47 protein-coding genes, 1 tRNA gene and 6 pseudogenes (1 of these 54 running past the window's edge) are annotated in these 57,671 nt (G+C 72.9%); 32 read left to right on the top strand and 22 right to left on the bottom strand.

What is annotated here, in order from left to right:
• Positions 1–76, bottom strand: the 5' portion of a protein-coding gene (locus tag ACSUPT_RS00270) for an Ig-like domain-containing protein (RefSeq protein ID WP_436946152.1). The gene continues 935 nt to the left of window position 1, outside the view; 76 of the gene's 1,011 nt are visible here — the first part of the coding sequence; the start codon lies at positions 74–76; the stop codon falls past the left edge of the window.
• 425 nt (positions 77–501) lie between these two features.
• Here ACSUPT_RS00270 and ACSUPT_RS00265 point away from each other — a divergent pair, with 425 nt between their 5' ends.
• The 11 genes and pseudogenes from ACSUPT_RS00265 to ACSUPT_RS00215 all read left to right on the top strand — a co-directional run bounded on the left by ACSUPT_RS00265 (position 502) and on the right by ACSUPT_RS00215 (position 12,652).
• Complete coding sequence (locus ACSUPT_RS00265) at positions 502–1,707, top strand: lipid II:glycine glycyltransferase FemX (RefSeq protein WP_436943104.1); 1,206 nt, start codon at positions 502–504, stop codon at positions 1,705–1,707.
• Positions 1,704–3,326: a murein biosynthesis integral membrane protein MurJ gene (murJ, locus tag ACSUPT_RS00260; protein ID WP_436943103.1), complete on the top strand. Its 1,623-nt coding sequence runs from the start codon at positions 1,704–1,706 to the stop codon at positions 3,324–3,326. Before ACSUPT_RS00265 ends, murJ begins: the two co-directional genes overlap by 4 nt.
• Positions 3,327–3,377: 51 nt before the next feature.
• Positions 3,378–4,060: pseudogene (locus tag ACSUPT_RS00255) on the top strand (response regulator).
• A gap of 167 nt (positions 4,061–4,227) precedes the next feature.
• The gene (locus tag ACSUPT_RS00250) at positions 4,228–5,721 is read left to right on the top strand and encodes an ATP-binding protein (protein ID WP_436943102.1); all 1,494 of its coding nucleotides are present in this window, start codon (positions 4,228–4,230) and stop codon (positions 5,719–5,721) included.
• A complete protein-coding gene (locus tag ACSUPT_RS00245; protein WP_436943101.1) occupies positions 5,718–6,320 on the top strand; it encodes a hypothetical protein in 603 nt (200 codons plus the stop codon). The genes ACSUPT_RS00250 and ACSUPT_RS00245 overlap by 4 nt, the downstream gene beginning before the upstream one ends.
• A 405-nt stretch (positions 6,321–6,725) precedes the next feature.
• Positions 6,726–7,085, top strand: a complete 360-nt coding sequence (locus ACSUPT_RS00240; RefSeq protein WP_436943100.1) for a cupin domain-containing protein — start codon at positions 6,726–6,728, stop codon at positions 7,083–7,085.
• A gap of 119 nt (positions 7,086–7,204) precedes the next feature.
• Entirely contained in the window at positions 7,205–8,074 is an 870-nt protein-coding gene (locus tag ACSUPT_RS00235; protein WP_436943099.1) for an ROK family protein, read from the top strand.
• Positions 8,075–8,242: 168 nt separating this feature from the next.
• Complete coding sequence (locus ACSUPT_RS00230) at positions 8,243–9,526, top strand: aspartate aminotransferase family protein (protein ID WP_351965110.1); 1,284 nt, start codon at positions 8,243–8,245, stop codon at positions 9,524–9,526.
• A 43-nt stretch (positions 9,527–9,569) separates the two neighbouring features.
• Positions 9,570–10,715, top strand: coding sequence for a 3-dehydroquinate synthase (aroB, locus tag ACSUPT_RS00225; RefSeq protein WP_404144106.1), 1,146 nt, complete (start codon positions 9,570–9,572; stop codon positions 10,713–10,715).
• A 36-nt stretch (positions 10,716–10,751) separates the two neighbouring features.
• Positions 10,752–11,540 carry an ROK family protein gene (locus ACSUPT_RS00220; RefSeq protein WP_436943098.1) on the top strand — a complete coding sequence of 263 codons (789 nt, stop codon included), beginning with the start codon at positions 10,752–10,754 and terminating at the stop codon, positions 11,538–11,540.
• A 557-nt stretch (positions 11,541–12,097) separates the two neighbouring features.
• Entirely contained in the window at positions 12,098–12,652 is a 555-nt protein-coding gene (locus tag ACSUPT_RS00215) for a hypothetical protein (protein ID WP_436943097.1), read from the top strand.
• A 40-nt stretch (positions 12,653–12,692) separates the two neighbouring features.
• Here the strand turns inward: ACSUPT_RS00215 and ACSUPT_RS00210 are convergent, their stop codons facing one another.
• The gene (locus ACSUPT_RS00210) at positions 12,693–12,827 is read right to left on the bottom strand and encodes a hypothetical protein (protein ID WP_436943096.1); all 135 of its coding nucleotides are present in this window, start codon (positions 12,825–12,827) and stop codon (positions 12,693–12,695) included.
• Positions 12,828–12,856: 29 nt separating this feature from the next.
• Between ACSUPT_RS00210 and ACSUPT_RS00205 the strand changes: the two genes are divergently transcribed.
• Positions 12,857–13,150, top strand: a complete 294-nt coding sequence (locus ACSUPT_RS00205) for a hypothetical protein (RefSeq protein ID WP_436943095.1) — start codon at positions 12,857–12,859, stop codon at positions 13,148–13,150.
• On the opposite strand, the gene ACSUPT_RS00200 is transcribed toward ACSUPT_RS00205, so the two are convergent.
• Positions 13,141–13,455: a DUF6980 family protein gene (locus tag ACSUPT_RS00200; protein ID WP_436943094.1), complete on the bottom strand. Its 315-nt coding sequence runs from the start codon at positions 13,453–13,455 to the stop codon at positions 13,141–13,143. The two genes, ACSUPT_RS00205 and ACSUPT_RS00200, sit on opposite strands and share 10 nt — an antisense overlap.
• Before the next feature lie 65 nt (positions 13,456–13,520).
• Here ACSUPT_RS00200 and ACSUPT_RS00195 point away from each other — a divergent pair, with 65 nt between their 5' ends.
• The 3 genes and pseudogenes from ACSUPT_RS00195 (at position 13,521) to ACSUPT_RS00185 (ending at position 15,398) form a co-directional block, all read left to right on the top strand.
• Positions 13,521–13,724, top strand: coding sequence for a transposase (locus ACSUPT_RS00195; RefSeq protein WP_436943093.1), 204 nt, complete (start codon positions 13,521–13,523; stop codon positions 13,722–13,724).
• Between the two features lie 174 nt (positions 13,725–13,898).
• Positions 13,899–13,955: pseudogene (locus ACSUPT_RS00190) on the top strand (hypothetical protein); the annotation flags it as partial.
• A gap of 390 nt (positions 13,956–14,345) precedes the next feature.
• Entirely contained in the window at positions 14,346–15,398 is a 1,053-nt protein-coding gene (locus ACSUPT_RS00185) for a Gmad2 immunoglobulin-like domain-containing protein (protein ID WP_436946151.1), read from the top strand.
• A 75-nt stretch (positions 15,399–15,473) separates the two neighbouring features.
• Here ACSUPT_RS00185 and ACSUPT_RS00180 read toward each other — a convergent pair whose 3' ends face one another.
• Positions 15,474–17,081, bottom strand: a complete 1,608-nt coding sequence (locus tag ACSUPT_RS00180; RefSeq protein WP_436943092.1) for a S8 family serine peptidase — start codon at positions 17,079–17,081, stop codon at positions 15,474–15,476.
• Between the two features lie 752 nt (positions 17,082–17,833).
• Between ACSUPT_RS00180 and ACSUPT_RS00175 the strand changes: the two genes are divergently transcribed.
• The gene (locus tag ACSUPT_RS00175; protein WP_436943091.1) at positions 17,834–20,890 is read left to right on the top strand and encodes a LuxR C-terminal-related transcriptional regulator; all 3,057 of its coding nucleotides are present in this window, start codon (positions 17,834–17,836) and stop codon (positions 20,888–20,890) included.
• 360 nt (positions 20,891–21,250) lie between these two features.
• Positions 21,251–21,736 (top strand): WapI family immunity protein, encoded by a 486-nt coding sequence (locus ACSUPT_RS00170; RefSeq protein ID WP_436943090.1) that lies wholly within the window; start codon positions 21,251–21,253, stop codon positions 21,734–21,736.
• A 773-nt stretch (positions 21,737–22,509) separates the two neighbouring features.
• Here ACSUPT_RS00170 and thrS read toward each other — a convergent pair.
• Positions 22,510–23,736, bottom strand: coding sequence for a threonine--tRNA ligase (thrS, locus tag ACSUPT_RS00165; RefSeq protein WP_436946150.1), 1,227 nt, complete (start codon positions 23,734–23,736; stop codon positions 22,510–22,512).
• Between the two features lie 337 nt (positions 23,737–24,073).
• Positions 24,074–24,506: pseudogene (locus ACSUPT_RS00160) on the bottom strand (ATP-binding protein); the annotation flags it as partial.
• Between the two features lie 87 nt (positions 24,507–24,593).
• Between ACSUPT_RS00160 and ACSUPT_RS00155 the strand changes: the two are divergent.
• Positions 24,594–24,881: pseudogene (locus ACSUPT_RS00155) on the top strand (GyrI-like domain-containing protein); the annotation flags it as partial.
• A 270-nt stretch (positions 24,882–25,151) separates the two neighbouring features.
• Here the strand turns inward: ACSUPT_RS00155 and ACSUPT_RS00150 are convergent.
• Positions 25,152–26,072, bottom strand: coding sequence for an NADP-dependent oxidoreductase (locus ACSUPT_RS00150; RefSeq protein WP_436943088.1), 921 nt, complete (start codon positions 26,070–26,072; stop codon positions 25,152–25,154).
• Positions 26,073–26,379: 307 nt separating this feature from the next.
• Between ACSUPT_RS00150 and ACSUPT_RS00145 the strand changes: the two are divergent.
• Both ACSUPT_RS00145 and ACSUPT_RS00140 read left to right on the top strand, forming a co-directional pair.
• Positions 26,380–27,528 (top strand): annotated as a pseudogene (locus ACSUPT_RS00145) (MFS transporter); the annotation flags it as partial.
• Between the two features lie 396 nt (positions 27,529–27,924).
• A complete protein-coding gene (locus tag ACSUPT_RS00140) occupies positions 27,925–29,187 on the top strand; it encodes a cation:proton antiporter (RefSeq protein WP_436946149.1) in 1,263 nt (420 codons plus the stop codon).
• 90 nt (positions 29,188–29,277) lie between these two features.
• Here the strand turns inward: ACSUPT_RS00140 and ACSUPT_RS00135 are convergent.
• Positions 29,278–30,138: pseudogene (locus ACSUPT_RS00135) on the bottom strand (LysR family transcriptional regulator).
• A gap of 600 nt (positions 30,139–30,738) precedes the next feature.
• Between ACSUPT_RS00135 and ACSUPT_RS00130 the strand changes: the two are divergent.
• The 3 genes from ACSUPT_RS00130 to ACSUPT_RS00120 all read left to right on the top strand — a co-directional run bounded on the left by ACSUPT_RS00130 (position 30,739) and on the right by ACSUPT_RS00120 (position 33,546).
• Positions 30,739–31,539: an aldolase gene (locus ACSUPT_RS00130; protein WP_436943087.1), complete on the top strand. Its 801-nt coding sequence runs from the start codon at positions 30,739–30,741 to the stop codon at positions 31,537–31,539.
• Positions 31,536–32,474: a dihydrodipicolinate synthase family protein gene (locus ACSUPT_RS00125; protein ID WP_436943086.1), complete on the top strand. Its 939-nt coding sequence runs from the start codon at positions 31,536–31,538 to the stop codon at positions 32,472–32,474. The genes ACSUPT_RS00130 and ACSUPT_RS00125 overlap by 4 nt, the downstream gene beginning before the upstream one ends.
• Positions 32,475–32,964: 490 nt before the next feature.
• On the top strand, positions 32,965–33,546 hold the full coding sequence (locus ACSUPT_RS00120; RefSeq protein ID WP_436943085.1) for a helix-turn-helix domain-containing protein: 582 nt from the start codon (positions 32,965–32,967) through the stop codon (positions 33,544–33,546).
• Positions 33,547–33,911: 365 nt separating this feature from the next.
• On the opposite strand, the gene trxB is transcribed toward ACSUPT_RS00120, so the two are convergent.
• The 6 genes from trxB to ACSUPT_RS00090 form a co-directional block, all read right to left on the bottom strand.
• Positions 33,912–34,886, bottom strand: coding sequence for a thioredoxin-disulfide reductase (gene trxB / locus ACSUPT_RS00115; protein ID WP_436943083.1), 975 nt, complete (start codon positions 34,884–34,886; stop codon positions 33,912–33,914).
• The gene (locus ACSUPT_RS00110; protein WP_436943081.1) at positions 34,883–36,163 is read right to left on the bottom strand and encodes a S8 family serine peptidase; all 1,281 of its coding nucleotides are present in this window, start codon (positions 36,161–36,163) and stop codon (positions 34,883–34,885) included. The genes trxB and ACSUPT_RS00110 overlap by 4 nt, the downstream gene beginning before the upstream one ends.
• Positions 36,164–36,240: 77 nt before the next feature.
• On the bottom strand, positions 36,241–36,687 hold the full coding sequence (locus ACSUPT_RS00105; RefSeq protein ID WP_436943080.1) for a thioredoxin family protein: 447 nt from the start codon (positions 36,685–36,687) through the stop codon (positions 36,241–36,243).
• A 70-nt stretch (positions 36,688–36,757) separates the two neighbouring features.
• On the bottom strand, positions 36,758–37,111 hold the full coding sequence (locus tag ACSUPT_RS00100) for a rhodanese-like domain-containing protein (protein WP_436943079.1): 354 nt from the start codon (positions 37,109–37,111) through the stop codon (positions 36,758–36,760).
• 18 nt (positions 37,112–37,129) lie between these two features.
• Positions 37,130–38,374 carry a purine-cytosine permease family protein gene (locus ACSUPT_RS00095; RefSeq protein WP_436943077.1) on the bottom strand — a complete coding sequence of 415 codons (1,245 nt, stop codon included), beginning with the start codon at positions 38,372–38,374 and terminating at the stop codon, positions 37,130–37,132.
• 133 nt (positions 38,375–38,507) lie between these two features.
• Complete coding sequence (locus tag ACSUPT_RS00090) at positions 38,508–39,248, bottom strand: tRNA-dependent cyclodipeptide synthase (RefSeq protein ID WP_436943075.1); 741 nt, start codon at positions 39,246–39,248, stop codon at positions 38,508–38,510.
• Positions 39,249–39,510: 262 nt separating this feature from the next.
• On the opposite strand from ACSUPT_RS00090, the gene ACSUPT_RS00085 reads away from it, so the two are divergent.
• Both ACSUPT_RS00085 and ACSUPT_RS00080 read left to right on the top strand, forming a co-directional pair.
• The gene (locus ACSUPT_RS00085; protein ID WP_436943074.1) at positions 39,511–40,431 is read left to right on the top strand and encodes a LysR family transcriptional regulator; all 921 of its coding nucleotides are present in this window, start codon (positions 39,511–39,513) and stop codon (positions 40,429–40,431) included.
• Positions 40,428–41,369 carry a LysR family transcriptional regulator gene (locus ACSUPT_RS00080; protein WP_436943073.1) on the top strand — a complete coding sequence of 314 codons (942 nt, stop codon included), beginning with the start codon at positions 40,428–40,430 and terminating at the stop codon, positions 41,367–41,369. Before ACSUPT_RS00085 ends, ACSUPT_RS00080 begins: the two co-directional genes overlap by 4 nt.
• A 63-nt stretch (positions 41,370–41,432) precedes the next feature.
• Here ACSUPT_RS00080 and ACSUPT_RS00075 read toward each other — a convergent pair.
• Positions 41,433–41,503, bottom strand: a tRNA-Cys gene (locus ACSUPT_RS00075).
• A 267-nt stretch (positions 41,504–41,770) separates the two neighbouring features.
• Here ACSUPT_RS00075 and ACSUPT_RS00070 point away from each other — a divergent pair.
• The gene (locus ACSUPT_RS00070) at positions 41,771–43,336 is read left to right on the top strand and encodes an MFS transporter (RefSeq protein WP_436943072.1); all 1,566 of its coding nucleotides are present in this window, start codon (positions 41,771–41,773) and stop codon (positions 43,334–43,336) included.
• Here ACSUPT_RS00070 and ACSUPT_RS00065 read toward each other — a convergent pair.
• Both ACSUPT_RS00065 and ACSUPT_RS00060 read right to left on the bottom strand, forming a co-directional pair.
• Complete coding sequence (locus ACSUPT_RS00065; protein ID WP_436943071.1) at positions 43,254–44,027, bottom strand: pentapeptide repeat-containing protein; 774 nt, start codon at positions 44,025–44,027, stop codon at positions 43,254–43,256. The genes ACSUPT_RS00070 and ACSUPT_RS00065 overlap by 83 nt on opposite strands.
• Before the next feature lie 870 nt (positions 44,028–44,897).
• Positions 44,898–46,307 carry a hypothetical protein gene (locus ACSUPT_RS00060; protein ID WP_436943070.1) on the bottom strand — a complete coding sequence of 470 codons (1,410 nt, stop codon included), beginning with the start codon at positions 46,305–46,307 and terminating at the stop codon, positions 44,898–44,900.
• A 164-nt stretch (positions 46,308–46,471) separates the two neighbouring features.
• Between ACSUPT_RS00060 and ACSUPT_RS00055 the strand changes: the two genes are divergently transcribed.
• Positions 46,472–46,705 carry a hypothetical protein gene (locus ACSUPT_RS00055; RefSeq protein ID WP_436943069.1) on the top strand — a complete coding sequence of 78 codons (234 nt, stop codon included), beginning with the start codon at positions 46,472–46,474 and terminating at the stop codon, positions 46,703–46,705.
• Positions 46,706–46,859: 154 nt separating this feature from the next.
• On the opposite strand, the gene ACSUPT_RS00050 is transcribed toward ACSUPT_RS00055, so the two are convergent.
• Both ACSUPT_RS00050 and ACSUPT_RS00045 read right to left on the bottom strand, forming a co-directional pair.
• Positions 46,860–47,138, bottom strand: a complete 279-nt coding sequence (locus ACSUPT_RS00050; protein ID WP_436943068.1) for a hypothetical protein — start codon at positions 47,136–47,138, stop codon at positions 46,860–46,862.
• A gap of 543 nt (positions 47,139–47,681) precedes the next feature.
• Positions 47,682–47,963, bottom strand: coding sequence for a hypothetical protein (locus tag ACSUPT_RS00045; protein ID WP_436943066.1), 282 nt, complete (start codon positions 47,961–47,963; stop codon positions 47,682–47,684).
• A gap of 654 nt (positions 47,964–48,617) precedes the next feature.
• Here ACSUPT_RS00045 and ACSUPT_RS00040 point away from each other — a divergent pair.
• From ACSUPT_RS00040 to ACSUPT_RS00030, 3 genes are all read left to right on the top strand, one after another.
• Positions 48,618–48,755: a hypothetical protein gene (locus ACSUPT_RS00040; protein ID WP_436943064.1), complete on the top strand. Its 138-nt coding sequence runs from the start codon at positions 48,618–48,620 to the stop codon at positions 48,753–48,755.
• A gap of 834 nt (positions 48,756–49,589) precedes the next feature.
• Positions 49,590–51,038: a PP2C family protein-serine/threonine phosphatase gene (locus tag ACSUPT_RS00035; protein ID WP_436943063.1), complete on the top strand. Its 1,449-nt coding sequence runs from the start codon at positions 49,590–49,592 to the stop codon at positions 51,036–51,038.
• On the top strand, positions 51,035–51,403 hold the full coding sequence (locus ACSUPT_RS00030; protein ID WP_351968334.1) for an STAS domain-containing protein: 369 nt from the start codon (positions 51,035–51,037) through the stop codon (positions 51,401–51,403). Before ACSUPT_RS00035 ends, ACSUPT_RS00030 begins: the two co-directional genes overlap by 4 nt.
• A 253-nt stretch (positions 51,404–51,656) precedes the next feature.
• Here the strand turns inward: ACSUPT_RS00030 and ACSUPT_RS00025 are convergent, their stop codons facing one another.
• A complete protein-coding gene (locus ACSUPT_RS00025) occupies positions 51,657–53,231 on the bottom strand; it encodes a hypothetical protein (RefSeq protein ID WP_436943060.1) in 1,575 nt (524 codons plus the stop codon).
• Positions 53,232–53,396: 165 nt separating this feature from the next.
• Between ACSUPT_RS00025 and ACSUPT_RS00020 the strand changes: the two genes are divergently transcribed.
• Entirely contained in the window at positions 53,397–53,555 is a 159-nt protein-coding gene (locus ACSUPT_RS00020; RefSeq protein ID WP_399218509.1) for a hypothetical protein, read from the top strand.
• Positions 53,556–53,622: 67 nt separating this feature from the next.
• On the opposite strand, the gene ACSUPT_RS00015 is transcribed toward ACSUPT_RS00020, so the two are convergent.
• Positions 53,623–53,751, bottom strand: a complete 129-nt coding sequence (locus ACSUPT_RS00015) for an endonuclease domain-containing protein (protein ID WP_436943058.1) — start codon at positions 53,749–53,751, stop codon at positions 53,623–53,625.
• Positions 53,752–54,870: 1,119 nt separating this feature from the next.
• Here ACSUPT_RS00015 and ACSUPT_RS00010 point away from each other — a divergent pair.
• Positions 54,871–55,113 (top strand): DUF6411 family protein, encoded by a 243-nt coding sequence (locus ACSUPT_RS00010; protein ID WP_399218555.1) that lies wholly within the window; start codon positions 54,871–54,873, stop codon positions 55,111–55,113.
• Between the two features lie 1,754 nt (positions 55,114–56,867).
• Here the strand turns inward: ACSUPT_RS00010 and ACSUPT_RS00005 are convergent.
• The gene (locus ACSUPT_RS00005) at positions 56,868–57,062 is read right to left on the bottom strand and encodes a hypothetical protein (RefSeq protein WP_351968086.1); all 195 of its coding nucleotides are present in this window, start codon (positions 57,060–57,062) and stop codon (positions 56,868–56,870) included.
• Positions 57,063–57,671 lie beyond the last annotated feature (609 nt).

Below are 57,671 nucleotides of genomic sequence, written 5' to 3'. Positions count from 1 at the left end.
GGTCCGAGGTCCAACGGGTCCCGCCCGCCGCGGACCTGCCGGTCAGTCGCCCGCCGTCCGCGGCCGTGACCGTCACCGACGTGATCGTCCCGCCGGCCGCCGTCACCGTCACCTGCTTCCCGGCCTCCGGCTTCACCACGGTCACCCGCGCGGGCGCCCCGCCCTGCTCCGCCCCGCCCGAGGGCGCGGCGGAGGAGCCGGGGCCGCTCGCCGCCCGGGCCGTGCAGGCGGTGAGGCAGACGGCGAGGGCGACGGCGGCAAGGGCGGGCCGGGACGTGCGTATCGGCGGCACGGAGCACCTCCGGAAGAGGAGAGAAAAGGGTGGGATGCCCGGACTCTAGGCGGCCCGGGAGCCCCTCGGCCCCGCCGGAGGCCCATGTGACGGGCGCTGGTGGGAAACGGTCATCGTCCCGTCACAGACGCCGCGCGGACCCGTCTCATCCGGCTGTGAGCCTGCTGTGCGCCGCGCCACCGAGGGGCGGCCGGACAAGGAGGACCGTTGTGTCAGCGCTGCTCGTGACGCCCGCACCCGTGAAGCGCCGCCCCGCCGCCGCGCCGCCGCCCGGCGGCCCGCTGCGGCTCGGCCCCGTCTCCCCGGAGGTGTACCGCGCCTTCCTCGCGGCCCGCTCCACCGGCGCTGACGGCCCCAGCTTCCTCCAACTCCCCGCCTGGGCCCAGGTGAAGGAGGGGTGGAGCCACCAACTCATCGGCTGGGGACCCGAGACGGGCGCCCTCACCGGCGTCGCCCTCGTCCTGCTGCGGACCTTCCCCGGCACCCGCAAGCACTTCGCCTACCTCCCCGAGGGGCCGGTCGCCGACTGGGCCGACCCCGACCTCGACCGCTGGCTCGACCCGCTCCTCGCCCACCTGAAGGCCTCCGGCGCCTTCGCCGTACGCATCGGGCCCGGGCCCGCCCACCGCCGCTGGACCGCCGCCACCGTCAAGGCCGCCACCGGGCCCGGCCGCCGCCTCGGCGACGTCCTCGCCGACGAAGTCGACCCGCTCGGCACCGCCGTCGCCGAACGGCTCCGGGCCCGCGGCTGGAAGCGCTGCGGCGGCGACTCCGAGGACGGCGCCGACGCCCAGCCCCGCCACGTCTTCCAGATCCCGCTCACCGGCCGCACCACCGACGACCTGTGGTCCGGGCTCAACCAGGAGTGGCGGCGCAACGTCCGCAAGGCCCGCACGTGCGGCGTCGAGATCACCGTCGGCTCCGCCGCCGACCTGCCGGAGTTCCACCGGCTGCTGCGCGTCACGGAGGAGCGCGACGGCTTCCGCCTCGGCCGCTCCCTCGCCTACTACGAGCGCCAGTACGCCGTCCTCAACGCCGAGCACGCGGGCCGGATGAAGCTCTACCTCGCCCGCCACGAGGGCGAGATCCTCGCCGCCCACACCATGATCACCGTCGGCCGCAGGGTCTGGTACCAGACCGGCGCCTCCGCCGACCACCGCCGCGAGGTCCGCCCCTCCAACGCCCTCCAGTGGCGGATGCTGCTCGACGCCCACGCCCTCGGCGCCGACGTCTACGACCTGCGCGGCGTACCCTCCACCCTCGATCCGGACGAGCGCGCCCACGGGCTGCTGCGCTGGAAGCTCGGCACGGGCGGACAGGTCGTCGAGACGCTGGGGGAGTGGGAGACACCGATGCGCGGCACGACCAACCACGCGCTGTACCGCGCCTTCCAGGCCTACCTGAACCGCCGATGAGCGCCGGCACCACCCTCGCCCCGCCCGCGCCGAACCACCGCAAGCCCGCGTCCGCGCTGCGCAGCGGCGCCTTCATGGCGGCCGGCTCGCTCGTCTCCCGCGCCACCGGCTTCGTCCGCGCCGCCGTCATCGCCGCCGCGCTCGGCGCGGGCGCGGTCGCCGACGGCTACGCGGTGGGCAACTCCGTCCCCACCATCGTCTACATGCTGCTCCTCGGCGGCGCGCTCAACACCGTGTTCGTGCCCGAACTGGTCAAGGCCGCCAAGGAGCACGAGGACGGCGGCGCCGCCTACACCGACCGGCTCCTCACCCTCTGCGGCCTCGCCCTCGCCGTCCTCACCGCCGGCGCCGTCCTCGCCGCGCCCGCGCTCGTCGACGGCTACACCGACTACACCGGCGCCCAGCGGGACCTGACGATCGCCTTCACGCGCGCGTGCCTCCCGCAGATCCTCTTCCTCGGCCTCTTCACCCTCCTCGGGCAGGTCCTCAACGCCCGCGGCCGCTTCGGCGCCATGATGTGGACCCCGGTCCTCAACAACATCGTCGTCGTCGCCGTCTTCGGCCTCTTCCTCGCGGTGAGCGACGGCGGCGAGCTCACCGCCGGCGAGACCGCCCTCCTCGGCTGGGGCACCACCGCCGGCATCGCCGCCCAGGCCCTCGCCCTGCTGCCCTCGCTGCGCGCCGCCCGCTTCCGCTTCCGGCCCCGCTTCGACTGGCGAGGCAGCGGCCTCACCGCCCCGCTGCGCGCCGCCGGCTGGCTCGTCCTGCTCGTCCTCACCAACCAGGCCGCCTACTGGGTCACCACCTGGGTCGCCACCTCCGCGGGCACGGACACGGACAACGGAGGCGCGGGCCTCGCCGCGTACAACAACGCCTACCTGCTGTGGGCCGTCCCGCACGGCATCGTCACCGTCTCCCTGGTCACCGCCCTCATGCCCCGGATGAGCGGCGCCGCAGCCGACGGCGACCTCGCCGCCGTCCGCCGCGACGTCGGCTACGCCCAGCGCACCACGGCCGCCGCCGTCGTCCCCGCCGCCTGCGCCCTCTTCGCCCTCGCCGGCCCGCTGATGTCGCTCGTCTTCGGGTACGGGGCGACCGGCGCCGCCGACGTCCGCGCCATGGCCTGGACGCTCACGGCCCTCGCCCCCGGCCTGATCGCCCTCTCCGGGCAGTACGTGTGCACCCGCGCCTTCTACGCGCTGCGCGACACCCGCACCCCCTTCCTGCTCAACCTGGTGATCGCCGGCCTGAACGCGCTGCTCTCCCTCGCCGCCCACCACTGGCTGCCCACCCGCTGGACGGTCACCGGCATGGCCGCCGGCTACTCGCTCGCCCTGTGGGCGGGCTGGGCGCTCACCGCGTACGTCCTCCGGCGCCGGCTGCCCGCGGCCGACGACGGCGGCACCGGCCTCGGCCGGCTGCTGATCGCCGCCGTCCCCGCCACCGGCTACGGCCTCCTCGCCGCCGACGCGACCGCCTCCGCGGGCGCCGTCGTCTCCGGTCTCGCGGGCGCGGCCGCCGTCCTCGGCTCCTTCGCCCTGCTGGCCGGGCCGCTGCGCCTCACCGAGATGTCCGCCCTGCTCAAGACCGCCGCCGGCCGGCTCACCCGCCGGACCTGACCACCGGGGCCCTCCCGCGGGGGCCGCCACCGACCTTGGGATACTCCACGAATGCCTCGCGTGCTCCTCATCGAAGACGACCCCTCGGTCCGTGAAGGCGTCGAGCTCGGGCTCCGGCGCCGCGGGCACGAGGTGCGCACCGCCGCCACGGGGGAGGCCGGGCTCGCCGCCCTCGGCGAGTTCCGCCCCGACCTGCTCCTGCTCGACCTGATGCTGCCCGGCATGAACGGCGTCCAGGTCTGCCGCCGGGTCCGCGAGGACAGCCAGCTCCCGATCATCATGCTGACCGCCCGAGGCGACGACTTCGACGTCGTCATCGGCCTGGAGACGGGCGCCGACGACTACATCGTCAAGCCGGCCCGCACCGAGGTCATCGAGGCCCGCATCCGCGCCGTCCTGCGCCGTATCGAGGACCCCGGCGGCGGCCGTCCCGCCGTCGAGCACCACGGCGCCCTCGCCGTCGACCGGGCCGGCCTCACCGTCGCAAAGAACGGCGAGCGCCTCGCCCTCGCCCCCTCCGAGCTGAAGCTCCTGCTCCACCTCACCGCCGCCCCCGAGCAGGTCTTCAGCCGCCAGCAGCTCCTGGAGCACGTGTGGGAGCACAACTACCACGGCGACGCCCGCCTGGTGGACGCCTGCGTGCGCCGCCTGCGCACCAAGATCGAGGACACCCCGGAGACCCCCGGTACATCCAGACCCTGCGCGGCTTCGGCTACCGCTTCGGACCCCTGTGAAGACCCGCGCACCCGGCGAGGAACCGGGCACGGAACACGAGCCCGGGCCGACGGCATACGCCCCCGGCCCGGCGGCGCGCACACCCGGTCCGGCGGCGTCCGCACCTGACGCCGGGCCCGCGTACGGCACCGCCCGGGAGACCGGCGCGCGGGAGACCGGTGCCCGGGTGAGCGGCGCCCGGCAGGAGGACGTCCCCCCGCGGGGCCGCCGGGCCCGGGCGCGGCGGCGCGGGCCCCGGCCGTTCGGACTGCGCACGCGGCTGGTGTTCGCGTTCCTGCTCGTCGCGGCCGTCGGCTGCGGCACCACCGCCGCGCTCACCTACCGGGCCGCCCGCAGCGCCATCCTGGAGCAGACGCAGAACACCGCCGTCTCCGCCTTCCGCCAGCAGGTCGAGGACCTCAACATCACCCTGCCCCTCGACGAGGACTCCCTCCGCGACCGGCTCCTGCACATCGCCCGGCAGGGCAAGCCGCGCCCCTGGCGGGTCTACGCCGAGTACGGCACCCTCCGCGTCTCCTCCACCGACCGCCCCACCTCCACCGTCCTCACCCCGGAGCTCCGGGCCCGCGCCCACGCGCGCGAGACGACCCCGCACACCAGCTTCCAGCGCGTCGTCAGCAACGGCACCCCCTATCTGACGATCGCCGTCCCCGCGGTCTTCCTCACCGAGGCCGGCGGCGAGCCGCGGCCCACCGGCCTCGTCCTGTACGCGGTGATGGAACTGCGCGAGGACGAGGCCAACATCGAGGCCATGGTCACCGCCGCCCGCGACGGCGCCCTGCCCGCCCTCGCCATCGCCCTGATCCCGGCACTGATCGCCGCCCGTGGCGTCCTGCGCCCGGTCCGCGAACTCCGCCACGCCGCCGCCAGCATGGGCCGCGGCCGGCTCGACACCCGCATCCACGCCAAGGGCAGCGACGAACTCGCCGATCTGGCGCGGACCTTCAACGACTCCGCCGCCGAACTGGAGCGTTCCGTCACCGAACTGCGCCGCGCCGAGGCCCGGGCCCGCCGCTTCGCCTCCGACGTCTCGCACGAACTGCGCACCCCGCTCGCCGGGATGCTCGCCGTCACGGAGGTCCTCGACGAGGACGCGGGCAGCCTCGACAGCGACACGGCCCGCGCCGTCCGCCTGATCAGCGCCGAGACCGTCAAACTCGCCGTGCTCGTCGAGGACCTGATGGAGATCTCCCGCTTCGACGCCCGCGCCGCCGAGCTCCACCCCGACGAGGTCGACGTCGCGGACTGCGTCCGCAAGACCCTCGGCAGCCGGCACTGGACGGACCCCGAACAGGTCCACGCGGTGCTCGACGAGGGAATCCGGGCCCGGCTCGACCCCCGCCGCTTCGACGTCGTCGTCGCCAACCTCGTCGGGAACGCGCTGGGGCACGGCCGCCCGCCCGTCACCGTCCGGGTGCACGCCGAGGGCGGGTCCACGCTCGTCGTCCAGGTCTCCGACCGGGGCCCCGGCATTCACCCGGACGTTCTGCCGCACGTCTTCGAGCGCTTCTACAAGGCCGACCCGGCCCGCGCCCGCTCGGCCGGCAGCGGCCTCGGCCTGGCGATCACCGAGGAGAACGTCCGGCTGCACTGCGGCACCGTCGAGGCGGCCAACGATCCCGCGGGCGGCGCGGTGTTCACGGTGAGGATCCCGCTGTGAGGCGCCGGACCGCGCTGCTCGCACTGCTCGCCGTGCCGGCGCTGGCGGGCTGCGGCATCCAGGGCAGCGACGTCGTGGAGGCGGGCGGCGCGCCGACCGTCGTCGTCCAGCCGATCCCCGAGAGCCGCATGCTGCTCTACTTCCTCGGCCCCGACGGGGCGCCGATGCCGGTCTCCCGGGACACCGGCACCACCTTCGTGCCCCTCCCCGAGCGGACCCGGCCGGAGGGCGCCGGGGGAGCGGACGACACGGCCAATCCCGGCCTCGACGAGTCAGAGGACGAGCCCCCGTACGGTTCGGCCCCCGCCACCGTGAAGGTGCTCGCCGCGCTGCTCGCCGGACCCGGCGACGCCGAGTCCCGGGCGGGCCTCACCACCGAGCTGCCCGAGAGCGGCGAGCTGATCCGCGTCGAGTCAGAGCCCGGGAGCGGGATCCGGCTCCGCACCCCGTTCGCGGCGCGGGAGCTGTCGCGGGGCGCGCTCGTCCAGCTGGTGTGCACGGCGACCCACGCCGTGGACCGCTCCGGCACGGTCCCGGTGACCGTCGAGGGCCCGGACGGCACCCTCCCCTCCACCACCTGCGAGGACGCGTCCCGCTGAGGCCCGGAGCCTCAGGACGCGGCGCCGCGCCGGCGCCGCCGAGCGGCGAAGACCGCGTCCGTGAGACAGGTGGGCTCTCCTCCCCTTCGCCCGCGCCGGGCGGAACCGTCCCGGTCCGTGCCGCGAGGTCCGTCTCCCGCGCGAGGCCGAGACCACCGCAGGCGCTCCCACCACACCTGTTCTCCGGTGAGAGTCCTCGAGAAGCGAGCCGAGCCCGGATGCAGGCAGCAGACGTACATGAGGGCGGTGGTGAGCAAGACCGTCCATCCGGCCAGGCAGCAGGATGACAGGTTGAGTAAGCGCAGGTCAGCCGGGCTTTTGCCGGAAGTTCATGTGCCCAAAACGACCTGTTGTTCTCTGGATCGGTGCTTCTACCATCAGGCTCAGTCTGCCGAGGAGGTCTGTGTGGGCGTGCGTCGTGTGCGCAACCTGTTCAAAGGAGAGTTACGCCGGGACGAGGGCTGCCATGGTGGCCGTGGTCATGTGGATGTCTTCCGCCCCTTCGAGCGGCGGTCGGACGGGCCTCAGGTGGACTTCATCGACCTGGCGGTGGTGCCGCCGGGCTCAGAGATCGGCCGGCACCGGCACGGGGACGACGAGGAGTGGTACGTCGTCCTGGAGGGATCGGCGACGATGCTGCTGGACGGTGAGGAGTTTCCCGTCTCCGCGGGCGACATCATCATCAACCGCCCCTTCGGGGAGCACGGTCTGCGCAACGACTCCGACCGTGATGTCCGGCTCTTCGTCTTCCAGGCCAGCCGTTGACCGGCGCTGGCTTCCCCGCGCGCCCTCTGTACCTGGTCGCCGATCTCGGAGGCACGACGCTGCGTGGCGGATGGGCGCGTGCCGGAGATCTGGCAGTGTCCGGTGTACGCCGGGTGGCGGTGGACGGTATCGCCCGGTTTCCCGGCCTGCCGGCCGGGGAGCTGCAGGCGCGCGTGGTGGACCAGCTCGTCCGTCTTCTGCGGGAGTGCTCCCGCTCCGCGCCGTGTACCCCATCGGCCCTGGCGGTGGCGTTCGCGGGGCCGGTCGGTCGGACCGGTACGGTCGTCGACGCACCCACGGTCTGGGGGCCGCGCGGTCCCGAGCTGCCACTGGCGCGCTTGCTCGGCCGCGAGTTCGGTGTGCCCGCCGTGGTCCTCAACGACGTCACAGCGGCCGGCTGGCGCTACGCGGCCCCCGAAGGCGGGGAAGACGACTACTTCTGCATGGTGACCGTGAGCTCGGGAGTGGGCAACAAGGTGTTCCGGAACGGCGAGGTGCTTCTCCCGGAGGACGGAAGGGGCGGCGAGATCGGACATCTGAAGGTGGACTTCGCCGCGGACGCCCCCTGGTGCGACTGCGGGGAGCGGGGCCACCTCGGGGCCGTCGCCTCGGGACGCGGCGCCTTGCGCGCCGCTGGCGTGCTGGCACGTCGCTTCCCCGGGGTCTTTGCCCGCTCGGCGCTGTCTGCCGCCTGCGGAGGCGATCCGGGCCGACTGTCGGCAGAACAGGTGGCCGCCGGTATCCGCAGCCAGGACGCGTTCACCGTCCGGGCGGTCGCCCCTGGCGTACGGTATCTCGCCCGTACCCTCGCCACGCTGCGCTGGGCGTGGACAGGTTCGTCGTCATGGGAGGGTTCGCCCGCGCGGCCGGCCCTCCGTACCTGCGGCTCCTGGGTGAGGAGATGGCGAAGGCCGGCGACTTCCTGCTGCCACCCGCCGGGGCAGCCGGCCTCCTGCGGCCGGGAGCACCCGACGACGATGACGGACTGATCGGATGTCTGCGCCTTCTGGAGCGAACCCACAGCTCCCGCGGCAGCAGTCCGCGGCCCGCGGTCCCGGTCACAGGCACCTCCTGACCCACTTCCGGTGTGCCGCTCGCGTGTCTGGGCGCGCGCGGCACGCCGTCGGTTCCCCTCCGCCAGCCGCGTGAGGAGCCTCATGCACCTGCCGCCGCCTGCTGATCCGCACGATGTCGCCTACCACGAGCTCGGGCCCGACGTCCTCGTCCGGGGGGAGGGGCTACGGGTCTGGGACGAGAAGGGGCGCGAGTACCTGGACTGTGTGTCCGGCACCTTCAACCTGATCCTCGGCCACAACCACCCGGCCGTCCTGGCCGCCGTCCGGGAACAGTCCGAACGCCTTGTCTTCGCCAGCTCGGCGTTCCAGACCGAGCCCACCAACCGCGTCATGCAGCTCCTGGCCGAACTCACCCCGGACAACCTGACCCGGGTCAACCTCCGCAGCTGCAGCGGATCGACGGCGAACGAGGGCGCCATCAAGATTGCCCAGCTGCACACGGGACGCCGAGACGTGATCGTGCCCTTCCGCGGCCAGGTCGGGCAGTCGCTCGCCGCGACGGCGTACAACGGGCTCGCGAGGATGCGCGCCCCCTTCCCCCAGCACCACCACGGGGCCGTGAACGTCCCCGACCCGTACTGCCAACGCTGCTTCTACCGCCAGAGCCCCGACTCGTGCGGCTTCTGGTGCGTGGACCGCATCGACGACTTCCTCACCTACGCCGGATCCGGCAGCACCGCCTGCCTGATCATCGAGCCGATCAGCGGCGTCGGCGGCAACGTCGTCCCCCCACCCGGCTACCTCCAGCGTCTGCGGGAGTTCTGCACCGAACGCGGCATCGTCCTGATCTTCGACGAGATGCAGACCGCGTTCGGCCGCACCGGACAGCTCTTCGCCGCGGACCACTTCGGCGTCCAGCCCGACATCATGACCGTCTCCAAGGGCCTGACCGGCTCAGGACTTCCCCTGGCCGCGATCATCACCGAGGAGCGCTTCGTCGGCATGGAACGCTCCCTGCACGGCTTCACCTACGGCAGCCACACCCTGTCCGCCGCCGCGGCCGCCGCCACCCTGAAGATCGTCAGCCGGCCGGAGTTCCTCGCCCAGGTACGCGCGGTCGGCACTGTCCTGCTCGAACGCCTCCTCGCGCTCAAGGACGACCACCCTTGTGTCTTCGACGTCCGCGGCGCCGGACTCATGCTCGGCATCGAGGTCGCCGAACCCGACGGCACCCGCTCCTCGCCCCTCGCGCACGCGCTGCACCAGGCTCTGGCCGAGCGCTTTGTCATCACCCGTGTCTCCGAGCACGGCCAGGGCAACGTCATCGAACTGCGCCCCCCGCTCATCCTCACCCCCCAGGACGCCCACCTGATCGCCGACCGCTTCGGCGAGGCCCTGGAGTCCCTGCCACGCACCGCGCGCTGACCCTTCCTCCCCCACCTGCCGACGCCGCCACGAGAGGGAGAACATGAACCTGCCCGAGGGCACCCACGTGATCCACGACGCCATCGTGCTGCCCGAACCGCACCATGCCGTCCGCGCCCGCGCACTGCGCCGGGCCGAGTACCCCGTCACCCTCGCCGACAGCGTGGAAGAGGCGGTGAAACACCTGCGCACCGTCGTGGCGGACCAGCGGATCGCGCTGGTCACCGACGACACCGTCGCGGCCCTGCACGCAGAGGGGTTACAGGCCGAGTTCCACCGCCAGGACGTCGACTTCACCCTGACCAGCATCCCGCCCGGCGAGCAGAGCAAGACCATGCGCACGGCCGAGCGCCTGCTGGACTGGCTGGCAGACAGCCGCATGCGCCGCCGTGACGTGCTCGTCGCCCTCGGCGGCGGCGTGGTCATCGACACCGCCGGCTGGGTCGCAAGCGCCTACATGCGGGGCATGCCCTACGTGAACCTCCCCACCACCCTGCTGGCCGCCGTCGACGCCGCACTGGGCGGCAAGGTGGCCGTCGACCACCCCACCGCGAAGAACCTGATCGGAGCCTTCCACCAGCCGGCCGCGGTCATCGCCGCCACCCCCTGGCTGGCCACCCTCCCCGCCCGGCACGTACGGGCGGGCCTCGCCGAGGCGATCAAGAAGGGCGTCATCGCCTCCCCGGCCCTCTTCGAGCTGATCGAACACCACCTGCCCGACATCCAGAACCTGGACCCGGCCACCTTGCGCCGTCTCGTCCACGGCGCCGCCACCGTCAAATGCGCGCTCATCGACCGCGACCCCTACGAGGAGGACCTGCGGCGCCCCCTGAACTTCGGCCACACCATCGGCCACGCCGTCGAGACGGTCACCGGCTACGGCCCCGTCCTGCACGGAGAAGCCGTCGCCTTCGGCATGGCCTGCGCCGCGCGGATCTCCCTGGCCCGCGGCTGGCTGGACAACACCTCCCACACCCGCCTCCTCACCCTCCTCCGGCAGGCCGGCCTGCCGTGCGAGCGGACGGAACTCCCCGCCCCTCTCGATCCCGAAGCGGTGATCACCGCACTCGACAAGATCCGCCTCATCCGCGACGGCCGGCTCCGATTCGTCCTCCCGCTCGGCATCGGCACCACCGCCATCAGCGACGACGTCACCGACGATGAGATCCGGCAGGCTCTTACTTCCTAGAACCGGCCCCGCTGTCACAACAGCTGAGGAGATCTCATGCCCGCAGAAGCCGTAGGCGTCGACGTCGGAGGCACCAAGACCCTCGCCGTTCGCATCCGGACCGACGGCACGATCATGGAACGGATCCAGGTCCCCACCCCCCGTACCGGATCCGCCGATCTCCTTGCGCTGCTGACGAGCCTTATCGACCGCCTGCGGACACCTGGCACCCTGGCCGTCGGCGTGGCACTGCCGGGACTGGTGGAGACCACAACCGGCTCCCTACGCCATGCCCCCGGCTTTCCCTGCGACGACCTGCCGGTCCGCGCCCTGCTGGAGGAGGCCGTCGGCCTGCCCGTCCACGTCGACAACGACGCGCGGGCCGCCACCTGGGCCGAGCACCGCACCGGAGCCGGCCGAGGACACCGCGACACTCTCGTGATCACCGCAGGGACAGGCTGGGGATGCGGTGTCGTCATCGACGGGAACCTTCTGAGAGGCTCCCAGGGCTTCGCCGGCGAAGTGGGACATCTGCACGTCGACCCCGGAGGTCCCACCTGCTACTGCGGCCGGCAGGGCTGCGCCGAGGTGAGTGCCAGCGGGAGCGCCATCAGCCATCACGCAAGGGCCGCCGGTTACCCCGACGGAGAGGCCGTGACCCGTGCTGCCCGTAGCGGCGACCCCGGTGCCCTTGCCGTCTTGAACACGGTCGGAACAGCGCTCGGGCACGGCGCCGCCGCCCTCGTCGACCTCCTGGACCCGGCCATCTCATCGTTGGTGGCGGCGGTGCCGACGCCGGCGACCTGCTCCTCGCACCCGCGCGCACCGCCATGCACACCGCCCTGACCGCCTCACGGCGCCGGCCGGGAATTCCACCCGTGGTCGCTGCCGCACTGGGCACCGACGCCGGGGCGACCGGAATCGCCCTCCTCTCACTCGACCAGGCTGCTGCACACGGTTAGGGCGGCACTCGCACCCGGCGGCGTGTGCCGGCCTGTGGTCGCACGGCCAGGTCCGCGGACATCTTGTGAAGCGCGGTGGTGATCTGGGCGACGACCGCCTCGATGGCCTGGGGGGGCGTCGTGGTCCAGGGCGGAGTTGACCGCCAGGTTGGTCGGCGCTTCACCTGTATGTCAGCCCAACTGGCCTACGCATCTGTCGGCTTGGTGCCGATTCGGTTCCTCAAGACCCAGGTCGGCGGCCTGCTCGCGACGGATTCTCTCCACCTCGGCACCATCGGCCTGCACCGCTTGTACGCCCTGGTCGTCAAGGCGTCGTGGGAGCCATGCCGACGGCCGCCCGTCGGCGTCGGAGTCCGCCGATCATCCCGGGCGACAGTCCGGACCAGCAGGTGGCACCATTCGGCCATGTGCGAAGACTGCCTGGCCGGCTACACACGCTGTGTGCACATCACCGCCGACGCCGCCGACGCCGCCGACGCGTACCACCAGGCCATGCGGTTGTGCGCGCTGATGGAACACAGGGACGAGGAAGCGGAACTGCTGACGCACCTGGAAAGCGTCGACGAGGTCCGCCGAATGGCGGCGGCGCTACCGAACTCCCGCTTTGTGCACCGCCCTTACCCTGGCGCCCGACCCTCTTGCGGCGCCGGCAGATGCGAACCGGACGTGTCGGTCATGGGTGACCGTGAACTGGAGGCACACCTGCCGCTCGAGATGTCGGCACGGTTCACACCGGGGACGGCCGAGGACCGGGTCATCGCGGCACTGGGTGACAACGGCAGCGCCGTCTTCCTCGTATGGACGGGCCGCTGGCCGGACAGGCCCGAGCACGGCCTGCACGGCTTCCGCCACGACGCGGTACAGGTCGCCTTCCGCGGCGACCACTCCGACCCTGCACTGCCGTCCGGCCGACACGCGGTCCACGTCCACGTGTCCAAGGCGTCAGGCCGCCGCGGCGTCGAGTATCTGGTTGCGCAGGCGGGCGTCCGTCCGTGACCGACTCGGCGCGCTCGTGTACGCCGCCGTCCGGTCCGCATCACCGCACTCGTCCAAGCCGTCCTCGCCGGTACTCCTCGACCAGGACACCGGTGTCCTCGCGGCTCTGGGCCGCGCCGGCCGAGGCGCACTCGAAGGCGGCGGGCAGTTCCTCGACGCGGTCGATGTGGATCACGCCGATGCTGCCGGGCGAACGCGGCAGGCTTGACGACCGAGGGCAAGCCGATGGTCGCCGTCGTCCGTGTCGCCTTTACCAGGGCGCGGGCCTTTGTCGAGCCGGTCGACGGCACGGTGTGGCGGGCGAAAGGCGTACGGGCAGTGGCCTTGTTGCGGCATGCCCGCATCACCTCGACGGAGTCCGCGGGCAGACCGAGCGCGTGCGAGGCGGGCGGTGGAGACGAGGTGCCACTCCTACCAGCTGACGACGCCGGCGAGTTGGTGGCGTGCGGCTCGGGCCTGTTTCAGAAGTGGATCAAAGTGCTGCTTCATCACTTCTGATGTAGCGAAGCGAGCCAGCGTGCGTCCTGGAACTCGGCCGGGATCTCGTCCTCGTCCAGGTCGATGCCGCGACGCTCCAGTTCGTCGTAGTAGCGGTCGCGCTGGGATTCGGGGAGGCGCTGACCGCACCACGGGCAGAAGGCGATCCCGCTGATCGCCATGCCGCCGTCGTGGAAGATCAGCCCGTACTCCTGGAATTTGGGGATGAACAGGACCAGGGCGTCCGGGCAGGTGAAGGGGTCGTCGTGCTGGCCGCACCGCCAGTTGACCTGACGGGTCATGGACTCGCAGCAGTGGTCGGTCATGGCCTCGGACTCTCGTTGATCAGCAGGATGATTGGAAGTAGATCACGGTCTGAGATGATCTTCGGGTGGGGCGGGGAGAACTGACGAACACGCAGTGGGCCAGGCTGGAACCGTTGTTGCCGGTGGGCAGGAAGCCGGGGCGGCCTCCGGTCTGGCCCAAGCGGCAGCTCATTGACGGCATACGGTGGCGGACCCGTACGGGGGCGCCGTGGCGGGACGGGTCCGTTCACCTTTGCAACAGGCCCTGGAGCCCGGCCCACGGCGAGTAGCGCGGCGTCGTCGTGGAGGTGATGACGGCGTGGTCGACGATGTACGGGTTGCTCCCGCGACGGCTCGGTGCCCGTCAGCAGGACGACGTCGTACGCGGTGCCACCTGCTCCAGGCAGTAGCCGCGATAGGTCTCATCGCCGGGGGCGACGACGAGTGCGAGGGGGCGAGCGGACATGTGGGCGGCCGGAGAGGTCGCCGACTGCACCGTCGGGCACAAGCGGCTGCACCACCCCACGGTCGGTGCCGTGCGCGTCACCTACCAGGTCTGGCTCCAGCTGACAGCCCCGACCACCGCCTCGAGATCTGCACTCGGACGACTCGGCTGCACCGACGCGCTGCGCATCCTGACGCATCAGCACCACGCGGACGCCGAGGCGCCGTCCGGCTGGCCGCCCCCCGGCCCGTGCACGTGCGTCCTTGACCGCCCGTCAGGGACCTGGAGCGCTCCCGGACATAGGGCCGGGGGTGGTGCGGGCGGGGAACAAGCGGCGGTTTCTGCCACGATCGGTCGATTTCGGATGATGAGGGGCCGAAGGGGGCTACTACGGGCGTACACCGGGGTAGTCGTTCCTTCCCCGTGGAGGCGCGCAGATGTCTCCCGTAGGGCGGAGGAGACTGCCATGGTGTTACGGATCCGTACGGCACGCACACCGGCCCGGCGGTCGCGGGGGGCGCCGCTCGCGTCGGGCCGGTCGTCGCGCAGGGCGCCGCTCGCGTCCGCGCTGGCCCTCGCGCTCGCGCTCTCCGCGTGCGCGGCGGGCGGCGGCTCGGGCGGCGGTACCGCCCCAGGCAAGGCGCCCCGCACCACGTCGGCGACCCCCTCCGGCCCCTCGGCTCCCTCCGCCCCCGCCACCGCCACCGCCGGCGTCCCGTCGGCGCCCGGCTCCCGGTCACCGGACCTCGCGTCCCCGGACCCGTCCCCGCCTCCGGGCCGGGCCACCGCACCGCCCCGGGAGGGCAGGCAGGTGCGGGTCGGCGTCTACTTCCTGCACGGCGAGCGGGTGTCGCCCGCTCCCCGTACCGTGACCGGCCCCGCCACGGCCGCCGGTGCCCTGCGGGCGCTGCTCGCGGGGCCGAACCGCTTCGAGGGCGCGCACGGCCGGACGACGGCGATCCCCGCCGGGACGGAGCTGAGGTCCCTCGCCGTGCGCGGCGGCGTCGCGACCGTCGACCTGACCGGCCGGTACGACGACGGGGGCGGGACGCTGTCGGTGCGCGCCCGGCTCGCCCAGGTCGTCTTCACGGCCACGCGCTTCCCCTCCGTGACGTCGGTGCGGTTCGCGCTGGACGGCGTGCCGGTGAGCCGCTTCGGCGGCGAGGGCGTCGACGTCTCCCGGCCGCTCGGCCGGGCCGACTTCGCGGACCTCGTGCCCGCCGTCCTCGTGGAGTCGCCGATGATCGGGGACACCGTGCGCAGCCCGGTCAGGGTGCGGGGCACCGCGCACACCTTCGAGGCCTCCTTCGGGCTGCGGCTCACCGACGCGGCGGGGCGCACGGCGGCGCAGGCGCACGGCATGGCCTCCTCGGGCACCGGCACCCGCGGGACGTTCGATCTGACCCTCGCCTTCCGGACCGAGCGCGAGAGCGCCGGGACCCTGACCGCCCTGTGGGACTCCCCGGAGGAGGAGCGCCTGGTGGACACGGTCACCGTCCCGCTCACCCTGCGGCCCTGACGGGCCGGGCGGCAGGGCGGCGCCGGCCGTCCCCCGGGGCAGCGGGGGCGCGGCCGGCGCCTGGGGTCCGGCGGCTCAGAACTGGAGCGACCAGGCGTTGATGTAGCCGGTGTCGTTGGTCCAGTTGTCGCTGACCCGCAGCTTCCACGTGCCGTCGGCGGCCTCGGAGGAGGCGTCGACCGTGTACGTGGCCTGGACGTGGTCGGCGCTGTCGTTGCTGTTGTAGTCCTTCAGCAGGTACGCGGAGCCGTCGGGGGCGGCCAGTTCCACGCGCAGGTCACCGCGGAAGGTGTGCCGGATGTCCACGGTGACGGACAGGTCCGCCGGGGCGTTGCCGCTGACGCCGGTCACCGCGAGGGGGGATTCGACGGTCGCGTGGTCGCGGATCGTGTAGTCGCCGGTGTTCTCGAAACGCGGTCCGGTGGGCGGCGGGGTGGTGCCGTCGGAGCCGGTGTACAGCAGGCGGTTCGGGGAGCCCGTCCGCGCGTCGGTGACCTTGTCGGCGGTGGCGTCGGCCACCAGCCGGCCGCGGACCTGGGCGGGGGTCCACGTCGGGTTGGCGGAGAGGATCAGGGCCGCCGCGCCCGCCGTGTGCGGGGAGGCCATGGAGGTGCCGCTGTCCGGCCGGGACGCGGTGTCGCCCGTGTGGGACGTGGAGACGATGGAGTCGCCGGGGGCGAAGATGTCCAGGCAGGAGCCGTAGTTGGAGCCCTGGCCGTTGTTCCAGCCGGTGGCGCGGGCGTCCCTGCTGTTGGTGGCGCCGACGGTGATGGCCGACGGGGTGGAGGACGGGGAGTACTGGCAGGAGTCGGCGTTGTTGTTGCCCGCCGCGACGACCCAGGTGACGCCGGAGGAGATGGAGGCCGCGACCGCGTCGTTGACGGACTGGTTGCGCCCGCCGCCGATGCTCATGTTGGCGACCGCGGGCTTGGCGGCGTTCTTGGTGACCCAGTCGATGCCCGCGAGGACCGGCGCCCAGCTGCTGCCGGAGTTGCCCTGGCAGTTCAGCACCCGCACGCTGACGATCTTGACGCCCTTGGCCACGCCGAACGAGCTGCCGCCGACCGTACCGGCGACGTGCGTGCCGTGTCCGTGGCAGTCGGAGGCGTTGGAGTCGTCGTCGATGAAGTCGTACCCGCTGACCGCGCGGCCGCCGAAGTCGCGGTGGCTGAGCCGGACGCCGGAGTCCAGCACGTACGCGGTGACGTTGGACGCGGTGGTGGCGTACGTGTAGCGGGAGTCCGTGGGCAGCGAGCGCTGGTCGACGCGGTCCAGGCCCCAGGACGGCGGGTCGGTCTGCGTGTCGGCCGCGTACGCGACGCCGTCGGCCTCCACCCGGGCGACGGACGGGTCGGCGGCCAGCCGCTTCGCCCGCTCCTCGGACATCGTGACGGCGAAGCCGCGCAGGGCGGTGGTGTAGGTGTGGGTCAGGCTGCCCCCGTGCCGCTTGGCAAGGGCCTTCGCGGAGGCGGGTATGTCGGTGCGGGACACCGAGTCGGCGAAGGTGACGATGTACGACCCCTCGACGGCCCCGGGCCGGTCCGCGCCGACGATCCGGCCCTCGCCGCCGGGCGGTACGGGTGCGGTTTCGGCGGCCCCGGCGGTGGTGGCGGCGCCGACGAGCAAGGCGGCACTGGCGCCGGCGGCGAGCAGTCGCCGTACGGCGCGAGCGTCGAACTCCATGGTTTCTCCCTTGAGAGCGGTCCGGACCTGACTGGTCCGGGGGTGGTGCGGGTCGCGGGTCGCGGGTCGCGGGTCCGGGAGCGGCGAGAGCCGAGGCGAGACAATGAAGGGCATGCGCATGACATCACCCGGTGTCCTTCATCCCCCTGCCCGGCGCCGAGCGGACCGGCGTGCGGCGCCCGGCGTGCGGCGTCCGGCGTGCGGTCCCGGCGCCGCGGCGGCCTTCCGGGGCCGGGGTCCGACATCCGGACGCGGGCCCCGGTCCGCGGCGTCCGTCGTGGGACTTCCGCGGGCGGTGCCGTGGCGCCGCACGGGAGGGACCCGTGCGGCGCCGGGCCGGGCCGTACGGGGGTTGCCCGTGCGGCGCCGGGTCGGAGCCACGTCGTACGGCCGCGTGGGGGTACGGCCGGTGCCCGCGCCGGGCCCTGGCAGCGGGCCCGTCGGGACGCGGGGCGGACGACGCCGTCCGACCGCTGAAGCTTCGGCTCGACGGCGGCGACCGAGCAATCCGTAGCGCTACCCAAAAAGTGGCGCCGGGCGGCGGGCCGGGCAGGCGGCCCCTCCCCGGGGCGACGAGCCGGGGCCTGCCGGGGATTCGCTAGGTGGTGGACCCCTATTGCACCGGTGGACGTGAGCCGGTAGACCACCCTCCACCCGACCGCACGGAACCGAGTCGTGGCCGGGCGGCCGTGGACGCGGCCGGTGGACGGCGCGACGGGCTCCGGTGCGACCGGTGTGGAGGGACGGGCAGCATGGAGGAGGAGTCAGTGGACAGCCCCGCCGGTACCGGACGCCCCGCCTGCCCCGACAGCCCCGGCCGCCCCCGCCCGGCGCTTCCCGCCGGCCTCGCCACGCCCGCCGAACTCGCCTGCCCTACCGGGCCCGCGGGCCCGACCGGTGGCGTCGGGGCCGTCGGGCTGGTCGGGCGGGACGCCGAGGTGCGCCTCCTCCGGGCGGTGCTCGCGCAGGCGCCGTGCGTGGTGGTCGTACGGGGCGAGGCCGGAGTCGGCGCGTCCCGCCTGGTGGACGAGCTTCTGGCCGACCCCGTGTGCGCCGGACTGACGCACCTGCGCGGCACCTGCCCCGACTCGACGGAGCAGGCGCCCCTCGCGGCGGTGACCGACGCCCTCGCCGGACTTCCGTACCGGCCCGGCGTCTGCCTGCCACCGGTGACCGGCGCCGTCGGGACGGTCGTCCCCGAGCTGGCGGACCGGCTGCCGCCGCCCCCTCCGCTCCCCGAACCCGCCCTGCGCGACGGCCTGTTGGCACGCGGCGTCCGGGCCCTGCTGGCGGCCCTCGGCCCCGCGGTACTCGTCGTGGAGGACGTGCACGCGGCGGACGCCCGCACCCTGGACGTGCTGCACCGGCTCACGGCGGAGATGCCGCCGTCGCTCCGGCTGGTCGTGACCGAGCGCGCGGCACCCGGCCTGCCGGTCCTCGGGGTCCGGGCCCACCCCCGGGTACGGGGCGAGGAGATCGCCCTGCGGCCGTGGAGCCCCGCGCAGACCGGGGAGTACGTCCGGCGGTGGCTCGGTGGACGCCCGGCCGAACCGGAGGTCGCCGAGCTGGTGCACACGCGCACGGGCGGGCTGCCCGCCGCCGTGGAGGCGCTGCTGCGGGAGGCGGGGCAGGGCGGCCCGGCCGCTTCCGGCAGCCACAGCCGTACGCTCCGCGCGGCGGACGTGCGCGCGATCGGCGTCCCGGCGGCGGTCCGCCGGGACATGGCCCGGCGGCGCGGCCCTCTCGACGAGACGGCCGACCGGGTCGTGGAGGCGGCCGCCGTCCTCGACCGGCCGGTCCCGCTGGACGTACTCGCCGAGGTGGCGGGGGTGACCGCCGACGACGCGGAACGGGCCGTGGCGCTCGCCGCACGCCGGGCGGTACTCGGCGCCGACGGGCGGCACACCCGGTTCCGTCACGCCCTGGACCGCGACGCGGTGTACGAGCGGATCGCCGGGCCCCGGCTGGAACGCCTCGCCCTGCGCGCCGCACGGGCCCTGCGCCGGGCCGGCGGCCCGCTGCCACTGGCCGACCTGGCCCGCCTGCACCGGGCGGCCGGGCGGACTGGGGAAGCCCTGCGGTACCTGGAGGCGGCCGCCGACCACGCCGCCGCCCGGGGCGACTACGCCGCCGCGACCGCCCTCTACACCCGCGCGGTCACCGAGCAACCCGGGCAGTCGCCCGCGGGCCGGCCCGGCGGGAGCGGCGAGACACCGCGTGGAGTCGGGCCCCGTGTCCGCACGGCCGTGAAGCTCGCCCGTACCGCCCAGCTCGCGCGCGCCGGGGACGACGTGGTGAGCGCCGTCCGGCGGGTACTCGAAGAGGACGACCCGCCGCCCCGGTTGCGCGGCGAGATCAGACTCCATCTGAGCGTCGTGCTGCGCAACCAGGGCGCGACGCCCCTGGACAGCCTCAACGAGATCGCCCGCGCCCTGCCCGATCTCGAGGAGAGCGACCCGCAGACCGCCGCCCGCGCGATGTCCGTGGCGGCCATCCCCTCCATCAAGGGATGGCCGGTCGGCCGCCATCGGGCGTGGCTGGAGCGGGTCGAGCCGGCCGCCCGCGCGGTGACGGACCCGGCGACCCGGGCGGCGGTCGCCGCGAACCGCGCCACCGCCCTGATGCTGCTGGGCGACGCACGGGCGTGGGCCGCCGCCGACGCGCTGGACCGCCCCGCCGCCTCGGCCCTGGAGGCGGCGCAGCACGCCCGGGGATGGGCCAACCTGGCGCACGCCACGGTCGCCCTCGGGTACACCGGGCGGGCCCGCGCGTTCCTGGACCGTGCCGCCGCCGGGCTCGAGGCCACCTCCAGCCCGTACCTGGAGGGACTCACGCACACCGCCCGGCTGGTCATCGGCTGGCACGAGGGACGGTGGGAGGGGCTGCGCGAGGCCGCGGACCGCGTCACCCGGGCGTACGAGGAGATCCCCGATCTGACCGCCGAGGCGATGCTGGTACGCGGTCTGACCGCGCTGCACGTCCACGGCGACGTACCGACCGCCCGCCGGGACCTCGCCGAAGCCGCCCAGCTCACCCGCTACGACACCGGGTTCATCCTCACCGCGTCCGCCGCCGCCACCGCGCGGCTCCACCTGGAGGCGGGACGCCCCGGGCAGGCGGGGGACGCCGTGGAGACGGCCCTGCACCACCTGCACCGGACCGGCGGCTGGGTGTGGGCCACCGAGGTCGTGCCCACCGCCGTCGAGGCGCTGCACGGCAGCGGCCAGAGCGCGCGGGCGCACCGGCTCGTCGAGGACTTCGCGGCGGGGACCTCCGGCCGCGACGCCCCCGCCGCCGGTGCGGCGCTGACGGTGAGCCGGGCCCTGCTCGCGGAGGCGGAGGGCCGCTTCGGCGCGGCCGCGGGGCTGCTGGCCCGGGCCGAGGCCGAGTGGCGGCGGCTCGGGCGCCCCTTCGACGCGGCGGGCGCGGCGGAGGCCCGGGGGCGATGCCTGTTCCAGGCCGGGCACGCGGACGCCGAGGCAACCGTCCACGGGGCGATCACCGCCTACCAGAGCCTCGGCGCCCGCTGGGACGTGGCCCGCTGCCACCGGCTGCTGCGCCGCCACGACGTCGTCACCACCCACCGCCGGGGCCGCCTCGGCTACGGCGACCGGCTCTCCCCCCGGGAGGAGGAGGTGGCGAGGCTGGTCGCCCAGGGACGGGCGAACCGGGAGATCGCCGAGAGCCTGGTCCTGTCCACCAGGACCGTGGAGCACCATGTCGCCCGCATCATGCGGAAACTGGACGTGGCGTCCCGCACGGACATCGCCCTCGCACACGAGCGGCTCGCCGACCGCGCGGACCGCTGACCGCACGGCGCGCCTGGGGCCGCAACCCGCCGCCGAGCCGAGGCGCTGTACACCTGGAGCAGGCCGCCCCGAAGGGCGCACCCCTCCCACGGGACGCCAAACCGACGTCACCACCGTGCCGGTCGACGTCCAGGCTTCCGCCGTGAGCGTCCACCAACCTGAAGTCGCAGGTCAAAGGGCTGGTGTGAGCGGTTCTCGGGGTGCTCGTGTTGGTCGTGCGCGTGAGTCCGCCATCCAAGACCGTCTGACGCAGGCGGGCTTGTCTCTGACGGAACTCAGACTGGGTCGGCGTTCTGACCTATGCACCTCGGCTGGACGGCGTAGACCTTCCGGCTGGCCAGCGCATGACATCCTGGCCCGGTGCTCCTGAACGATCTCTCCAGCAGTGTCGACCTCCGCCCAGTGCGCTACCAGTTCGCCACCGTCCGGGGCGACTCGTACGACGACAACTGGCTGGTCATTGAGGGAACGGTGATGACTCACGAGGGCAGCTGGTCCTTCACCGATCCGTGTCTGCTCACCGATGAGGGCCGCCAGGTGTCCGCATGGCTGCGCGCGGTGGCTGCGGGGACGGTGGACGTCACCGAACCTGATGCCGAAGGTGAGCTGTCGCCGGACACGTGGTTCATCGAGCCGGTCGTGGCTTTCAGCCTCGCCGATCGCAGCGAGGGCGGGACCGCGGTGATTCGCGTTCATCTGTCCCTGGAGGCGGCACCCCCGTGGCAACAGGGTGATGACGGGGCTGACATCTACCAGTATGTCGTGGAGGTCAGATTGGACGCCGCAGCACTGCTCCACGCGGCTGACGAGTGGGACCTTTCTCTGGCTTCCCTCCCGCCCCGCTGATCACCGTTCATGCGCCCCGACTTGTGCTGGTCGCGAGATCCGTCTCAATCCGGGCAGTCACCTGGCACTCCGAATTCAACCGCTTTCTACTCGCATGGGCCGAGCGGGACGAACTCGCTGTCGCCGCCGAACGTGTCCTTGAACGGATGACCGGGCAGCTCGCCATGCCGCCGCGGCGGCCGGACTCCAGCACAGGTGCTTGGTGCGTCAGCCGCACGCGGGTGGTGCCTGGCTCGGCGGGACCTGGAGGCCGATGGCAGCGAGAGCGAGCCGCAGCCGGCGCCGGAGCTGCCTCGCCTCCGCGGACATGGCGATCTCCCCAGGCCCCGTCCGCAGCGGCACCTCCCTCGACGCAGTCCAGCGCCTGGTGCCCTGAAACACGCAAGGCCCGTACTTCCCGCGCAGCGCGTGGCGGGAAGTACGGGCCTTGACGTCAGGCCGCCCACTCCGGGCCGGCCGCCTTGAGGACGCGGGGGAGATGGACGTGGAGGTGTTCGACGCCGACCTGGCGGCCGTGGGCATGGAGTTCTCGGGCCAGGAGCTTGTGAGTCCGGTTGCCCCTTTCCGGACCGAGGGGAGAGGGCCGCGATCGAGGAGGGGCAGCCGTGGTGCCGTACGGAGAACGAGCGGGCCGACCGGCACCGCCGTAGGAGCAGGGGCGGTCGGCCACCGACTTCGACGCCCGCGGTTGCTTGCAGCCCTCGCCCGACGCCATCGGGAAGGTCACCGGTCTCTTCGCCCCGGGCGGCAGCAGGCGCTGATCTCGGCGCCTGCTATGAGGTGGGGTCGGCCCACAGGTCGGTGCTGTGGGTTTCGATGAGAGCGCTGATGTGGGTGAGTGCGTCACTGACCGGCTGCGGGTCGAGCCGGCGTCCGTAACGCAAGCGCAGCGCGACGTGATCGTCAGCGGCCTCCTTGGCGCCGATGACGGCCTGGTAGGGGACCAGGCGGGCCTCTCGGATTCGGGCGCCCAGGCTGCCGCGGTCCGGACCCGCGATCTGGGCACGCAGGCCGAGACGGGCGCAGCGTTGGGCGAGGGCTCGGGCGTTCGGCAGTTCGGCGTCGGAGATCGGGAGAATGACCAGCTGAGTGGGGGCAAGCCAGGCGGGGAAGGCGCCGCCGTGCTGTTCGATGAGATGGGCGACGGCTCGTTCCACGCTGCCGATGATGCTGCGGTGGACCATGACCGGGCGGTGTTTGGCGCCGTCCGCGCCGATGTAGTGCAGGTCGAACCGCTCGGGCTGGTGGAAGTCGACCTGGACGGTGGACAGGGTGGACTCCCGGCCGGCGCCGTCGGTGACCTGGACGTCGATCTTGGGGCCGTAGAACGCGGCCTCTCCCTCGGCCGCCTCGTAGGGCAGGCCGGAGCGGTCGAGGACGTCGGTCAGCAGGGCGGTGGACCGCTGCCACTTCTCCGGTGCGGCAACGTACTTGCCACCGGGACCCGGGAGGGACAGCCGGTACCGGGTGGGGGTGATTCCAAGGGCCCTGTGCGCCTGGCGGATCATCTCCAGCGCCGCCTGCACCTCCTCGGCGACCTGGACCAGGGTGCAGAAGATGTGCGCGTCGTTGAGCTGGATGGCCCGCACACGGGTCAGTCCGCCGAGCACGCCCGAGAGCTCGGAGCGGTACATGCCGCCCAGTTCAGCCATCCGCAGGGGCAGTTCGCGGTAGCTGTGGGAGCGGGAGCGGTAGATCACCGCGTGATGGGGGCACAGGCTCGGCCGCAGGACGACCTGCTCTCCGCCGAGGTCCATCGGGGGGAACATGTCGTCGCTGTAGTGCGCCCAGTGCCCGGAGATCTCATACAGCTCCCGCTTGCCGAGGACCGGTGAGTACACGTGCTGGTAGCCCGCCCGCCGCTCGGCGGCACGGATGTACTCCTCCAGGGTGTGCCTCACGGCCGCACCGTCGGGCAGCCAGTACGGCAGGCCGGCGCCGATCAGCGGATCGGTGTCGAACAGCCCCAGCTCACGGCCGAGCTTGCGGTGGTCGTGCACGGTGGTCATCGCGGTCTCCTTGCTGGTTGCGGAGCAAGCGACCGGGCCTACGACGAAGCCCCGGGGCACTTGCCCCGGGGCTTCGGATCAGATCAGCTGTCAGCGCGCCGGGACACTCTCCGGCGTCGTCGTCATGGCAGCGCGCTTCATGCCGCAGACGTTAGCAGGATGTACCGCGGTCCACACGGTCATTCCTCGGTCACGAGACCCGCCGGACAGCCCTGTCGACGGGTGCCGGCCGCTCTTGGCAGGGGACGGCGGGATGGCTGCCGTGCAGCGGCTGCTGAGTGAGCGCAGGGTCGAGGTGCTTGATGCGGTGGTGATCACGCGTGAACTGCTGTGTCGCCAGCGTGTAGCGGAGGCGGTAGCCCTTCATGGCAGCCTCAGTGCCCAGGGAGATGAGCATGTGGGACTTGCCGGTGCCGGAGTCGCCGATCAGACAGAGCGGCTGCCCCTTCTCGATCCACTCGCAGGAGGCGAGGGTGTGGATGGTGGCCGGTCGATGTGGGGATTGGCGTTGAGGTCGAAGGCCCGCAGCGACTTCTCCCTCGGGAAGCCGGCCGCCTTGATCCGCCGCTCCGAGGGCGGCGGGCCCGGTCGTTGCACTCGGCCATCAGCAGTTCGGCCAGGAAGCCGCGGTAGGTCATCTGGTCCTTCACCGCCCGGTCGGCGATGTCGGAGAACTCGTTGCGGATCGACGCAAGCCGCAGCATGCGGCAGGCGGCGTCGGCGGCCTGCTCGGTCAAGCCTCGCTGGCGGGGCAGGGTCACTGGGCTTCTCCCTCTCGGTCGCCGCTGCCGCTGGTGCGGCGGCGTTGGAGCAACTGGTCGTAGTGGGACACCGAGTGCAGCGGCCTGGTGTCCGGTGGAAGATGGGTCAATCCCCACATCCAGTGGCACATCGCCGCACTCCCGCAGGAGGAACACCTGCGGCTGAAGGCCCTCGGCGACACCGAACCGGCAGGTCTGCTCCAGGTCAGCGACGACCTCGACCCCGACGGCGGCGAGGGCGGCGAACTGACCTACCTGCACGGAGCCGCCGTCGCCCACGACACGCCGGCCCCGGACGACCTCGACGTTATCGAGGTACCCGAGGGGATGTGGGCGGTCTTCCGTACGAGCGGACCGCACCCGCAGGCCCTGCAGACGACCTGGGCGGCGACCGCGACCGAGTGGTTCCCCTCCAACCCGTGCGCCTGCGGCCGGGCCCCTCGATCGTCGCGATCGTCGACCGGACGGGCGACTTCACCACCGCGACCTGCGAACTGTGGCTTCCCGTCGAACCGGCCTGACGCGTGCCTGCCGCACTTTCGACACCGTCCGCCGAAGCCGTCCGCCGAAGCCGGGTGCCGGAGACGGGCGCCCCCGCCGCCGGGAACAGCGAGGCGGCGGGGGCGTGGCTGCGGCCGGGTGCTGTCAGGGGATGAGGACCAGCTTGCCGCGGGTGTGGCCGTCGCGGTTGCGGCGCCATGCCTCCGCGGCCTCGGCGAGCGGGAACGCCTGCTCCACGTGCACGGTCAGGCGGCCCTCGTCGGCCAGGCGGCCGAGGGCTTCGAGGCCGGTGGGGGAGGGCCGGACCCACACGTAGTGGCCGCCCTTGGCGAGCGCGCCGGGGTCGGCGATCGACGCCAGCCGACGGGGGTCGGCAAGGAGCGGCAGCGAGACGTCGACCGCGTCGCCGCCGACGAAGTCCAGTACGGCGTCGACGCCTCGGGGCGCGAGTTCCGCGACGCGGTCGGCGAGGCCCTCGCCGTACGCGACGGGCTCCGCGCCGAGCTCCCGTACGAACGCGTGGTTGCGCTCGCTCGCCGTGCCGATCACGCGGGCGCCGAGCGCGGCGGCGATCTGGACGCCGAACATCCCGACGCCTCCCGCCGCCGCGTGCACCAGGACGGTGTCGCCCGCCTTGACCCCCACCCGCTCGACGGCCTGGTGGGCGGTGAGGCCGGCGAGCGGCACGGCCGCGGCCTGTTCCCAGCTGAGCGATGCGGGCTTGCGAGCGAGCATGCGGACGTGGGCGGAGACGAGTTCGGCGTAGGCGCCGTGCTGGACGGTGTCCTTGCGTATGTAGCCGAAGACCTCGTCGCCGGGGGCGAACTCCTCCACGTCGAAGCCCACCCGCTCGACCACACCGGCCACGTCCCAGCCCGGAATCAGCGGGAAGGCGGTCTCCATCAGGCTGTCGAGCATCCCCTCGCCGATCTTCCAGTCCACCGGGTTGACGCCCGCGGCCTTCACGCGGATGAGCACCTCCCCGGCCGCGACCTTGGGTTCCCGCGTGTCGGTCAGGCGCAGCGCCTCGGGTCCGCCGTAGGCGGGCAGGGTGATCGCCTTCATTCGTCGTCTCCTCTGTTCGCTTTCGCTGCCTCTGCGTCGAGTCGGGAGGCCGTCCGGGCCGGCAGGCCGCCGGTGTCCCCGCGCGCACCGGGTGTTCGGGCGCGGGCCGGACCGCCGGGGACGCCGGACACGGGGCGCCGGGCGCGGGACGTGGGCCGTGGCTATGGGGCCTCCTTCCTCGCGCGCTAATGCTTGCATGCGGCGTCTATTCTCGTCCACATTTTCATGTGCTTGCAATTAGTCCGCGTATGCAAGTAATTGGGGCGCATCCCCGCATTCCCCCCATCCGCTCGGAGGGCTCCTCGCCATGCCTCTCGCGCTGTTGGCCCTCGCTATCGGGGCCTTCGGCATCGGCACCACCGAATTCGTGATCATGGGCGTGTGCTGCCCCAGGTCGCGGACGACTTCGGCGTCTTCATCCCGACCGCCGGCCGGCTCGTCACCGGCTACGCCCTCGGCGTCGTCCTCGGCGCGCCGCTGCTCACCGCGCTGGGCACGAAAGGTGTCCCGCAAGAAGATGCTCATGTTCCTCATGGGCCTCTTCATCGTCGGCAACACGCTCTCCGCCGTGGCGCCCACCTTCGGCCTGATGCTCATCGGCCGGGTCGTGGCCTCGCCGGCTCACGGCGCCTTCTTCGGCATCGACTCCGTCGTCGCCGCCGACCTCGTCGCGCCCACAAGAGGGCCTCCGCGATATCCCTGATGTTCATGGGGGCTGACCGTCGCCAACATGGTCGGCGTTCCCGGCGGCACGTTCATCGGACAGGCACTGGGCTGGCGCGTCACCTACCTGATCGTCGCCGCGCTCGGCGTCCTCGGCCTGCTGGGCGTGGCCGGGCTGATGCCCGAGACCGGCCGGCCGGAGTCCGCCGCCGTCCGCGCCGAACTCGCCGCGTTCAGGAACGTCCAGGTCTGGCTGGCCATGGCGATGACCGTGCTCGGCTTCGGCGGTGTCTTCGCCGCCGTCACCTACATCACCCCGATGATGACCGAGGTCGCCGGCTACTCCGAGGGCGCCGTGACCTGGCTCCTGGTCCTGCTCGGCATCGGGATGCTCCTCGGCAACCTGGTCGGCGGACGCCTCGCCGACCACCGGCTGATGCCGATGCTGTTCGTGACCCTGAGCGGCCTGTCGCTGACGCTGCTGGCGTTCACCTTCACCGCCCACGACGACAAGATCCTCGCCGCGATCACCCTGACCCTGGTCGGCCCGCTGGGCTTCGCCACCGTGCCGCCGCTGCATAAGTGGGTCCTCGACCAGGCGTCCGCCGCGCCGACCCTGGCCTCCGCCGCCAACATCGGCGCGTGCGACCTCGGCAACGCGCTCGCGGCCGTGCTCGGCGGCATCGTGATCGCCGACGGCCTCGGCTACACCGCCCCCAACCGGGTGGGCGCCCTCCTCGCCGCCGCGGCGCTCCTCCTGGCCTTCCTCGCCGCCACCCTCGACCGCCGCGGGCGCACCGCCCCCCCGCCGAGCCTCCCCCACCGAGCCCGCGGCCCCGGCCCCGGTCCCGGCCGAGCCCGCACGCCCGGCCCCGGTCCCGGCACCCCACCCCTGAACGAGCCCCATACGGCCCCGAGCCCCCACCCGCCCTCCCGGTGCGGCCTGCCACCTGCGCCCCTCGGCCCCGGCAGCCAGACCCCCGCACACGGGAGCGAGCCTCCCGCCTGCTGCCCGGCCGGGACCCACCCCGCGCCCGTACCGGCCCCAGCCCCCCGCCCGTATCCGCCCCAAGCACCCCGCCGTACGAAAGGCCGCGTCCCGTGCCTCCGGTCCCCACCGCCCTCGACCGCCTCACCTCCGCCACGACCCGCCGGACCCTCGGCCTGGAACTGCCCCTCGACAACGACAATGCCGTGGGGCGTGGCAGTGGCGCTCGGAGCGATCGTGGCTCCCACCGACCCGGTCGCCTTCCTGACCGTCGCCCGCCGCCTGAACGTCTCGCCCCGCCTGGTCGGCCTGCTGGACGGCGAGAACCTGCTCAACGACTTCACGGCCCTGGTCGTCTACACCACAGCGGTGCAGGCCACGCTTGACGGCACGTTCTCGCCGGCCCACTCCCTGGGAGAGCTGGTGTGGACCGCGGCGGTCGGTGTGGCGCTGGGCTATGCCGTCGGCCGGACCGTCTCCTTCGTCAACGCGCGGGTTGACGACCCCATTACGGCGCCGATCATCGTGCTGTGCGGCTGCTACCTGGCCTTCCTGCCGGCGGAAGCGCTGCACGTGTCGGCGATCCTGGCGGCCGGGGTCGCCGGTCGCGTCATCGGCGCCCGCCCACCCGTCGTCGACCTGCCCCGCACCCGGCTGACCGGCTACGGCTTCTGGAACACCTGGATCTTCCTCCTCACCGCGGTGCTGTTCATGCTGATCGGCCTTCAGCTGTCCGTGGTCGTCGACGCCCTGCCCGACACCCCGGCCAAGGTGACGGCCTACTGCCTGGCCTGCGCGGCCACGGTGATCGTCCTGCGCATGCTGTTCATCCTCACCATGGGGCTGACCGTGCCGCCCATCGCGCGCCGTATGCGTCTGGACGGCGCCCGGCCGTGGGCGGAGAGCCTCGTCGCGGGATGGGCGGGCATGCGCGGGGTGATCTGCCTGGTGATGGCGCTCGCTCTCCCCGCCGACTTCCCGTATCGCCCGATCGTGCTGGTGTGCACCTTCGCCGTCATCCTGATCACGCTCGTCGGCCAGGGCCTCACCCTGCCGTGGCTGATCCACCACACCCCCGTCGAACGCGACACCCTCAGCGCCCGCGAACAGGAGGAACTACGCGAGCGCACCCAGCGGGCGGCCGAGGCGCGGCTCGGCGAACTGGAAGCCTCCGGCCGCGTCTCACCGGCCACCGCCGCCGCTCTGCGGACCGCGCACCGGGCCACCGCTCCACCCGACCCAGGCGACGAAGCCCTCGCGCGGCTGCGCCTGGACCTGATCGCCGCGGAACGCCAGGAGGCCATCAGGCTGCGCAGGGAAGGCCGCTACGGCGACGAGGTCCTGCGAGAGCACGAACGCTGCCTCGACCTGCGAGCCACCCTCATCACCGAAAGCTCGCACGCCACCGACCGGCACACCGCCACCACCCACGCGAGACCCGGTCAGGAAACCGACCCCGGCTGAGGCCGTCGAGGCCGCTGAGGCCGCCGCACCCCGCGCGGAAGACGGTGACGCGCAGTCCACGAGCCCACCCCCTACGAGCCGTCTCACGCCTCAGCTCTGCCCCAAGTGCCGTGTGACGGCCTCCAGCAGCTCGTCGAGCACCCGGTGGGTCCGCTGCCGGGGCCGGGCCAGTCGCGCCCGGCTCGGCGAGACGCCGCGCACCGGGCGGAACACCACCTGCGGGTGGGAGGAGAAACGCGCTGCCGACGCGGGAGCCAGCGCCACGCGGCCACCGGCCACCGCCTGCAGCCACTCGTCCGGACGCCGGGTGACGGCGCCGACCCGTACGGGCCGCCCGTCCCGCTCCTCGGTGGCCAGCCAGTGATCCCTCCAGGCCCCCGTCTCGGCGCCCGCCGCGACGAACGGCTCCTCCCACAGCTCCCGGAACTCCACCGTCTCCCTGTCCGCGAGCGGATGCCGGGCCGGTAGCAGCATCCCGCGTTCCTCGGTGAACAACTCCCGTACGGCGAACCTCTCCTGCCCCGGAAACGGCAGACGCACCACCGCCGCGTCGACCTCACCCCCGGCGAGGCCCGCGCTCGGGTCCGACCAGTCGTACTGCCGAAGTTCCACCCGCCACTCCGGCCGGACTCGGCGGAACGCCTCGGTGGCCTGGGGGAGGGCAGCCACCGCGCCCGCGTCCAGGAAACCCACGCGCAGCTCCCGTGCCGCCCGGCCGGTCGCCCGCACCGCCTGGTCCCAGCCGTCCAGGAGCGCGGGCACCCGCGAGGCGAGCTCGCGGCCGGCCTCGGTCAGCGCCATCCCGTCCCGCGACCGTGAGAAGAGCCGACCCGAGCCCGTCCTCCAGACGCCACATCTGCCTGGTCAGCGCGGGCTGCGAGACGAACAGCCTCCGCGCCGCCCCCCCGTCAGCGTCCCCTCCTCCGCCACCGCGGCGAAGTACCTGAGCAGGCGTGCTGCGTCACGCGCGCAGGGGGCGGGCCGCGGGACGGAGGCGGCCGAGCTGGGACGGGCGGCATGCCCAGTGCCCTGCAACACGGGTGCAATGCAGCCCTGCGAAGACGGCCTATTGTGCTCAGGACCCTGCCGAGCCGGACCCGGCACGCCGCTTGGCCGACCGGTCAACCGCCCGAGGTCTGAACGTCGACCTGCTGGTCGACAACACCGGCTTCGGTATGTGTGGCCGCTTCGAGGAGATTCCCTCGGGGCCGGCGACCACGACCGGCTGGTGGTCGACGTCGTCGCCTCGTCGCCCTCCCTCCTCGGGGTGACGACCCGGCACGCCAGGGCCGCGGTGATCACCGCCGTGGTCGGCGCGGCTCCCCTCGTACGCGCCCTCGTGAGGCCCCTGCGGCCGCCGCAGTCGCCACTCGCGGCTCCGCACGCGGACGGCGGGTCGCCTCGCGGGCCGGCCTTGTGTCAACCGGGAATCCCGGCAACCTTGCAGACATGACACAAGGTGTCCTACGGTGAACAAAGTGTCTTGAGGGGCTGTTCAGGCAGCACCCGATACGGGTCCCGCAAGATCACCGGCCTGGAAGTGGAGCGAACATGGCAAGTACCCTGCACGATTCGAAGGACGTCCTCGTGAGCCGCGCGAAGCGGCAGATGGAGGCCCTCTTCGGTGACTCCGGGCTGACCACCCGGCAGAAGCTGGCCCTGACGTGCCGCATCGCCTTCGACGGCGGACACGACTCCGGCCTCGCCGGACAGATCAGCGCCCGCGGGCCGCGGCCGGGCACCTACTACACCCAGCGCCTGGGCCTCGGCTTCGACGAGATCACCGAGGACAACCTGCTGTTGGTGGACGAGGACCTCCAGGTCCTCGAAGGAGAGGGCATGCCCAATCCCGCGAACCGCTTCCACACCTGGATCTACCGGGTCCGCCAGGACGTCGGCTGCGTCATCCACACCCACTCGCTGCACACCGCCGCTCTCGCGATGCTGGAAGTGCCCCTGGTGGTGTCCCAGATGGACACCACGCCCCTGTACGACGACTGCGCCTTCCTCAAGGACTGGCCGGGTGTGCCGGTGGGCAACGAGGAGGGCGAGATCATCGCCGGCGCCCTGGGCGACAAGCGCGCCATCCTCCTTGCCCACCACGGCCAGCTCGTGACCGGGGCGACGATAGAGGAGGCCTGCAACCTCGCCATGCTCATCGAGCGTGCCGCGCGCCTCCAGCTGCTCGCCATGGCGGCGGGCACCATCCAGCGGCTCGACCCCGGACTGGCCCGTGAGGCCCACGACTGGACCTCCACCGACCGACGCAACAAGGCGAACTTCGCTTACTACGCGCGTCGGGCACTGCGCAACCACCCCGACTGCATCTCGGGCCAGGTGGGGAACCGATGACCAACCCACCGCTGCGGGGGATCATCTCCTACCCGGTCACCCCCTTCGACAGGGCCACCGGCGAAGTCGACCTGGCCGCCCTGAGTCGCCTCACCGAAGACCTGGTGAGCGCGGGCAGTCACGCTGTCGCGCCCTTGGGCAGCACGGGTGAGAGCGCCTATCTCCGCGAGGCCGAATGGGATGCCGTGTGCGCGACCACGCTGCAGACCGTCGCGGCCAGGGTCCCCACCCTGGTCGGCGTCTCGCACTGGAGCACCGAGGGCACCATCCGCCGCGCACGGGTGGCCGCCCGGCACGGCGCCACCGCGATCATGGTCCTGCCCCAGGTGTACTGGAAGCTGACTCCGGCCGAACTCGAACAGCACTACGCGGCGGTGGCGGCGGCGACGGACCTTCCGCTGATGCTCTACAACAACCCCGGCACCAGCGGGGTGGACCTGCGGCCGGAAACCGTGGCCGCCCTCGCGCGCAAGATCCCGAACCTCACCATGGTCAAGGAGAGCTCCGGCGACGTCACCCGCTTCCGTTCCCTGCGCGAACTGTCCGACGGCGCGCTGTCGGTCTACAACGGGAACAACCCGCTCGCGTTGGAGGCATTCCGCTCCGGCGCCGTGGGCTGGTGCACAGCGGCACCGTGCCTCGCCCCACAGCGGGTCCTGGAGCTGTATGCCGCGGTGACCCGCGGGGAGGACGCCCGGGCTGAAGCCGTCCTCGCGGAACTTCTCCCGTTCCTGCGGTTCATCGTCGGCCAGGGCCTGCCGCGTGCCGTCAAGGCGGGGCTGCGACTGCAGGGGCGCGACGCGGGCCACCCCCGTACGCCGCTGCTGCCCCTGCCGGACCGGGAGAGGGAGCGCTTGCGACAGATGCTGGAGCGTCTGGCGCGCGCCCCCCTCGCGGACGGTTCAGCCGTGGGCAGGGCACAACCGACCGCCTGAGGCACATCCGTGCGGTGCGCTCCGTTCCGGGGCGCACCACACAACCGCCGACACACCTGTCCCGTACCGCCACCCCGTCCCCGAGCGGCGCTCAGGCACCGTACCCCGGCCGTGTCACCGACCACGACGGCCTGGCGGGTCCTCACCGCCGTCCCCGCCTGGCTCGCCGCCCGCGTCGTCGCCCGCCGCCCCGTCGCGGACACCACATCCGGACGATCGGGAGGTGATCGCTGGGGAGTACGGGAAGCCTCCACCCGCTCCGGTCGCCACGGCGGCCGATACGTCGTGACGGCGCTCCCCGGCACCTGGGCGCCGGGCGTGCAGGACGCCACGTCGCCTCAACGCCGGCGAAGAGCCGAGCCGCGCTCGGACGGCACGAGCGGCGCCGGGGCGAACCACCGCCCCGTGTGCGCCGTACCTCCGCGGGTCCTTGGATACTGGGACTCCTGGCCGGTCGATCCGGTCGCAGGACGCGCGAAGGGAAGACACAGTGATCAACCGGGTCCGGCAGCTGCGCAAGGAACGGCTGATGACGCTGGAGGCGTTGGCCGACCGGTCCGGGGTCACCAAGAGCTACCTGTCCAAGGTGGAACGCGGGCACAGCGTTCCGTCGATCGCCGTGTGCGCCTCCCTCGCCAAGGCCCTGGGCGTGCCTCTGGACCACCTCTTCGCCGACGCCGAGGAACTCCTCGACGTCGTCGTCACCCGCGCCGGGGAACGGCAGGCGCTCACCGCCGCCGACGAGCCCGGCACCCGCTACGAGGGGATGGCGCTGGACGCCGGCACCAAGAGCATGGCCCCCTTCATGCTGCACCCGCCGAACGACGCGGACCACATCCCTTTCCGGGACCACCCCGGCGAGGAGTTCATCTTCGTGCACGAAGGAGAGGTCGAGCTCATCCTTCCCTCCCGCACGATTCCTCTCGGCACGGGGGACTGCGCCTACTTCAAAGCCAGCACACCGCACAAGATCCGCTCCGTCGGTGAGCGGCGGGCCGCCGTGCTTCTCCTCGTCACCGACGACCCCGCCGACGCGAGCACGCACCAGATGTCACGGGCTCACCTGCCCTGAGCGCTGCGGCAACCCGCCTCCGCCCGACCGCGGGCCCAGGGCGTCTCCCCGGTGGTCAACCCGACCCCACATCGACTGCCGGCCCGCCGAACCGTCCTGGACGTCCCCCGCCCCCGCCACGCGAGCGCCGGCCCGCGGCCGGAGTGGGGAAGTCCGCCGACACCGTACGCACGTGCCGGCCGTCGCACAGAACCGCTCCGCCCCGGCCGCGCCCGCCCGCAGGTGCCGACGAGCGCGGTGGTCCGGGCGGCTTCGCCTGGTCCGCCCGGGCTGCGTCCCGGGCGGACGGAGCCGGGCATCGCCGCACCCGCGGGTCGTTTCACGGGACGACCGTCAGACGGCGCGCGCTGCCTGGGCGCGGCCGCTCAGAGCACGGGGAACCGGGGCGTGCGCCCGCTGTCGCCGCGCTCGGCCAGGTACCGCTCGGCGTCCAGCGCAGCCACGCATCCGGCCGCGGCGGCCGTCACGGCCTGCCGGTAGACCGGATCGGCGACGTCCCCCGCGGCGAAGACCCCCGGCACGCTGGTGCGGCTCGACGGAGCGTCCACCCGCACGTACCCGGCCTTGTCGAGGGCCAGCCGGCCGGCGAACAGCTCGGTGCGCGGGTCGTGGCCGATCGCGACGAACAGCCCCGTCACCGCCCGCTCCTCCGTCGCCCCGGTGGCGGTGTCCCTGAGGGTGACACCGGTCAGACCCGTGCCCCCGTCGCCGTGCACGGCCACCACCTCGCGCTCGAAGGCGAAGGACACCCTCGGGTCGGCCGAGGCCCGCCGCTGCATCGCCCTGGAGGCGCGCAGAGCCGCCCGCCGGTGGACCACGGTCACCGATCGGGCGTACCGGCTCAGGAAGGTGGCCTCCTCCAGCGCGGTGTCGCCGCCGCCCACCACGGCGATGTCGTGGCCGCGAAAGAAGAAGCCGTCGCAGGTGGCGCACCAGGACACGCCCCGCCCGGACAGTTCCTCCTCGCCCGGAAGGCCCAGCCTGCGGTGGCGCGTCCCGGTGGCGACCACGACGGTCCGGGCCGCATGGACCCGCCCCTCGCTGTCGGCGACCCGCTTGACGTCCCCGTCCAGCTCGACGGCTACGGCGTCCACGTCGACGAGCTCCGCGCCGAACCGCCGCGCCTGCGCCGCCATGTCGTCCACCAGGTCGGGACCCTGCACGCCGTCGGGGAAGCCCGGATAGTTCTCCACGTCGGTGGTCGTGGCGAGGGCGCCGCCGGCGGATAGGGCGCCACGCAGGACGACCGGGCGGAGGTCGGCGCGCGCGGTGTACAGGGCGGCGGTGTAACCGGCGGGCCCGGACCCGATGACGACGACGTCCCGGACGCTGCCAGTCACGGCCGGCCGCTTTCCCGAGTCCCGTCGGACGGGCCGGTGTAGACCAGAAGGTTCCGCGAGTCGGGTCCCGCGTCACGTACCCGGCCCTCGCTCGCGGCGGCCGTGAGCGCCCGGTCCAGTTCGACGGGCGTCATGCCGGGGTCGCGGGCCAGGCGGACGGCCGCCGCGCCGGTCACCTCGGCGGTGGCGGCGGAGGTGCCGGTCAGCCTGACGTACGAGCCGTCGCTTCGCGCTCCGGCGGTGGTGATGTCGGTCCCGGGCGCGAACAGGTGGACGCAGTAACCGTAGTTGGACCAGGCGGGGCGCCTGTCGTCACGGCCGGTCGCGGCGACCGTGATGGCGGTGGTCTGCCGGGCGGGCGTGGTCTCACAGGATTCGATCCCGGTGCCCGACTCGTCCCCGTTGCCGGCCGCGGCGGTGTAGGCGATGCCCTTCTGGGTCATCTGGTAGAGCTGGAGGTCGAGTACGGAGCCCGGTTCGCCGGAGAATCCCAGGTTGACGACGGAGGGGCCGTCGGCGTGGGCGGTGATCCAGTCGACCGCGGACATGATGTGCTCCAGCGTGCCGGTGCCGTCACAGCCGAAGGCCCGCACCGACTGGATCTGGGCTCCCTTGGCGACGCCGGTCCAGAGCCCGGCCGCGGTCGCCGCCGACGCGGTCCCGTGGCCGTTGCAGTCGAGGTTTCCGCCCGGACGCTGCTCGATCGCGTCGTACGCCCCGCGTGCCCGGCCCGTGAACTCCCGGTGCCCGACGCGCACCCCGGTGTCGACGACGTAGACGTCCACACCCGCGCCGATGCCGTGCGGCATGCGGTGGATGCCGTCCAGCGGCAGGTCGCGCTGGTCGACGCGGTCCAGGCCCCACGACGGCGGGGACAGCTGGATGCCGCCGAGGCCCGTCGTGGCGGCGGCCTCCCGGACGGGTCGCTGCGTCCCGGCGACCCGGTAGACGCGGTCACTGGTGATCGAGTCGACGCGGGGGTCCTTGTAGTAGGAGGCCTTCTGGGTGTCGGTGAGCGTGACGGAGAACGCCTGGGAGGCGGAGTGGTACACCCGCCGCAGCTCGCCGCCGTGCGCGGCGGTCATCTCCCGCGCCCGCCGGGTCACCGCGTCCTCGGTGGCCTCGGTGCCGTTGACCTCGATGATGTACACGCCGGCGGTGGAGGATGTCCGGTCCGCCGGAGGGGCGGCCGAGGCGGCCGGGCCGGCCGTCAGCAGGGGAAGGGCGGCCCCGGCCGCGGCCGCCGCCGTCAGGGCGCGCGCAAGTGCGTTGTTCATGGGGATGGGCCTTTCGGAGGAGGGGGGAGGCGCATGGGTGTGCCGCCGCCGCGGGGTGCGGCGGCGGCACGGGCGTGTCACAGGTTGTTCAGCCAGCTGCGCAGGGAGGTCGGGCCGTCGAAGCCGACGAGGCGGCTGCCGGCCTCCCGGCCGTCCTGGATGTTGAGCAGGGCCGGGATGCCGCGTACCGCGTACTTCCTGGCGAGGTCGGGGTTGCGGTCGACGTCGACCTTCGCCCACACCCAGGCGCCGTTGTCGGCGGTGTTGTACTGCTGGAGGTACGGCTTCTGCTTCTGGCACCAGTAGCACCAGGATGCGGTGAAGTCGAGGACCACCGGCTTGGTGAAGGACCACTGCATGACCTGCTGGTAGTTGGCCGATGTCACCTCGACGACGGAGGGGATCTCGGCGGTGACAGACACCTCGGCGGTGGGGGCCGCCGGGGCGGCGGCGGCCGGCAGGGCGGCGCCGCCGAGGAGCAGCACGGTTGCCGCGGTGGCGACAGCCAGTCTGCGGTACGTCATCTTCTCTTCCTTTCGGTTGGGGTGGGTCGGCAGGTCGTACGCGGTGCGGGGGTGGCAGGGAAGGGGCGCGTCAGGCCGCGCTGCTGCGCGTCGGCAGGCCGTGGGCGACCCAGTCCTCGATCCCCTCGCGGTACTTGCGCACGTCCGTGTAACCGAGCGACACGAGCCGCGCGCCGACGAGTTCGCTGTTGCGGCACGGGACGTTCGCGCAGTACACGACTATGGGCGCGGTGCGATCGGGCAGTACGCGGGGCGCGAGCTCGTCGGTCAGGCGCGCCGCCTCCTCGTACGGGAATCCCGGGATGTTGACCGCGCCGGGCAGGTGCTCGCGCTCGTAGTAGGCCGTCGGCATCGTGTCGACCACGACGACCTCTCCGGCGTCCATCAGGGCTTTCAGCTCGTCACGTTTCACCAGGGGCAGCACGTCGGCCTCCTGTCGTCGTCAGAGAACGGTCCGGTCGGGAAGGGGGGCACGCCGGGCCCGGTCGCGGCGCCGTGATTCCAGGGCCCGGCCGGCGACCGCGTAGGGGACGAAGGCGGCCAGCACGGCGTTGATGGCGGGGATGCCGGCGTCCAGGAACGCGCCGGCCAGGGTTCCGACGCTCCAGCAGACCAGGGACAACGGCAGCCAGTCGGGGATCCCTTCGGGAGGCCGGCCCGTACGGCGCGCCAGCTCGAGGCCCGCGCGGTAGCGCCGCACCACGTAGTACTCGGCGATGATGATCCCGGCCACCGGGGGCGCCAGTACCCCGATGGTCTCCAGGAACCCGGTGAAGCCGTCCACGATGCCGACGGCGGACAGCGCGGTTCCGGCCACGCCGATGACCAGGGTGACTCCCCGCCGGCCGACCCGGCGGCCCAGGAGCACGTCCGCGCTGTTGACGGCGGCCAGCGCGGACGAGTAGAGGTTCCAGTCGTTGATCTTGAGGATCGCCGTCGTCAGGATCAGTGTGCCCAGCACCCCGGACGAGGTGGTGATGATGCCGACGACGTCGGCGGTGCGGGCGGCGTGGCCCAGCATCACGGCGGTGAGCCCGATCACGTACTCGCCGAGCGTCACCCCCAGCAGGGTCTGCTTGACGACGTCGGAGGGGCGGCGGTTGAAGCGCGTCATGTCCGGGGTCATCAGCGCGCCGAGGATGAAGGCGCCCGCCACCAGTGTCGTGCCCTCGGCGAGGGACATCACCGGCCCCGGCGGGGCCCCGGTCAGCAGTTCCCGCAGCGAGTGGCCGACCAGTGTGTCCACCACCGACCATCCGGCCAGGAGAAGGAAGGCCGGCACCGTCAGGTAGGCCGTCCACGCCATGGCGGTGAAGCCGCAGACCGAGACGGCCGTGACCAGCGCACCGCCCACCAGCGCCCACACCCACTCCGGGGCCCATCCGGCGAGGTCGTGCATGCCCTGCGCGAACACGCCGTTCTGGACGCCGAACCAGCCGGCGAGACTCAGCGCCACCAGCATGCCGACCGCCGCGGAGCCCTTGCGGCCGAAGCCGGACCAGCGGGCCAGCACCGAGGTGGACACGCCCTCCCTCACCCCGGCGACGCCCAGGAGGATCGTGACGACCTCCAGCATCACCGAGCCGACCGTGATGGCGATCAGCGCGTCGGTGAACGTCATCCCGTAGCCCAGGACGGCACCCACCATGAACTGCTGGAAGGAGGAGACCTGTCCGAAGCGCTGCACCGCCACGGAGAACCACGAACGGCGCGCGGCCTCGGGAACCGGAGTCAGTGAGTAGTCGTCCGCGGCCCCGTCGCCGACAGGCTGCCCGGCCCGTCGGGCGGTGGCGGGGGGCGGGGTGCTCCCTCGTCCGCTCTCAGTGGTCGCCACCGGGTGCCTCCCCCGTGACGGCGGCCCCGGCCGGGCGCCGTGCCCCGGCTCCGTCCATCGTCCGGTCGCGCACGACGAGGAAGCCCTGCCCGTCGGCCGGCCACCACTCCAGTTCGCGGCCGAAGAAGCGCTCCAGAAAGGCCACCCGGTGGTGGTAGACGAAGAACGACGGGCTGTGGCCGGCTATGCCGCCGGCGTCGGCGAAGAGCGGCAGCTCGGCGAGGAAGTAGCGTACGGCGTGGCGCAGCTGCTCCTCGGTGGGCCCGGTCCCGGGCGGCATCCTCTGGTCGAGCACCCAGTGGCAGGCGTCCAGGCACGCGGCGCGGAAGCCGTCGTCCCGGCGGAAGCGCCGGTGGGCCTCGCCGAGCAGGTTCGTGTAGTGAGGGGTCCGCTGCAGCCGCTCCATGCCGAGGACCAGGTCGTCGGGGTCGCGTACGCCCAGTTCCCGCAGGGCGGTGCAGATCTTGTTGTGGACGTACCGCCCCTGCCGCTGTGCCTTGTGGCGCGCGCGTTCCGGCGGGTACCCCAGCGCCTCGAGCGTGTACGCCGCCGCGGTGTCGGGCACGAAGAAGTGGACGTGCGGGAATCGCCGCAGGGCCCACTCCGCCAGCCGCAGCAGCCGCGGCCCGGTGAAGTAGCCGTTGAAAGGGCTTACTCCTATGCAGATGTGAGCGGCCGTGGGCATTAAGCCGCGACATCGCTCGGTAAGTGGTTCAATCTCAAACATATGTATCCTCGAGTAGTGGGGGGTTGTCTCACCGCCGGTCGGCCGGGACCGTGGACCGGGCGGCGATGACTGGAATGGTGCGGGCCGGTCGGGGCGCTTGGGTACTGCCGTGCGGTTATGCCACTGCCGGAATTGCGAAACGGATAGCGCAGCGTGTTCGGTGCCGGACGATCGGTGATTTGCCGAAATGCGAAATGCCGCGAAAGGAACGGGCTGCGGCGAAGCCCTGGCAAAGGATCCGGCGAGCGGCTTAACTGCTGACATGGACCTGCAATTTCGCCACTTACGGCAGCTGTGCGTCGTCTCCGAGACGGGCAGCCTGAACAAGGCCGCGGCGGTCCTGGGCCTCCCGCAGCCCGCACTGAGCCGCCAGATACGCCGACTTGAAGAGCTTTTCGGCGGGACGCTGTTCGAACGCGACCAGCACGGCACCCGCCCCACCCCCCTGGGCAGCGCCGTCCTCGAGCACGCCGAGTCGATCATCCGCTCCCTCGACGACCACCAGAACCGCGTGCGGGACCACCGCATGCTGCGCCGGCGGACCCTGCGGATCGGCGGCGCGGCGAGCAGCGTCTTCTACGAGCCGCTCCTCAGCTCACTGCGCCGCCTGTCGGCCGACGAGCGGGTGCAGATCGTGACCCCGCACTCCACCCGCGAACTGATGGACCTGCTGAGGGAGGGCGAGATCGACATCGCCCTGAGGGACCACCAGTCGGCGCGAGGGGCGCTGCCGTCCCACGAGGGTGCCATCGCGCACACGCTCTGGGCGGAGAGCCCGGTGATGATCGCGGTGCCGGCCGGCCGGCCCACCGCCACCGCCGACCGGCTCACGATGGCGGACCTCGCGGATGAGGACTGGATCTCGTGCACCGGCCCGGACGCCTGCGACGAGGCGCTGCGCATGCTCTGCGCCTCCTACGGATTCGCTCCGCGCATCACCCACGACATCGCCGTCGCCGGGCCGCGCTGCGCGGTGATCCGCCATCAGGGATGTGTCGCGCTGACCCAGGCGTACCGGCCGCTGCAACCGGGCGTCGTACGCCGCCCCGTCGCCGACCTCGACGTGTGGGTCCGCCATCTCGTGGCCTACCGCAGGGAGAGCTGGATCGCCGCGCGGATACCCCGGCTGGTCACCCTGCTCTCCGCCGCCCACCGCGACCTGGCGAAGGCCGAAACGCCGTGAACGTGGAGGTCCAGGACCTGCGGGTGCTGCGGGCAGTCGCCGACGCCGGCAGCCTGGCGGGCGCCGCGCGGCTACTCGGGGTCGGCCAGGCCGGCATCACCCGGCGCATCCAGCACCTCGAACGGGCGACCGGGCTGGTGGTGCTCCGCCGCGACCACCGGGGCGCGCGCCTCACCACCGCCGGCCGGCTGCTCTTGCTGTGCGCCGACGACCTGCTGCCGAGGATCGACCACCTCCTCACCGTCAAGGGACGGGGCGGGCCCGCCGCCCCGGGGCGCCTGCGCATCGGTACGGTCCCCGCTCCGCTGCTGCCCCTGGTGGCGGCTCGCGCCGGGGCGTTGCGACCGCAGACGGAGGTGGAGCTGTACTCCCTGCTGGAAACCTGTCGCCCGTCCGCCTCCGGCGGGTGGACGGAGGGCCCCGCCGCCCTCCCGGACCTCTTTCGCGTCCACCGCCTCGACCTGGCCGTGGTGCGGCACTCCGCCCTCGACGCGGCGCTTCCCGACGTTCTCGCGGCGGCCGTCCTCGCCGAGGAGGACATGCTGATCGGCCTGACAGCCGGCCACCGGCTCGCCGACCGCCCCGCCCTGGCCCTCGGCGACCTCGACGGCGAAGTGTGTGTGCTCCCCGCGGGCCGCCGCCACGCCGGCCTGCGCCGCCACTTCACGGCCGCCGCGCGCGAGGCCGGCATCCATGTCGAGGTGCGCTACGCCTCCGGGCAGGTCGAGGCGGCGGCACTCGCCTGTGCCGTACGCGGAGTGCTGCCCGCCTACCCGTTCCCGGCTCCCGCGGTCGGCGTCGACTACGCCCCGCTGACCGATCCCGCTGCCGGTCACCGCCTGCTGCTGGTCTGGCCGCGCCACGGGGGCGCCGCCGACTGGGCGCCCGGGCTGGCGGGCGGCGTCCGCGAGGCCTACCGGGGCGCGGCGGGGAACTGAGCCGACACAGGTGCGGGAACGAGCACCGCCGGCCGCCCGTGTGCACGGGCGGCCGGCGGGCGGAGGTGGAGACAGGATTCGAACCTGTGTAAACGGCTTTGCAGGCCGTCGCCTCGCCTCTCGGCCACTCCACCCGGCGGGGGGAAACCCATCGGAGACGACCTTCCAGCGATCCGTCAGGTCGGCCGTGCTTTTCTCCCGGCACCGGAAAGGTAGCAGCTTGTCCCTGTCGTGGGAACACCCTTCGCGCTATCGGTCGGGATGTGGAAAGACGTCCTGACCGGAATGCGCCATGCTTTTCCGGCAGGTGTTTATGCCTTTCCGTCATACCCGTCGACACCGCGCGCCCGGCGGAGATTGACTCCCTGGAAAGTCAGTGGGAGACGGAATCGAGGGAAGCGGTGACCGAAGACGGGCTGGGAACGGTACGGAAGTGGTGGGCTTTCGCGGGTCTGGGAACGCTGAGTTTCCTGGGCTGCATCGACCTGACCATCGTCAGTACCGCGGCGCCGGTCATCCAGGCCGACCTGGGCGCGACGGTCACCGAACTCCAGTTGATCGTCAACGTGTTCATCGTGGCCCTCGCCACCGGCATGGTGACCACGGGCCGCCTCGCCGACGCCCACGGCCGCCGCAGGGCGCTCTACGCGGGAGCCGCCGTCTTCGGTGCGGCCTCCTTGGGGGCGGGCTTCGCCTCGGGACCGGAATGGCTCATCGCGTTCCGCTTCCTGCAGGGCGCCGCCTGCGCGGTCCTCTACACCGCCACCGGGGCCCTGGTCTCGGCGATCTTCCCGCCCCACGAGCGGGGCAAGGCCATCGGCTGCCTCTACGGGGTCAACGGGCTCGGTCTGGCCCTGGGCCCCGTCCTGGGCGGCGTCCTCGTCGGCTCGGCCGGCTGGCCCTGGGTCTTCTGGCTGAACGTCCCTCTCGTCGCGGCCGCGCTGGCGGTGTGCGTCCCCACCGTCCCGGAGTCGTACGGTCGGAGGATGGCCGGCGGGATGGACTGGCCCGGCGTGGCGTTGTTGTCCCTCTTCGTTCTCTCTCTCGTCCTGGCCCTGACACTGGGCCATGTCTGGGGGTGGGCCTCGCCGGGCATCGTCGCCCTTCTGCTGTGTGCAGGCATGGCACTCGCCGGTTTCCGGGTGGTGGAGCTGCGGGCACCCGACCCGCTGATTCGGTTCGAGATGTTCGCCAGGAGGGACTTCCTGGGCGCCGTCACGGCGGACTTCGCGCTGGCCTTTTTCTACTGTGTCGTGCTCTTCCTGACGCCGCTGTACCTGCACACCGTCCGGGGCTTGGACGGGCACACGACCGGTCTGCTGCTGCTTCCGTGTACGGCGGCCGTGGCGGTGCTGTCGCCCCTGGTCGGCCGGTTCGTCGACCGCCACGGGCCGCGCCGCATGCTCTGCCTGGGCTTCTCGGCCCTCACCCTCTCGGCGCTGGGCCAGGCCCGCCTCAACCCCGACGGGAGCCTACCCGCCCTGGTGGCGGCGCTCGTGGCGATGGGAGTGGGCTGGGCCCTCGTGCTGGGGCCCGCCACCGTCGTCGCCCTGTCCGCCGTGCCGGGCCACTTGGCCGGGACGGCCGTCGGCGCCTCGTGGACCTGCCACAACCTGGGCGGCGCACTGGGTCTGGCCGTCGGCACGGAGGTCTACCGACTCGCGGCGCACGGCGCCCTCGACGACCGCCTCGGCGCACAGGGCCTCACCCCGGGCCCCTGGACCGCCCGGGCGGTGGAGAACCCCCAGGACGGCCCGGCGATCCTCCAGCACCACACGGGTCTCACCCCGGAACAGGCCGGCGAGCTGTTCGGAGCCGCTTTCACCAGCGGTGGCCGCGCGGCGATGTGGCTGCTGTTCGCCGTCGCCCTGACCGCGCTCGCCGTCATCGCTCTCGTCCTCCGCCCGGCGAGCGCCGCCTCCGCGACGACCCCGCAGGACGCGTCGGCCGCGGCGGAGTCGCCGTAGCGGAGGAACCACCACCGCCCGTACCGCCGTCGCTCCCGCGGGTCCGCGCCCCCCGGCGCCCATGGTGGCGCACAGGATCAGGACCGGCATCCGCAGACGCAGCTGCACGCGGGGTGAAGGGACGGCGCTGTCGAACACGGCTGGCAACATCGGCTTCTCCGGTGCGGCCCAGGGCCCTTCGTCCGCGTGGACGCACGTCACCGGCGTGTCCGGGAGGGAACCGCGCCCATGCGCCGCGCGGTTCCCTCCCGGCCGACGGCCCGTGCGGAATCCCGCCTGCCGCGCCCCAATTGCCGCAGCGTCTTGGGGTGTTGCGGTGGCCGGTTGCCGCAGGAGCCGGTGAGGTACCTCCGCTCACGGGCAGGAACGGGCCACCGCAGCGGGTGCTGGGCGTGAACCGTCGGCGCATCGGATTCATAGAGCCGCCCATGTGCGCAACCCCTTCGCCGGTCAGGTCGGCGCCGGTCAGGTCCGCATGGAGCAAGGCCGTGTCGTCCAGATTCGCGCTGGTCAGGTTGGCCCGGGTGGGATCCGCGCGGGACAGACCCGCGTCGTACAGGGGGTACACCGGTACGGCGGCGGCGCTGCGGCCGGCTTTGCGCGGCCGGCGCGGCGGGTGGTGTGGTGGCCGCGCAGTCGTTGGTAGGGGCGAGGGACGTCCGGGGCGGCGGGTGTTACCGGGCTGTGGCATTTCACGGGCAGGTCGTACCTGCGTATGGTCCTGGTGGAGTGTCCGCTGCTTGCCGGGTCGGCGTGGACACGGTGAGGACCGGACGTGGCCGAGGCGGCCTCAGCGGCACGCGCTGGCAGCCCGGCGCCGCCAACAGCGCCGCGAGCGCGCCGCCACCACGGGCGGGACCACCATCGAGACCCGCGCCGACGCTCTGGGAGTGCGGTTCACCGGCATCGGCCACGCCGGCTCCGGGTACGGGCCGCGCGCGGCCGGGGCGGTGGGGCCGGCGGCTGTGCCTGTCGTTTCGGGTGCGATGGCACACTGCGGCGGCCGCCTTTCCCTGGCACGCCACAGCCGCAGCGGCACCTCGCCGTCCGGGCGCGTCCTCACGGTTCCCTGACCTGATGCCTCGTCACGTAACATGCCGAGGCCGTGGCATGTCCCGCGCCTGATTCTCTCCTCCGCCTCGCCCGACCACCGCTACAGCGTCATCCCGTTCACCATGCCGCGAGACGCACCTCCTGCGAACCCGGGACCCACACCCCGACTGGCGAAAGACTGACAGGCACCCCCGGACACTGGCCCGTGCAGTGGGCGGCCCCCCCCGGACGAACCAGCGCGGGGAAGCGGCCCCTCGGGCAACTCGACCGGGAAGCGCAGGGCGATGGCGGACCTGTGAGCTTCGAAGAGTTCCGCCGCCGCGCACCGACGAGGCCCCACCCTCTTTTCCGGGGGCACGGAGAACTGAGGCGGTCCGTGCACCCCCGCGACCGGCCCCTCCCGCACCTGTGGTGCAATCCAGTCCGCCTGCGCCTGCCGGGTGGTGGGGGGCGAGGCCCAGCCGGGGGCGCCGTGGTGACGGTGACCTGTCTGGCCGCACCAGATGACTCAACCGGGGTCGGCGTCTTCGGTGGACGGCAGGGGTGGCGCCGGCTGGCCGTGAACGTGTACGTCCCCGTGGATGGCCCCGGCCTGGAGGACGGTGCCGGCCGACGAGTGGTGCACCACGTTCCCCCCGGCGCCGATCGTACAACCGCCACGTTGCTGCGGGACGTCGCGCGCTGCTGGGACCAACACCTCGACCGGCCAGGCCAGTTCCCGCCAGGCCGGTACGTGCGCGGTGGTGGTGGGGGCGAGGCCGAAGCGTTGTGCGGCGGCGACGACGGCGGCCCCCAGGCACAGGCGCCGCCCCAGATCGTCGATCTCCGCCTTCAGCTGCCCGATCCGTGTCTCGACCGCCCGCTCCTCCGCGGCATACGCCACCTGCCGGGCCGCCAGTCCGGCGTCGCCGAAGTGCCCGGCCCTGTGTACGGCGAGTGCGCGCCGGAGCCGCCGCGGCAGGCGGCGGTGATCTCCCGAGCGGGCGAGAAGACGTGCGAGGGCTTGCGCCGACCGGTCCTCCTGCTCCGTCAGCGGCCCGTCCTCAGCAAGCCGTGAGGCCATCCAGCGGCACAGTTCGGCCTCGTCGCGGGGAAGCCGGTCCGCGATACCGATCAGGTCGGCGGCGAGGCGCCTGATCCGCACCGACCACTGCCACTGCTGCGCGCGGGATCTGGCAAGCAGGTCACCGCGGGTACCGGCCGAGCGCAGGGCATGGCGGGCCTCCCGCGCCCGAGCCAGTTCCGCGTCCCGGCGGTCGATCTCCAGGGTGACCGGCTCCATCTCGACACGCACCCGTTTCAGAAGGGCGTACAGGCCGGGAACGTCGCCCAGCGCCACGGCGTATGCGCGCTGCTCCAGCAAGGAGACGACGACCGCGCACGGCAGCAGTTCCTCGGAGACGCCGAAGAACCTCCGCATCTCCCCGGCCGCTGCGGTCAGCGCGTCCTGGTGCTCCCGCAAGGGGTGGGTCAGGGCCGGGAGGAGGGTCACATCCTCCACGACGGCACCGTCAGCCGGGCACCCGCCCTCCGCGTCCCCGCGCGGCGGCCACGCGTCCATGCGGAGCGTCGACCGCGCCTGCGGCCAGGGCGTGTCCAGCCTGCTGCTCTCCCCCAGGCACGACACACCCTCGACGGCGGTCGCGTGCTCCTCGTATCGCCAGTGGCCTGCGTCGATGACGAGCCCGCAGCGGGGGGCCGGGGTGATCACGCCGAGGTAGCGGCACGTGACGTCGTGCGTGTCCGGCCATTCCCGGAACACCCTTCGGTGCAACTCCGGATTGTCGGCCGAGCGCGCCAGCACGAAGACCAGACCCGCGTAACCGCCATCGCCCAGCGAACGGAACGGCCGCCGCAGGAAGGCGCCCACCGTCATCCGCCCCATCGCGTAACCCACCGCGGCCTCCCCGGTCGACACCCGGTCACCTTACGGAATCTGCCCGATCCGCGCTGCCGCGCCCGTCCCCGGCGCCGCCCACGTCGTGTTGTCCGGGGCGGCCGAGATCCCCTCTCCGCCCCGGCGGGCAGCTCGCCGAGGGGAGTCGTCCGGTCACGGTATCCCGGCCGCGCAGGAGAAGGAGGGTGGTTGGGGGATCCGCGCGCGGCCGGAGTGCAACCCGCCGGGTGTGGTCCTGGTGGCGTGTCCGGTGCCTGCCGGCCTTCGACCGCGAGGCCTACAAGCAGTGCAACACCGTCGAGCGGTGCATCAACAGGATCAAGCAATGGCGCGGTCTGGCCACCCGCTACGACAAGACCGCCACCATCTACCTCGCCGGACTCCACCTCGCCGCCATCTTCATCTGGTCGGCAAGATGATCCGAAAGAAACTGCCTAGCCGCATGAGGAGTCTTTCCCACGCGATAGCCGAGGGGAGAGGTGCCGTCCGTCAGGGCCGGGGTCGGGGCGCTCAGGCCGGCTGCGCTCCGGGGCTCGGCGAGGGGAGAGCGTCAGCCCTTCCAGATCATGCGGGTCATCCCAGGATCGTCCGCCACTGCGCCAGAGCTTCAGTCATGCGCCGCGCGGTGATGCGGTACTCATTGGAGATGATCGCGGCGTTTTCATCGGTCTCCGGAGAGGACGCGTACACGGTGATCTGGAAGAGGGCTTCCGAATCCCCGTCGTCCGCGTCTTCGCGCTCCTTCAGCCTCTCGACCTCGACGTATGCGCCGTTCGGGTAGTCGAACGTCAGGACATTGCCGTGGTTGTCGGCGGGATCGTAGATCTTGATGACCGGGATGCTGTCGCTCATCCGGCAGACGATAGGGCACCAGGACGCCCGGAGAGTGCCCTTTTCGGCGAAACAACTCTTTTGTTGGGTGTGCCCTTGACACTCCGATTCGGGGTGGGCGTCGGGGAACGTCCCCGACCCCTGAACAGGGGGCCGGAGGAGAGTAGATCGGGCATCCGGTCAGCGACGCGGCTGCCTCCCTCGCCCTGCGCTCGGAGATGGGCCGGATGGCCCCCGCCCCATCGCCCCTCCCGGAGACGGCGGAGGCTGCCCGGCCCCCGCCGGGTGCCTTCTATACCGGATCCGGTTCGTCTCGGTCCAGGTGATGATGACGGCTCCGTCCTGGTCGTTGGCGCCGAGGACGCCGTCACCGCCCTTGCATCCGTACGCGCCGTTGTCGCCTTCTTGTTTGGGGGCGTCGGGGTTGCCGGCGTTTCCGGCGTTGGGGTTGAACGTGCCGCCGGCTCCGCCGGTGCCGCCCCTCCTGCCGGAACCACGGGCCAGGGCCTGCCCGTTGCCGCCGTCCCCGCCTGCCGTTCCAGCGACACCCTTGGAGCCGGGGACCTAACCGCCCTTCGGGTCCGGCGTGCACAGAGCCACGCCGTGCGGGCCTCCGCCGGTTCCGCCGCGGCCGATCTGGGTGGGCGAAGCTCCGCCGCCGCCGGGGTAGCCGCCCACCGCCGGCGTCGCGCCGTCCGGTGACAACGCCGGCCGCGTGGCCTCCAGCTCCCACTCCGTGATCCGCGCAGCAGTCCCGCCCTGCGGGGGGACCCGCCACAGCACGCCCTGCACCTCGACGATCAGCACGGACCCGTCCCGCGACGCGGTGACCGACCCTCCGGTCACCTCCCGGTACCGAGGGACGGTCTCCCCGCCCTCCCCGCACCCGGCAAGGCCGGCGCCGGCCGCCGCCCCGCAGGAAACGGCCGGCACCGCGGCCACCGCCAGCCCTGCCGCGGAAGCCCGCAGCAGACCGCGCCGGCTGAAACACCCCTCGTCCACCCTCACCGCTCCCTCACCACGCCACCCGGCACCCCGGCTGCGCACCGGCCGCCGTCCCGGCATCCGCCGGCGCGCGCTCCATGCTGTCGGGCGCCGCGAACGACGGCCGCCCGATACACCGTTCCTGGCCGGCCGTCCGTGCACCGGCCGCGGGCGTGCCGCAGGGCACAGAAGGTGAGGGGCGCGTCCCCGCCTCACACCCGTCACCTCCAACCGCCCTGCGGCCGCGCAGTGGACACGGTGCAGGAGCGCGGAGCGTGGCCCGCCGCCCGCCGCCCGCCGCTCGCCGCCCTCCGCCCGCCTTCAGCCCCCGTGCCCGGCCCGGACCGGCATCCCCCGGGGCCCGGTCCCGGCGACCCGGCCCCGCACCGGCCCCCGGGCCACGACGCGGGGGAGCGGGGAGACCCCGCGTCCCGCTCCCGTACGAGCGCACCGTCCTCGCCGGCGCGGCAATCCGCGAACAGCTGCCCACCGCCCCCGCCACCGCCCGCCACCGCCGTGCGGGGCCGGGCGTACGACGACGTCGCCCACCAGCAGGCGGCGATGCCCGAGCAGCTGCTCGCGCCCGGGACGGCCGACCCCGGGCACGACGACCAGGACCCGGACGTGCCGCTGGCGGGGAGGCGATCGCCCTGACGGCGCTGCGGGCCCTGCGGAAGTCCCCTACGGACGTGGGCCCTCGATCTCACCGCCGGCCGACTACGCCGCCTCCAGGACGCGTTCACCAAGGCGGCCGCCGACGCCCGCACCCGCGCGGACCGCCACACTGCACAGGCCGACGCCCGCACCCGCGGGGGACCGCCACACCGCACGGGCCGACGCCCGCGCCCGCGGGGGACCGCCACACCGCACGGGCCGACGCCCGCGCCCGCGGGGGACCGCCACACCGCACGGGTCGACGCCCGCGCCCGCGGGGGACCGCCACACTGCACAGGCCGACGCCCGCGCCCGCGGGGGACCGCCACACCGCACGGGTCGACGCCCGCGCCCGCGGGGGACCGCCACACCGCACAGGCCGACTCCGACGCGGTCCGTCCGGTCCGCCCGGTCCGCTCGGACGGCCAGCAGGCGCACCGCCGGCAGCAGCCCGAAACCGCACCGCGGCCGGGACACCGGCCACCGAGTGGACCCGGTGGTGCGCACCCGGTGCGGTGGTGCGCACCGGCAACGCCCTGCCTCCACTCCACCCCGCGTGGAGCCCACCCTCCGGGAGTGGACACCACGTGCCCGGCATCCACTCCACCGAACGGGGCCCGCCGGCCGGAACGACATCGTGGGGGAGTACGTGGGCACTGCCACGCCGGCTGACCGTGAGCGCGTACGCCCGTGGGTCACGGGCTTCTTCCGCAAGCCTACGGACCGGCCGCTCGGCGGCGCCTTCTGAGCGGTGACGCCGGGGTGTTCGGTAGGGTTTCGGGGTGCTGGCTGCCTGGTCGGTGCCTTCCTGGGGGGGATGACGAGACGAGGACCATGCCGGAGCAAGCCAGCCCGCCTGCGATAACTCCGAAGGACCCGCCGGCCGCGTCGGTCGAGGCGGCGCGGATGGCGGCGGTGCGCCGTTACGACATTCTCGACACTCCGCCGGACGGCGCCTACGACAGAGTCGCGGCGCTGGCCGCCCGCCTGTTCGAGGTGCCGGTGGCGACGGTGACGATCGTGGACGAGGACCGGATCTGGTTCAAGGCCACGCACGGCTTGGAGGGCGTCACCGAGATCGGCCGGGATCCGGGCCTGTGCGCCTCGGCGGTCCTGACCGATGACACCACCGTCATCCCCGACACCCTGCTCGATCCGGTCGCCTGCTCCAACCCGCTGGTCGCCGGTCCGATGGGGGTACGGTTCTACGCCGCCGCTCCGATCATCACCGCCGACGGGTACCGGCTGGGCACGGTCAACGTCCTGGACACCCGCCCCCGCGAGATCTGCGAGGCGGATTCGGCCACGCTCGCGGACCTTGCCGCGGTGGTGCGTGACCAGCTTGAGCTGCGGCTGTCCGCGCTGCACGTCGTGCGCGCCGAGCAGGACAAACGCCAGGCGGAGGAGGAGGCCCGGCAGCGCGCGGAGCGGGACAAGGCGGCCATCGCCGCGTTCGCCTCCACCCTGCAGCGCACCCTGGTGCCCCCGGCACTGCCCGCGGTACCGGGGCTGGAGGTGGCCTGCCACTACAAGACCGCCTCCCCCCAGGAAGTGGGCGGCGACTTCTACGACGTCTTCCCCGTGGGCGGGGACCGGTGGGCGTTCTTCCTGGGCGATGTGTGCGGCAAGGGCGCCGAAGCCGCCTCGATCACCTCACTGACCCGCTACACGCTGCGGGCCGCAGCCCTCGTCGACGCCGAACCCACGGCCGCGCTCAAGGCCCTGAACACCGCGCTGCTGCTGGACGCGGCGGTCGGCACCCGCTTTTGCACCGCCGTCTTCGGTCTGCTCGACCCGGCCCGGGACGGCGGTTTCACGGTCACGCTGGCCACCGGCGGCCACCCGCCCGCCTACCACCTCAGCCCCACCCAGGACGGCGGCATGCTGGTGGAGGCGGTCCACGCCAAGGGCGGCATGCTGGTCGGCGCGTTCGCCGAAGCCGCCTTCGCCTCACGCACCCTGCACCTGGCACCGGGCCAGGGACTGCTGCTGTACACCGACGGGCTGACCGAGGCCCGCACCGCCGATGGCCGCATGCTCGCCGACACGGGCCTGATCGACTTCCTGACCCGGCGGCCGGCGCCGGTCGGTGCCGGCGCCCTGATCGACGACACCGTCGCCCTCCTGGACACCCTGCCCGACACTGAACGCGACGACGTGGCACTGCTGGCCCTGTCCGTCCCCACCCCCGACGCCGCTCCCTGCGGCATCACCACCACCGCCCACAGCGCCGCCGCCCCGACCGCCGACGCCTCCGTCGGGCAGGAGAACCGACGCCCATGACCGACGCATTCCACATCGACGTCCCGCACACCGACGGCACCCTGGCCGTGATCGCACTGTCCGGTGAGTTCGACATCGCCACCGCACCCGCCGTGCGGGCCCGCGCCCTGGAACTCCTCGCCGACGGCCACCCCGACCTGGTCGCCGACCTCTCAGGCGTCACCTTCTGCGACTCCTCCGGCCTGGGCGCCCTCGTCGGCATCTGGCGCTGCGCCAAGGACGCCGGCGGCTCCCTGACCCTGGCGGCCATCCCCGACCGGCTGGGCCGCCTGCTCAGCGTCACCGGGATGGACACCTTCCTGCCCGTCCACCCCAGCGCCGACGCCGCGCTCGCCGCACGCCAAGGCAACCGCACCACCGCCTGAAACCCCCGCTCGCCGGTCAGCACTGCACAGCCCGCGACGCTGAAGTCCCCCTCCCGGAGGCGAACCGGCGAATCGGGTCTGCAAGGGGCCGACCCGGCCCCCCGTCCGGCAGGGCCGGTCCGACCGCGCCCCGGCCCTGCCCCCTTGTGCGCCATCTGTGTCGGAGGACCAGACGAACACGGCGCAATCACCGGCCCCCTTGTCAGCCCGTCAGCCCCTACCGCCCCGCCGAGACCACGAACGACCCCGACCCCTAGGCCATGCCGAGGAAATGCGCGAGCTCCCGGCCCAGCGTGTCGAGGGGGCCGAGGTACTGGGGTGCAGTGAGGGAGGGCGCCAGTCCCACCAGTTGAAGAAGCGTCGGCGTCCGGACGTAGTACTGGATGACCCTCTGCCTGGTGGTGCCGATGAACAGGGAGTCGCCCTCCCACGCGTGTTCCCGGGTCATGCCCCGTTTGACTATCTGCCTCACTCTGATCTGGAAACAACCGAGCAGGACGAGACCGGCCACCGCGCTGAGAGTCACGCTCAGCAGCGAGGCGTCGCCGCGACGGATCTCCGTGAAGGTGCTGCCGACGATCATCGACCACACGGCGATCATCACGAGCACGGTGAAGCGCAACGTATACGGCACCGCCGTGTGGACGCCGCGCCGGACCACGCTCTTCGCGGAGGCGGTGGCCCGCCCGATGCGCTGCGCCAGGAGGAGGGCGGGCGGCCTGGGCTTGGGCAGTGCGTGGCCGGTGGCCGGGTTGTCGGGAAAGGCGGAGGCCGCAAGCTGCCCGGTCGGCGGATTGTCGGGCGTTATCGGATGTTCGCGGCCGGCAGGATCGACAACCTGCCCGGCGATGACGTGCGGGGCGGAGGCGATGCCGCCATCCACCAGACGCCACCCCAGTCGCCGCCGCAGGCGGTAGAGCTGGTCGTGCTCCTCTTCGAGGATCCGCTGGATCTGCCCGAGCGCTCCGTCGACGTCGTTGAGGCCGCTGACGAAGGCGTCCTCAAGGCGTACGACGGTTGTCCCCATGGACACCGCGCCGGCCTTGAGCCTTTCGATCTCCTCCTGGAGGCACTTGATCGTCCGGTTGGCGTGGTCGAGCATCTGCTGAGCGATGTCACGCTCGGTCTGCGCCTTGTCCCGGGCTTGGAGGAGCTGCCGCTCCCTGACCTCCGCCTCTTCGATCATGGTGCGGAGGGTGGCGATCTGGGCAGGGTCCGGCGTGCGCTGTTCCATGACGCTGTCGAGCTGCTGCTCCAGGCGCGCGATGTGCTGGAGGTGGTCGTTCTCCCTGCCGAGCATGAGGAACAGCAGCATCTCGAGGCGATGGTGGCTCTTGGTGGCAATCAGCTGAGCCTCGTACATCTGCTGGATCTTGTCGTACGCGGCGAGCAGACGCTCATCCGCGGAGGCCGTGGCCGGAAGGCCGGGAATATCGGGCACTTCGACGACAAGGCCACCGTGCTGCGCCACGCCTTTGCGGGCCTTCTTGCCATCGCGCTCCGCGGCGACCCACTTTTTCCACAGCTCCTGGGCTTCACCCTTCCACTTGTTCATCGTGACCACGTCCGGCGAGCAGATGTGGACGACCGCGCTGACGAACTCCCAGTCCGGGGCGATGCCGGCGAACCGGCTGTAGACGGTGTCGATCGACGGGATTCTGCCGCCGGTGAAGTCCTCCGGCTGCAGCTTCGCGTGGAACTGCCTCGCTGTCATCCCCGAGGCACGGAGCCACTTGCGCATCGCCGTGGCCAGGTCATTGGCCTCCGGCCTCCCGCCCTTCAGCTCCCCCCACGGACGGCCCCCTTTACCGCTGGCGTTCTCTGCCATTCGTCCCCTCCCCCGGGGCGACAACCCCTTGTTGTCGGGCTCAGGGCCATGGTTGTCGTGCCCATAACCCTGCGTCGCTTCAACCTGGGCCCGCACTGACTGACAGTCATACCAATTGCTCCATCCGGGGGCACAGAAGTCAGGCACATCGAAGGGGAGACGACCGTGAAGAAGCACCCGAACCACCGTCGGCACCACCGGCTCGCGATGAGGGCCCGTGCCGGCCGAAGGCCCGGCCAGCTCGTCCTGGCGGTCGCCAGCGCCGCCACCGCCACTGCCACCAGCACCCTGCTCGCATGGGCGCTCACCCACATCCCCTGGTAACGAGTGCTTCTTCCCGGGATCGGGCCCACCCTGGCAGCTGTCTCAGCGCATGCTCGCGGCCGGCCCCTCACGGCGAGGCCCTCGCAAGGGTGCAGGAGACGCACAACGACCCGCGCACCAGTCCGGTGGCGTGGTTGTGGTCGCAGCCCATGCGAGGGTCCGTCTCACCGCAGACAGCGCAGCGGCCGGTGGGCACGGAACTGCGGGGCGAGGCTCACCGACGACCGCTGGACGCAGGTACGCGGGTGAGACCGGTCCTGGGGCGACGGCCTGTGCGGATCGTGCGCGGACGCGGCCAGGGATCGGGCCGAAGCCGAACGCCTCGCGCGCCGCCAGGCGGAAGAGGCCGTAGCCCGAGCGGCGGCCGAACCACCGGCGGTGGCCAAGGGCCGCGGCGTGTTCCGGATCGGGCGGCGCCGGTAGCCGTGGGCAAGCCCAAGAGAAGTCTGGGCAAGCCGCCGTCCCCGGACGGCGGCTTGCCCACGGCCCCGAGGCGCGCTGAGGCGGTGGGGCGCGTCATCGCCGACACCAGCGAGGCCCTGGTAGCCGCCTGCTAGCCGGGAGCCGAGACCCACTGGCCAGCCCTCTACGTCAAGGCCCGTACCGACGGCGACCGCTCGGTGCGCGCGTGGTGGTGTTCGGTGCGATGGCGACCGGTGTGTAGGGGCTCGGGGGGGGGGGGGGGGGGGGGGGGGGGGGGGGGGGGCGGTGTGGCGGTGTGGCGGGAGACCGAGTTGCTGCTGTGGAAGGCGCTGGCCGCGTGGTTCAGCGTCAACGCGTTCTACACGGGCGGCGGGCTGTGGAACTGGTACGTGAACACGAGCATCCCACCCCCCCCGTACACCGAACGACGTCGACACCTTCGCCCTCACGGTGGACGTGGTCGTCGCCCCCGACCTGACTCGATGGGAGTGGGAAGGACGAAGACGAAAACGCGCACGTACGGCGGCTCGGCTTCGTCACCGACACCGAGCACCAGGCCGTGGACGCCGCCCGCGACCAGGTGCTCGCGATGCTCACCGAACACACCGGCCTGTTCGCGTACGTGGAACGGTGGGCGGTCTCGCGGTGGCAGCCGGGCTGGCGCAGCGCCTCAAGGCTGCCGATGCCCCGCAGGTGCTTCTCGGACGTTTCCCGTGACCGCCTGGCCGTCGTCGACCGGGGGCCGCCGGCAACGGCGCCTGAGGCCCCATACGTCGTGGACGAAGTCGCAGGCGGCGGCCGGAGCCGGGGCGTGGCGGAAGATTCGACGGGTACACGCGGTCGCACACGACGAAGTGTCAGTGCACCACAGAAGAAGGGGTGGGGTCCCACCATGATGATCGCCGGAATCATCGCTGTCTGCGTCATACTCGCCGTTCTGGCGTTCTTCCTGCCCCGCCTCTCCAGGCATGCCGAGCAAGGTACTCAGAAGACCCTCGGCCTGGGCTCCCGCGCGGGCGGCAAGGCCCCCGGCCCGCTGGGCCGCCTCTTGAGCAAGCCGTTCAGCAGCAGCTCCAAGGCGGTCGGTAGGAGTGGCTCGCTCGGCCGCCGCATGCGGGGCCACATGCCCTTTTGACCCCGCGCCCCGTTCGGCCCGGCACGCAATCCCCGTCGGCGGCCGGGCCGCTGTGTGCCGGCGAGGGCGAGCAGCACATCCGGCTCCTGGCAGCCGGCCGTCCAGGAGAGCGGGTACCGCGGCGGCCGTGCCCGCCCCGCTGTGGGCGGAGTGGCGAGAGCCGCACCTTTCATCGGGTCGTCAGGGATGCCGGGCGTCGCACGGCCCGGGTCGGCGGGTCCTCGGGTCCTACGGGACGGACAGCTCGCGCTCCGCTTCCCGGGGTTCGGATCGAGGCGCATGGTCGTCACCGCACCTTCCCCTGTCGTGAGGACCAGGTGTCAGGCCGCGACCAGGCCGCCTTCGCCAGTACGCCGTCGGCGGCGTCACCGTTGAGGGTGCCGGCGGTCCAGTGGCGCGTGGGTGAGCCCCGCCCCGTCCACGACCGGCACCCTCTCGAGACCGGACTGACAAGCGTTCCGTGTGAGGGGGACCGTCTCGGACGTCCCGCACGCACCGACGGCACTGTGGCCGTGATCGCACTGTCCGGTGAGTTCGACATCGCCAGTGAGTCCGGCATCGCCAGTGAGTCCGGGCATCGCCACCGCACCCGCCGTGCGGGCCCGCGCCCTGGACGTCGGCGTCCAGGGCGCATCGCCAGATGCGCTTGCGGTGCTGCTCGACGAACGCCTCCAGGCGCTCGATGTGTCCCAAGGGTTCCTCGGCGCGCACCGCGCTCAGCGCGACGTCGACGAACTCCCTGTCCGGCCAGAGTCGCGTCTCCTGCGCGGCCAGGGCCCACGGGAAGCGTTCGCCGCCAGGACCTCCATCGCGTCCAGCCCACGGCCGGTTCGGCTTCCTCCACCCCGGGCTTCTCCGGGGCGGGGAAGGAGTGCTGCGAGAGGTGGGCGGTCAGCTGGGCGCTGGAGGCGGCACGCCCGTGCTGGGCGGCGGTTGTGTCCGGCAGTTGCACGGCGCCGGCCACGATCTCCGGAAACACCGGGCGCCATCTCACAACCGCCCCTGCAGCGCAGCACACCCGGCCCGCGTCGACGGAAAGGAACGCCCGGAACCCGTCCCACTCCGCCCCCCGCCCATCCCGGCCGCAGATCCGCGACGGGGACGGACACGGTCAGCATCGGTTCCGGCAGTGCCCGGGCCACCTTGACGGTGTCGGTACGGCGGGCCCAGCTGAGCGCGACGACGCAGACGACGGTCAGGCAGACCGCAGCCAGGCACAGCGCCACGGGCAGCACGAGGGTGAGCAGGGTGTCGAGCATGCTGGGTGACCTCCGGTCAGTCAGTGAAAAAAGGGGTCCTGCCGTCCCGGTCGGGGAGGCCGCGAAGGAACCGGCCGTGGGCTGCGCCCGGTGACCGGTTCGAAGTTCCACCGCGGCCGGTGGCGGGACTGTGAAGGGCTGCCGGGGCAGCCCCGCAAGGGAAGCGAGGACCCAGCGAAGCAAGGGGGGTGCCAGGCCCGGTGCCGCCCGCCCGGCCGGCCGGTGTGCGGCCTGCTGCCCGGCCACCCCCCGGTCGAGTTCCGGAATCCCGGCTCCTCGGCCCGGCCGGTGGGCCGCTTTCCTCGGCGTGCCCTCACCGACGGTGGTGAGGTTGAGGGTGCGAGGTCCGGCCAAGGGACTGCTCAAGCCGACTCGGGCATGGCGGTCTTCCTGGCGCTTAACGCCCGGTGTGCACAGCCTGCTCGGCCGGGGCGTGCTCACCACGCCCCGGCCGACCGGTCCCGCTGCCCCGAGCGGGCAGCGGGCATTGCCGCGTCAGCTCTGCAGGACGGTGTAGAGGAGGGCGAGGACGGTGGTGGCGGTGACCATGGCGGTGCCCAGGGCGGGGTTCTGATAGGCGATCCGCCCGATCGCGATACCGGCAAGGATGAGCAGGGCGAGAACGGCGAGCACGTACACGATGAGCCTCGATGAGATAGCGACGAGTGCGGACAGGCACCAGTGAGCCACCCACGACCTGGGCTTAGGGGGAAACCGAATGACAGCGAACGACTCCGAAGAAACCGGAAGGGCCACCGAACCGGTCGCGGAGTTCGCCGCCTGGATGCGCGAACTCCACCGGGACGCGGCAAAGCCCAGCTACACCACCATCGTGCGGCGGAGCCGAACGCGGTACCCGGATGCCACCGTGCGGGAGAGCACCATCTCCGACGTCCTCAGCGGCAAACGACTCCCACGCTGGGAGACTGCCGAGCCCATCGCCTGGGCGCTGGGCGGCGAGCCCGCGGTGGCCGCGTGCCTGGAACGCTGGAAACGCGCCGACGCCGCCCGCTCCACCACACCCGCCCCGCCCACAAAGCGAAACGTCCAACTGCCCTCCCCCCAACCCCAAGCGGCGGACGGATCACACGACACACCCGCCCCGCCCACAAAGCGAAAACGTCCAACTGCCCTCCCTCCCACCCCAAGCGGCGGACGGATCACACGACCATGCCCGACAGGTTCCGGCCGGCCCAAGACGCACCCGGCCCTGGACGCTGGCCACGGCGACTGTCGCCCTGCCCCTGCTGGGCTGGGCCGGCATCGCGATCCTCACCAACACCACCGACACCACCGACA

It is taken from the genome of Streptomyces sp. SudanB25_2051 (assembly GCF_964272635.1).
Classification (GTDB): domain Bacteria; phylum Actinomycetota; class Actinomycetes; order Streptomycetales; family Streptomycetaceae; genus Streptomyces.
This window is presented reverse-complemented; position numbering and strand designations above follow the sequence as displayed.

What these genes read in the sequence shown, in the direction of transcription:
- ACSUPT_RS00185 (WP_436946151.1), top strand. Translation starts at nt 14,346, where the DNA reads ATGGTGTTACGGATCCGTACGGCACGCACACCGGCCCGGCGGTCGCGG.
- ACSUPT_RS00085 (WP_436943074.1), top strand. Translation starts at nt 39,511, where the DNA reads ATGGACCTGCAATTTCGCCACTTACGGCAGCTGTGCGTCGTCTCCGAG.
- ACSUPT_RS00230 (WP_351965110.1), top strand. Translation starts at nt 8,243, where the DNA reads ATGCACCTGCCGCCGCCTGCTGATCCGCACGATGTCGCCTACCACGAG.
- ACSUPT_RS00025 (WP_436943060.1), bottom strand. Translation starts at nt 53,231, where the DNA reads ATGGCAGAGAACGCCAGCGGTAAAGGGGGCCGTCCGTGGGGGGAGCTG.
- murJ (WP_436943103.1), top strand. Translation starts at nt 1,704, where the DNA reads ATGAGCGCCGGCACCACCCTCGCCCCGCCCGCGCCGAACCACCGCAAG.
- ACSUPT_RS00105 (WP_436943080.1), bottom strand. Translation starts at nt 36,687, where the DNA reads ATGACGTACCGCAGACTGGCTGTCGCCACCGCGGCAACCGTGCTGCTC.
- ACSUPT_RS00175 (WP_436943091.1), top strand. Translation starts at nt 17,834, where the DNA reads ATGGAGGAGGAGTCAGTGGACAGCCCCGCCGGTACCGGACGCCCCGCC.
- ACSUPT_RS00110 (WP_436943081.1), bottom strand. Translation starts at nt 36,163, where the DNA reads ATGAACAACGCACTTGCGCGCGCCCTGACGGCGGCGGCCGCGGCCGGG.
- ACSUPT_RS00035 (WP_436943063.1), top strand. Translation starts at nt 49,590, where the DNA reads ATGCCGGAGCAAGCCAGCCCGCCTGCGATAACTCCGAAGGACCCGCCG.
- ACSUPT_RS00125 (WP_436943086.1), top strand. Translation starts at nt 31,536, where the DNA reads ATGACCAACCCACCGCTGCGGGGGATCATCTCCTACCCGGTCACCCCC.
- ACSUPT_RS00030 (WP_351968334.1), top strand. Translation starts at nt 51,035, where the DNA reads ATGACCGACGCATTCCACATCGACGTCCCGCACACCGACGGCACCCTG.
- ACSUPT_RS00220 (WP_436943098.1), top strand. Translation starts at nt 10,752, where the DNA reads ATGCCCGCAGAAGCCGTAGGCGTCGACGTCGGAGGCACCAAGACCCTC.
- ACSUPT_RS00140 (WP_436946149.1), top strand. Translation starts at nt 27,925, where the DNA reads ATGCCGTGGGGCGTGGCAGTGGCGCTCGGAGCGATCGTGGCTCCCACC.
- ACSUPT_RS00010 (WP_399218555.1), top strand. Translation starts at nt 54,871, where the DNA reads ATGATGATCGCCGGAATCATCGCTGTCTGCGTCATACTCGCCGTTCTG.
- ACSUPT_RS00130 (WP_436943087.1), top strand. Translation starts at nt 30,739, where the DNA reads ATGGCAAGTACCCTGCACGATTCGAAGGACGTCCTCGTGAGCCGCGCG.
- ACSUPT_RS00180 (WP_436943092.1), bottom strand. Translation starts at nt 17,081, where the DNA reads ATGGAGTTCGACGCTCGCGCCGTACGGCGACTGCTCGCCGCCGGCGCC.
- ACSUPT_RS00150 (WP_436943088.1), bottom strand. Translation starts at nt 26,072, where the DNA reads ATGAAGGCGATCACCCTGCCCGCCTACGGCGGACCCGAGGCGCTGCGC.
- ACSUPT_RS00090 (WP_436943075.1), bottom strand. Translation starts at nt 39,248, where the DNA reads ATGTTTGAGATTGAACCACTTACCGAGCGATGTCGCGGCTTAATGCCC.
- aroB (WP_404144106.1), top strand. Translation starts at nt 9,570, where the DNA reads ATGAACCTGCCCGAGGGCACCCACGTGATCCACGACGCCATCGTGCTG.
- ACSUPT_RS00050 (WP_436943068.1), bottom strand. Translation starts at nt 47,138, where the DNA reads ATGAGCGACAGCATCCCGGTCATCAAGATCTACGATCCCGCCGACAAC.
- ACSUPT_RS00065 (WP_436943071.1), bottom strand. Translation starts at nt 44,027, where the DNA reads ATGCCACAGCCCGGTAACACCCGCCGCCCCGGACGTCCCTCGCCCCTA.
- ACSUPT_RS00200 (WP_436943094.1), bottom strand. Translation starts at nt 13,455, where the DNA reads ATGACCGACCACTGCTGCGAGTCCATGACCCGTCAGGTCAACTGGCGG.